52 protein-coding genes, 2 tRNA genes and 1 riboswitch (2 of these 55 cut by a window edge) are annotated in these 56,280 nt (G+C 60.7%); of the genes, 34 read left to right on the top strand and 20 right to left on the bottom strand.

Annotated features, from left to right (window positions below):
* From ADU59_RS03060 to ADU59_RS03020, 9 genes are all read left to right on the top strand, one after another.
* On the top strand, positions 1-640 hold the 3' portion of the coding sequence (locus tag ADU59_RS03060) for a hypothetical protein (RefSeq protein ID WP_068951551.1). Its footprint begins 392 nt before the window's first position; only the last 640 of its 1,032 coding nucleotides appear in the window; the start codon falls outside the window, past its left edge; the stop codon is at positions 638-640.
* A gap of 139 nt (positions 641-779) precedes the next feature.
* Positions 780-965, top strand: a complete 186-nt coding sequence (locus ADU59_RS03055; protein ID WP_068951549.1) for a hypothetical protein — start codon at positions 780-782, stop codon at positions 963-965.
* Between the two features lie 302 nt (positions 966-1,267).
* The gene (locus tag ADU59_RS03050) at positions 1,268-1,873 is read left to right on the top strand and encodes a hypothetical protein (protein WP_068951547.1); all 606 of its coding nucleotides are present in this window, start codon (positions 1,268-1,270) and stop codon (positions 1,871-1,873) included.
* A 198-nt stretch (positions 1,874-2,071) separates the two neighbouring features.
* Entirely contained in the window at positions 2,072-5,386 is a 3,315-nt protein-coding gene (locus ADU59_RS03045; protein ID WP_139093135.1) for a phage tail tip lysozyme, read from the top strand.
* 119 nt (positions 5,387-5,505) lie between these two features.
* Complete coding sequence (locus ADU59_RS03040; protein ID WP_068951544.1) at positions 5,506-6,252, top strand: hypothetical protein; 747 nt, start codon at positions 5,506-5,508, stop codon at positions 6,250-6,252.
* Positions 6,253-6,303: 51 nt separating this feature from the next.
* Positions 6,304-8,697 (top strand): hypothetical protein, encoded by a 2,394-nt coding sequence (locus tag ADU59_RS03035; protein ID WP_068951542.1) that lies wholly within the window; start codon positions 6,304-6,306, stop codon positions 8,695-8,697.
* A 59-nt stretch (positions 8,698-8,756) separates the two neighbouring features.
* On the top strand, positions 8,757-9,269 hold the full coding sequence (locus tag ADU59_RS03030; protein ID WP_068951541.1) for a helix-turn-helix transcriptional regulator: 513 nt from the start codon (positions 8,757-8,759) through the stop codon (positions 9,267-9,269).
* A 138-nt stretch (positions 9,270-9,407) separates the two neighbouring features.
* Positions 9,408-10,532, top strand: coding sequence for an AAA family ATPase (locus tag ADU59_RS03025; RefSeq protein ID WP_068951539.1), 1,125 nt, complete (start codon positions 9,408-9,410; stop codon positions 10,530-10,532).
* A gap of 3 nt (positions 10,533-10,535) precedes the next feature.
* Complete coding sequence (locus ADU59_RS03020; RefSeq protein WP_083198102.1) at positions 10,536-12,809, top strand: S8 family peptidase; 2,274 nt, start codon at positions 10,536-10,538, stop codon at positions 12,807-12,809.
* A 60-nt stretch (positions 12,810-12,869) separates the two neighbouring features.
* Here ADU59_RS03020 and ADU59_RS03015 read toward each other — a convergent pair whose 3' ends face one another.
* A complete protein-coding gene (locus ADU59_RS03015; protein ID WP_068951535.1) occupies positions 12,870-14,573 on the bottom strand; it encodes a site-specific DNA-methyltransferase in 1,704 nt (567 codons plus the stop codon).
* Positions 14,574-14,710: 137 nt separating this feature from the next.
* Between ADU59_RS03015 and ADU59_RS30960 the strand changes: the two genes are divergently transcribed.
* Together ADU59_RS30960 and ADU59_RS03005 are read left to right on the top strand one after the other, a co-directional pair.
* Positions 14,711-15,031 (top strand): hypothetical protein, encoded by a 321-nt coding sequence (locus ADU59_RS30960; protein WP_193427064.1) that lies wholly within the window; start codon positions 14,711-14,713, stop codon positions 15,029-15,031.
* Entirely contained in the window at positions 15,028-15,294 is a 267-nt protein-coding gene (locus ADU59_RS03005) for a winged helix-turn-helix domain-containing protein (RefSeq protein WP_193427063.1), read from the top strand. The genes ADU59_RS30960 and ADU59_RS03005 overlap by 4 nt, the downstream gene beginning before the upstream one ends.
* Before the next feature lie 4 nt (positions 15,295-15,298).
* Here the strand turns inward: ADU59_RS03005 and ADU59_RS03000 are convergent, their stop codons facing one another.
* Genes ADU59_RS03000 through ADU59_RS02990 form a run of 3 tightly spaced genes read right to left on the bottom strand, consistent with a single transcriptional unit; the run spans position 15,299 to position 16,324 of the window.
* Positions 15,299-15,589, bottom strand: coding sequence for a hypothetical protein (locus ADU59_RS03000; protein ID WP_068951531.1), 291 nt, complete (start codon positions 15,587-15,589; stop codon positions 15,299-15,301).
* 9 nt (positions 15,590-15,598) lie between these two features.
* Positions 15,599-15,970, bottom strand: a complete 372-nt coding sequence (locus ADU59_RS02995; RefSeq protein ID WP_068951529.1) for a hypothetical protein — start codon at positions 15,968-15,970, stop codon at positions 15,599-15,601.
* 45 nt (positions 15,971-16,015) lie between these two features.
* Positions 16,016-16,324, bottom strand: coding sequence for a hypothetical protein (locus ADU59_RS02990; RefSeq protein ID WP_139093134.1), 309 nt, complete (start codon positions 16,322-16,324; stop codon positions 16,016-16,018).
* A gap of 344 nt (positions 16,325-16,668) precedes the next feature.
* On the opposite strand from ADU59_RS02990, the gene ADU59_RS02985 reads away from it, so the two are divergent.
* Positions 16,669-17,109, top strand: coding sequence for a hypothetical protein (locus tag ADU59_RS02985; protein WP_068951525.1), 441 nt, complete (start codon positions 16,669-16,671; stop codon positions 17,107-17,109).
* Positions 17,106-17,621: a hypothetical protein gene (locus ADU59_RS02980; RefSeq protein ID WP_068951523.1), complete on the top strand. Its 516-nt coding sequence runs from the start codon at positions 17,106-17,108 to the stop codon at positions 17,619-17,621. The genes ADU59_RS02985 and ADU59_RS02980 overlap by 4 nt, the downstream gene beginning before the upstream one ends.
* A 119-nt stretch (positions 17,622-17,740) precedes the next feature.
* On the opposite strand, the gene ADU59_RS02975 is transcribed toward ADU59_RS02980, so the two are convergent.
* Positions 17,741-17,816: transfer RNA gene (locus ADU59_RS02975), tRNA-Thr, on the bottom strand.
* A 122-nt stretch (positions 17,817-17,938) separates the two neighbouring features.
* Positions 17,939-18,898 carry an NAD(P)H-dependent flavin oxidoreductase gene (locus tag ADU59_RS02970; protein WP_068951521.1) on the bottom strand — a complete coding sequence of 320 codons (960 nt, stop codon included), beginning with the start codon at positions 18,896-18,898 and terminating at the stop codon, positions 17,939-17,941.
* Between the two features lie 359 nt (positions 18,899-19,257).
* Here ADU59_RS02970 and ADU59_RS02965 point away from each other — a divergent pair, with 359 nt between their 5' ends.
* Complete coding sequence (locus ADU59_RS02965) at positions 19,258-20,412, top strand: biotin transporter BioY (RefSeq protein WP_068951519.1); 1,155 nt, start codon at positions 19,258-19,260, stop codon at positions 20,410-20,412.
* 36 nt (positions 20,413-20,448) lie between these two features.
* Here ADU59_RS02965 and ppk2 read toward each other — a convergent pair whose 3' ends face one another.
* The gene (ppk2, locus tag ADU59_RS02960; protein ID WP_068952529.1) at positions 20,449-21,330 is read right to left on the bottom strand and encodes a polyphosphate kinase 2; all 882 of its coding nucleotides are present in this window, start codon (positions 21,328-21,330) and stop codon (positions 20,449-20,451) included.
* 126 nt (positions 21,331-21,456) lie between these two features.
* Between ppk2 and phoR the strand changes: the two genes are divergently transcribed.
* The 7 genes from phoR to phoB all read left to right on the top strand — a co-directional run bounded on the left by phoR (position 21,457) and on the right by phoB (position 29,264).
* The gene (gene phoR, locus ADU59_RS02955; RefSeq protein WP_068951518.1) at positions 21,457-22,719 is read left to right on the top strand and encodes a phosphate regulon sensor histidine kinase PhoR; all 1,263 of its coding nucleotides are present in this window, start codon (positions 21,457-21,459) and stop codon (positions 22,717-22,719) included.
* Positions 22,720-22,913: 194 nt separating this feature from the next.
* Entirely contained in the window at positions 22,914-23,948 is a 1,035-nt protein-coding gene (locus ADU59_RS02950; protein WP_068951516.1) for a substrate-binding domain-containing protein, read from the top strand.
* A 101-nt stretch (positions 23,949-24,049) separates the two neighbouring features.
* A complete protein-coding gene (gene pstC / locus ADU59_RS02945) occupies positions 24,050-25,534 on the top strand; it encodes a phosphate ABC transporter permease subunit PstC (protein WP_068951514.1) in 1,485 nt (494 codons plus the stop codon).
* Positions 25,531-26,853 (top strand): phosphate ABC transporter permease PstA, encoded by a 1,323-nt coding sequence (gene pstA / locus ADU59_RS02940; protein ID WP_068951512.1) that lies wholly within the window; start codon positions 25,531-25,533, stop codon positions 26,851-26,853. The genes pstC and pstA overlap by 4 nt, the downstream gene beginning before the upstream one ends.
* A gap of 12 nt (positions 26,854-26,865) precedes the next feature.
* A complete protein-coding gene (pstB, locus tag ADU59_RS02935; protein ID WP_068951510.1) occupies positions 26,866-27,681 on the top strand; it encodes a phosphate ABC transporter ATP-binding protein PstB in 816 nt (271 codons plus the stop codon).
* An 80-nt stretch (positions 27,682-27,761) separates the two neighbouring features.
* Positions 27,762-28,472 (top strand): phosphate signaling complex protein PhoU, encoded by a 711-nt coding sequence (phoU, locus tag ADU59_RS02930; protein ID WP_425331992.1) that lies wholly within the window; start codon positions 27,762-27,764, stop codon positions 28,470-28,472.
* A 108-nt stretch (positions 28,473-28,580) separates the two neighbouring features.
* Positions 28,581-29,264 (top strand): phosphate regulon transcriptional regulator PhoB, encoded by a 684-nt coding sequence (gene phoB, locus ADU59_RS02925; protein ID WP_068951507.1) that lies wholly within the window; start codon positions 28,581-28,583, stop codon positions 29,262-29,264.
* Between the two features lie 25 nt (positions 29,265-29,289).
* Here the strand turns inward: phoB and ADU59_RS02920 are convergent, their stop codons facing one another.
* Together ADU59_RS02920 and ADU59_RS02915 are read right to left on the bottom strand one after the other, a co-directional pair.
* Positions 29,290-29,667: a VOC family protein gene (locus tag ADU59_RS02920; RefSeq protein WP_068951504.1), complete on the bottom strand. Its 378-nt coding sequence runs from the start codon at positions 29,665-29,667 to the stop codon at positions 29,290-29,292.
* Positions 29,668-29,679: 12 nt separating this feature from the next.
* Complete coding sequence (locus tag ADU59_RS02915; protein ID WP_068951503.1) at positions 29,680-30,204, bottom strand: GcrA family cell cycle regulator; 525 nt, start codon at positions 30,202-30,204, stop codon at positions 29,680-29,682.
* A gap of 433 nt (positions 30,205-30,637) precedes the next feature.
* Between ADU59_RS02915 and ADU59_RS02910 the strand changes: the two genes are divergently transcribed.
* The 3 genes from ADU59_RS02910 to ADU59_RS02895 all read left to right on the top strand — a co-directional run bounded on the left by ADU59_RS02910 (position 30,638) and on the right by ADU59_RS02895 (position 34,082).
* Positions 30,638-31,837, top strand: coding sequence for an aspartate aminotransferase family protein (locus ADU59_RS02910; RefSeq protein ID WP_068952527.1), 1,200 nt, complete (start codon positions 30,638-30,640; stop codon positions 31,835-31,837).
* 43 nt (positions 31,838-31,880) lie between these two features.
* Positions 31,881-32,798, top strand: coding sequence for an ornithine carbamoyltransferase (gene argF, locus ADU59_RS02905; RefSeq protein ID WP_068951501.1), 918 nt, complete (start codon positions 31,881-31,883; stop codon positions 32,796-32,798).
* A 288-nt stretch (positions 32,799-33,086) separates the two neighbouring features.
* Entirely contained in the window at positions 33,087-34,082 is a 996-nt protein-coding gene (locus ADU59_RS02895; protein ID WP_068951497.1) for an Hsp33 family molecular chaperone, read from the top strand.
* A gap of 28 nt (positions 34,083-34,110) precedes the next feature.
* Here ADU59_RS02895 and apaG read toward each other — a convergent pair whose 3' ends face one another.
* Positions 34,111-34,503 (bottom strand): Co2+/Mg2+ efflux protein ApaG, encoded by a 393-nt coding sequence (gene apaG, locus ADU59_RS02890; protein ID WP_068951495.1) that lies wholly within the window; start codon positions 34,501-34,503, stop codon positions 34,111-34,113.
* 95 nt (positions 34,504-34,598) lie between these two features.
* Between apaG and ADU59_RS02885 the strand changes: the two genes are divergently transcribed.
* Entirely contained in the window at positions 34,599-35,219 is a 621-nt protein-coding gene (locus ADU59_RS02885) for a CDP-alcohol phosphatidyltransferase family protein (protein WP_068951493.1), read from the top strand.
* 49 nt (positions 35,220-35,268) lie between these two features.
* Here the strand turns inward: ADU59_RS02885 and ADU59_RS02880 are convergent, their stop codons facing one another.
* On the bottom strand, positions 35,269-36,453 hold the full coding sequence (locus ADU59_RS02880; RefSeq protein ID WP_068951491.1) for an O-succinylhomoserine sulfhydrylase: 1,185 nt from the start codon (positions 36,451-36,453) through the stop codon (positions 35,269-35,271).
* Between the two features lie 45 nt (positions 36,454-36,498).
* A riboswitch (SAM riboswitch) is annotated at positions 36,499-36,577 on the bottom strand.
* Between the two features lie 108 nt (positions 36,578-36,685).
* On the opposite strand from ADU59_RS02880, the gene ADU59_RS02875 reads away from it, so the two are divergent.
* The 3 genes from ADU59_RS02875 (at position 36,686) to ADU59_RS02865 (ending at position 39,172) form a co-directional block, all read left to right on the top strand.
* The gene (locus ADU59_RS02875; RefSeq protein ID WP_068951489.1) at positions 36,686-37,783 is read left to right on the top strand and encodes a 2'-deoxycytidine 5'-triphosphate deaminase; all 1,098 of its coding nucleotides are present in this window, start codon (positions 36,686-36,688) and stop codon (positions 37,781-37,783) included.
* 68 nt (positions 37,784-37,851) lie between these two features.
* A tRNA-Gly gene (locus tag ADU59_RS02870) sits at positions 37,852-37,925 on the top strand.
* Positions 37,926-38,206: 281 nt separating this feature from the next.
* Positions 38,207-39,172, top strand: coding sequence for a phytanoyl-CoA dioxygenase family protein (locus tag ADU59_RS02865; protein WP_068951487.1), 966 nt, complete (start codon positions 38,207-38,209; stop codon positions 39,170-39,172).
* Positions 39,173-39,274: 102 nt separating this feature from the next.
* Here the strand turns inward: ADU59_RS02865 and ADU59_RS02860 are convergent, their stop codons facing one another.
* On the bottom strand, positions 39,275-41,212 hold the full coding sequence (locus tag ADU59_RS02860; protein ID WP_068951485.1) for a glycosyltransferase family 2 protein: 1,938 nt from the start codon (positions 41,210-41,212) through the stop codon (positions 39,275-39,277).
* Positions 41,213-41,272: 60 nt separating this feature from the next.
* Between ADU59_RS02860 and ADU59_RS02855 the strand changes: the two genes are divergently transcribed.
* Positions 41,273-42,145, top strand: coding sequence for a transporter substrate-binding domain-containing protein (locus ADU59_RS02855; protein WP_068951483.1), 873 nt, complete (start codon positions 41,273-41,275; stop codon positions 42,143-42,145).
* A gap of 38 nt (positions 42,146-42,183) precedes the next feature.
* Here ADU59_RS02855 and ADU59_RS02850 read toward each other — a convergent pair whose 3' ends face one another.
* Genes ADU59_RS02850 through ADU59_RS02840 form a run of 3 tightly spaced genes read right to left on the bottom strand, consistent with a single transcriptional unit; the run spans position 42,184 to position 44,188 of the window.
* The gene (locus tag ADU59_RS02850; RefSeq protein ID WP_068951481.1) at positions 42,184-42,594 is read right to left on the bottom strand and encodes a tellurite resistance TerB family protein; all 411 of its coding nucleotides are present in this window, start codon (positions 42,592-42,594) and stop codon (positions 42,184-42,186) included.
* 54 nt (positions 42,595-42,648) lie between these two features.
* Positions 42,649-43,509: a thermonuclease family protein gene (locus ADU59_RS02845; protein WP_068951479.1), complete on the bottom strand. Its 861-nt coding sequence runs from the start codon at positions 43,507-43,509 to the stop codon at positions 42,649-42,651.
* A gap of 13 nt (positions 43,510-43,522) precedes the next feature.
* Entirely contained in the window at positions 43,523-44,188 is a 666-nt protein-coding gene (locus ADU59_RS02840) for a S24 family peptidase (protein WP_068951477.1), read from the bottom strand.
* Between the two features lie 222 nt (positions 44,189-44,410).
* Here ADU59_RS02840 and ADU59_RS02835 point away from each other — a divergent pair, with 222 nt between their 5' ends.
* Positions 44,411-45,496, top strand: a complete 1,086-nt coding sequence (locus ADU59_RS02835; RefSeq protein WP_068951475.1) for a calcium:cation antiporter — start codon at positions 44,411-44,413, stop codon at positions 45,494-45,496.
* A 184-nt stretch (positions 45,497-45,680) separates the two neighbouring features.
* Positions 45,681-46,562 (top strand): DMT family transporter, encoded by an 882-nt coding sequence (locus ADU59_RS02830; RefSeq protein ID WP_068951474.1) that lies wholly within the window; start codon positions 45,681-45,683, stop codon positions 46,560-46,562.
* A 19-nt stretch (positions 46,563-46,581) separates the two neighbouring features.
* Here the strand turns inward: ADU59_RS02830 and mntR are convergent, their stop codons facing one another.
* Complete coding sequence (mntR, locus tag ADU59_RS02825; RefSeq protein WP_068951472.1) at positions 46,582-47,031, bottom strand: manganese-binding transcriptional regulator MntR; 450 nt, start codon at positions 47,029-47,031, stop codon at positions 46,582-46,584.
* Between the two features lie 219 nt (positions 47,032-47,250).
* Here mntR and ADU59_RS02820 point away from each other — a divergent pair, with 219 nt between their 5' ends.
* From ADU59_RS02820 to ADU59_RS02810, 3 genes are all read left to right on the top strand, one after another.
* Positions 47,251-48,609, top strand: a complete 1,359-nt coding sequence (locus ADU59_RS02820) for an Nramp family divalent metal transporter (RefSeq protein WP_068951470.1) — start codon at positions 47,251-47,253, stop codon at positions 48,607-48,609.
* A 338-nt stretch (positions 48,610-48,947) separates the two neighbouring features.
* Positions 48,948-49,973, top strand: coding sequence for a Tim44 domain-containing protein (locus tag ADU59_RS02815; RefSeq protein WP_068952525.1), 1,026 nt, complete (start codon positions 48,948-48,950; stop codon positions 49,971-49,973).
* Positions 49,974-50,192: 219 nt separating this feature from the next.
* The gene (locus ADU59_RS02810; RefSeq protein WP_068951468.1) at positions 50,193-52,307 is read left to right on the top strand and encodes a putative bifunctional diguanylate cyclase/phosphodiesterase; all 2,115 of its coding nucleotides are present in this window, start codon (positions 50,193-50,195) and stop codon (positions 52,305-52,307) included.
* 74 nt (positions 52,308-52,381) lie between these two features.
* Here ADU59_RS02810 and ADU59_RS02805 read toward each other — a convergent pair whose 3' ends face one another.
* From ADU59_RS02805 to ADU59_RS02785, 4 genes are all read right to left on the bottom strand, one after another.
* Positions 52,382-52,759, bottom strand: a complete 378-nt coding sequence (locus ADU59_RS02805; RefSeq protein WP_068951466.1) for a hypothetical protein — start codon at positions 52,757-52,759, stop codon at positions 52,382-52,384.
* Between the two features lie 970 nt (positions 52,760-53,729).
* Positions 53,730-54,020, bottom strand: a complete 291-nt coding sequence (locus ADU59_RS02795; protein ID WP_068952523.1) for a GIY-YIG nuclease family protein — start codon at positions 54,018-54,020, stop codon at positions 53,730-53,732.
* A gap of 338 nt (positions 54,021-54,358) precedes the next feature.
* A complete protein-coding gene (locus tag ADU59_RS02790) occupies positions 54,359-55,237 on the bottom strand; it encodes an aldo/keto reductase family oxidoreductase (RefSeq protein ID WP_068951463.1) in 879 nt (292 codons plus the stop codon).
* Positions 55,238-55,508: 271 nt separating this feature from the next.
* Positions 55,509-56,280, bottom strand: the end of a protein-coding gene (locus tag ADU59_RS02785) for an FAD-dependent oxidoreductase (protein WP_068951461.1). The gene runs 1,445 nt beyond the window's last position; 772 of the gene's 2,217 nt are visible here — the last part of the coding sequence; its start codon lies off the right edge, out of view; the stop codon is at positions 55,509-55,511.

Here is a 56,280-nt window from a genome sequence, read left to right as displayed (position 1 = left end):
TGCGGGCAACGAGACACCGCCTGTGAAGCTCCTGAGACAGACCCAAGACCTGAATGCCCTACGTCTTTTCGTCGATCTCTACTACCATCACGATCTCGCCGGATCGGGCGGCGTCGAGTGGCGGAAGGGAATAGGAATTCGTCAGCTCTACGAGAGGAAGCCCATCGGCGAGCACGGCATTTACAAGATTTGGGGCTTCCAACCCTCCACCACGCAGACGTTCAGGGATGTGCCTTACTGGTTCGAAGGGTTTTGGGCCGCATGGGACATCCTTCGGGATGCCGGATTGGTGGAATTCGTCGCCCATCTCGTCGAGAGCGATGGAGCCGACGCAGAGATCGTCCATCCTCTCCCATGGGGCAACGGTGAGAAAGAAGAGATCGCGATCACCATAGCTGCGCTTGAGGCGGGGCGGGCAATGGCGCCCTTTTTCTCCGACGACCGGACACTCCTTGTCCCGGTTTCAAGACTTCGGCCGAACGTCCAGCTCATCGGAGTCGCCCGGATGAAATACCGCCCTCAGACAGCCAGAACCGCCGAGTGGCTCTCGAATGCCCCCGAATGGCGAAAGACTGCCATGGCGTTCGAAGAGCTCCGCAAGGCATCGTCCGATTCCGGTATCAAAGTAGTATCAAGGTGAGATCAAGGGAGGATCAAGGTGGGATCAACGATACCTTATCCCCCGTACTCACATGCGCTCTGCAGCCGCGCGGCTGTGTCCGACTACGTCGGCTCGACCGCTTTTTGCAACCACGTCTTTTAGCGATGGAGAAGACGACATGACCAGAATTGAAGAATGCTTTCCTCCTGACATCGTGCGAGCCGTCTACGCTCGCCTGACGAGTGACACTGAGCCGGCAGTCGGCCTGCGATCCGACGGTCAGGGTATCACGATCAGCAATGTCGTCAGCCTTGCTGCGTATCGTCTGAAAGTCATTGGAGAAGAGGCGAAGGTGGTGTCTTGAGCAAGCAGGTGACGCGCCCGACATTTTCGCGCGGATCTTCACAGCGGAATTCCACATGAATCCAGACTACCTCATCCACAATGAGGGAGCGTAGGCTTGCCCGACCGTTGTCAATACGATGAAAATAAACGATATATGATGGGAAATTCTGCCCAGAGACTATGATGATTTCTGTTCTGGGCAACATGGGGGCAACTTGCTGTCAAGAATGGGGTGACGTTTTTCGTCGATTGAACCGGTTCGAAACAATCTCGGCTCGATCATACCCCCAGTGGCATTGGTGAAATTTACGGTCGGAGAGCATGGCAGCAAATCACGGCACATCACCGAAAGCATTGACCGCCGCCCGCCGTCGCGAAGCTTCGAAGCCGGGTCGCGACAAGGCTGCGGGCCGCGGATCCGGTCTGACACCAAGGGTCCGCCAAGCGATTGATCGCCTTGTTTTCGGTGACGACAACGATCGGGCCGCGATTGTCCGACTGGAAGATGCAGCCTCATTTGCGGGGATCACGTCCAGAGCGTTGCGTGCTGCCATGCTCAAGCCGGCCGTCGACGGGTACTATCAGCAGCAGATGATTGCTCTGCGCAATGGCGAGCGCGCGGCAAGCATTCGCACCATCGCCAACATCCGGGATGATCCGAAGTTGATGGACAATGCTGCCGGAGCGACGGCGAGGTTGAAAGCAGCCGAGCGCCTGGCATTCGATCCGCCGGGGCAGAATATCAACGTCAACGTCGGCGTTCACACCAATGCGGTCACACCTGGGTATGTGATTGACCTTGAAGGCGGTCGTCGCCGTCGCCTCGAACATCTCGAACGTGTCGTTGAGGAAAGCGGCATCGTTGCCCCATGGGAGCATGACGACAGTGACTTAGTCATCGACGGCCAGGCGGTGTCAGATGATTGATGGCGTGGCACCCCTCCCGCCTCTTCGTCCTGCCGCTCTTCTGAAGGGAGGGGTGGGGGCAAAAATTCGCCCGCGCTTGTGTAAGTCCACCCTCATGCACGCCTCGCAAACCCTGAACATTCGAGGTCAGAAATTTTTCATCCTTCAGGATATTTCCGTGATGGCGGACAGTGCTCAAGCACATGAAAGGCCAACGCAATGGTAAAGCTGCCAACTGTCGAGCGCCGGGGCGCGATTACCCAAGGCCCTCGATCATCGGTGTCGGCCGCCGAGATCGCCAATCCTTACCAGCAAATGTCCGAGGCTTTCGGGTCTTGGGGTCAGATATTCCAAGCGAAAGGCCAGGATGATGCCCGGATCGGGGGGCAGAACGCTGTCTATCTCGACGACAAGGGCACGCCGACCGTTGACCTTAGATCGAACCTGTCCGAGCAGAACCGCATATATAATAGGGCCGCGACGGCATCGCTTCTCACCCGGATCGCACCGGAAATCCGATCGGCGGCAGCAACACAGGCGCAGGAAGCGAAAGGTAATCCAGACTCCTTCCGGGGAAGTTGGAAAACCTATCGTGATCAGATGCTGATCAACGCGCCGAACAAGGAGCTTCGCGGCCCGATCATGTCGATGCTCGATGAGGTCGGTACTCAGCAGCATACCGGCATCATGCAGCAGAAGTTCGGTCTCGACATGCAGAACGCGAAGTCGTCGATCTCTGCAGAGCGCTCGCATCTGATGGACTCCGCCGCTTCAATGGCGCTGCAAGGCGGGACGGATACCCCGGCGTTTCACGCAACTGTCGACAAGATCAATTCCCTGAACGATGAACTGACCGGAAATCCCGTGTTCGGTTACACGTCTCGGGAGGCTTCGATCGATATGAGTCGTTTTGGCGGACGACTGAAAGGGGAAGCTCTTGTCGGTGATATTGATCGTGCGGTGAAGTCTGGCGGGATGGCTGAAGCCATGAAGATGCGGGATCGTTTCATCAACGATGATAGCATCGACATGTCGCCGCAGGAACGTCGCACCTATTGGGGGATCGGCAACAGTCGGATCGAGGGAATTGCCGCTCAACAGCGCGCTGATGTGAAAGCCCTGCAGTCGAACAAGACTGATATGGAGAAGGGGATCGCGGCTGGAAGCGTTGACGTGAACTCGCCAAACATTGACGCTCTGGGGCAGCAGCTCGCCCGTGCCGGCGATGTGACAGGTGCGCTTGATCTCCAGGTCGCCCGCCGTAACAAGATTTTCGCCGACTCCAGAAATGACCAGCAGGTCTCCATCGCAGAACGATCGATGTTGCGGACAAACCAGGCCGCGCCATCCGGCCGGCCGCCCGTATCCTTCAGCCCTGATATGAGTGGCCGAATGCAGGCTGCGATGAACCATTACATCGCCCGCGGTCTGTCACCTGTCATGGCGGCGGGGATTGTCGGAAATCTCGTGCAGGAGTCCGGCCTCAATCCGCTTGCACGCAATCGAGGCGATGGCCGTGACGGATCTGATTCTATCGGCGCCGGACAATGGAACGGCGAGCGGTCGCGTGCCCTGAAGAGTTTCGCGGCATCTCGTAACGCATCGCCGGATGATCTTTCGACCCAGCTTGATTTTGTGCTTCACGAGCTGGAGACGACAGAAAACGTTGCATATCAACGGCTCAAGTCTGCCACCAACGTCGATGAAGCAACGGCTGCGATGATCGGCTTCGAGCGGCCGCAGGGATGGAGCGCCGGCAATCCACGTGGCGGGCACGGCTGGGAAAATCGCCGCGCAGCCGCCGTCAAGGCCGCAGAGATGCAGGGCCTGTCGGGCGAGCTCCTTGGAGTAACCAGTCCGTTTCCGGTTTCGCCGGAAGAGGCCAAAGCCTACCGGGAGGAAATTAGCCGCGATGTGAATGCAACGATCCCCGACCTCGAAGCGGGGATCCGGTCGGGCTTGCCGTTTGATCGCGATGCGTTGTCGCTGCTGACCCGGCAACTCGAGTTTGTCGATCAGGACGTTCGAGAGAAGGTCGCGACGATGCTTGAAAACAACGCGGTCATCTTGGGTGCCCAATCGGCATCTCCGGAGGAGCTCGAATCTGCGATCGGCGAGCTTCGCTCCGGAATGTCCCAGAACGGAGCCACCGGCTCTCAATTGGCGTTGCTGGATGGATTGGATGCAATGAAGAAGGCCAAGGATAAGGCCTTTCAGGATGATGCCGTCGGATACGGCATGAGCCAAGGACTTGTGGGTGACCTGCCAACACTGAACCTTGATGATCCGAGTTCCTTCACATCGACCTTAGCGCGATACCAACAGGCCGTGAACGTCATGGAAGCGACAGGGCAAGTCGCGAACGTCCCGGCATTCCGACCGTCTCAGGCCGATGCCGTCGCCCGGATGTGGCAGAGCGGCAATCCAGCACAGCTCAATGCCCTGACCAATGCACTCGCCTCGTCCCTGTCTCCGGATACGTTGCGGGCGACGCTGACGAACAAGCCGATCAAGGAAGCCCTCAGCGGTGCCATCCTGTCAACTGAGCCGGTAAAGCATGCCGCTGCGATGCAGCAGCTTGATCTCCTTTCTGGCAAGGTATCGATCCCGCAGCTCGAGTCGGATTTCGGCAAGGATGCCGTTGACCGTCTTCAGGATTGGCAGGCCAAGGTCCGCTATTTCACCCCGGAGGAAACGGCGGAATGGCTGAAACAGCGGAATGATCCGAAGTGGGCCGAGCGAACGAAGCCTCTCGTCAAAAAGGGTGAAGACGAGGCTCGCAAAGTCAGCGCTGCCGACGTCATCGACAAGCTGGATACGAACCGCTTGTTTGATGCAGGTGCGCCGCTCGATGAGCAGACTCGCCGCATGATGCTGAACGATTACGTCACTCTCGTCGGCGAACGCAATGCTTCCTTGGACAATGTTGACACCGCGAAAACCCAGGCGATTGAACGCATGGGCAAGATCTGGGGTGTGACCGGCGCCTACGGCAGTCGCGGCGGGCGCGTGATGCCATATCCGCCAGAAGCCTTCTATCCAGAAGTGAACGGCTCGAAGGATTGGATCAGCAGAGAATTGCAGGGCATCGCCACCGCCCAGAACATCGACCCATCCACGCTATCTCTGATCAGCGACCAGAAGACCGAGGCTTCCGCCAAGCGCGGCGAGCCGCCCGGCTATATGCTGACGGCTGTGGATCCACGGACCGGGTTGGAAGAGCTTGTAACAGATGAGCAGGGACGCCCGCTTCGCCATTTTTTTGATCCCCAAACAGCGCAGCAGCAGGCCCTTCAATCGGCGGAGGAAGCTCGGCGGACACGGAATGATCCGTGGCTTGTCCTGCCTGGCGGGACAGCCGTTGGCCCAATCTACCCTGGTGGAGCCGATCCGGCTGACCTGCAAGACCGCCAGAAGCGCATCGGCGAGATCAACGGCGAGCGACAGCGGCGCATGGACGACAAAAGGCGTACGCGACAGCAGATCAAAGACGCGGTCCTGCCCGGTCTCCCGAAAATGCCAGGAGAGGAATAATACCTTCAATCCCGGACGAACTGATTCCTCTCCGCACCCGCCAACCCCAAGGCGCTCCAGAACCGGAACCGGATCCGACGGTTCTACAGACGCTGGCCGCCGCAGGCGTGTCGGCGAACATGCCGTATCGGGTGTGGCGGTACAACGCAAACCGCGAGAACGTCGCTGTCGATCCCTCTTACAATCCGTTCAATGACATCAAGGGCACGAAGTATGCCAGCGACCCGCAACGCTTCGCCAATTCTCGGAATGGTGACGAGACCCAAGCGATTATGCGGGAGTGGGACCAGGACGACGACGCACGCGGCGTGCTCGCTCGTTCGGGATGGGGCGGGACTGTAGCGACGTTCGGCATGGGGCTCGCCGACCCGACCATCGCCATGCCACTCCTGAAGGTCTTCTCCGGAGCCGCCGCAGGCGTGAACGCGCTCCGCCTCGGCGCTGACGTTGCGCTGACTGGTGCGGTGGGACAAGCGATCAGCGAAGCAGGCATGATGGCAACGACTCCGGACATGACCGGCAGCGAGTTTGCGACCAACGTCGGAACGGCTACGGTTCTCTCAGGAATCCTTGGTGCCGGCGCCGGTGCGCTGCTCTCGCGCCCGTCTCGCCTGGCGATGGAGGCAAAGCTTCATCAGGATCGCATCGCCTGGGGCGACGATCTTTCATCCTCACCACAGCCGCAATCCGGCGGCGCGGCAGCAAGCGACACTCGAAACGTCCAGCTCGTGAAGACGCCGCTTGACCGCCTTCCGGGCGGTGATCCTTTTGGCAGGCTGTCTCCAACACGTCGGATCCTGAACTCGCCCTTGAAGTCCGCCCGACGGGCACTCGTTGATCTCGCAGAAACGCCATATCTGTTCTAAGGAAATGCGGAAGGCCGCACCGTTACCAGCGGTCCGGCGCTCGATCGTCTGATGAAGCTGCAGATCCGGCAAGCGCGCGTCGGATTTTCCGATGTGCTCGAAGGAGCCGTCACCCGATACCGTCTTGGACAGGATGATGCGAACATCGTCCAGCGGGCCATGATGGGGATCGAGGATATCCGCGGCACGACGGGCGGGAAGTTGAGCCGGCAGGAATTCAAGTCGGCGATCGACGAGGCGCTGCGCAACGGCGACGCTCACGCCATTCCGGAAGTGGCTGAGGTGGCGACGTGGGTCAGGAACAACGTCCTGAATCCTTGGCGCGACCGCGCCATCAAGGCCGGGCTGCTGCCGGAAGGCGTGGAACCAGAGACCGCCGCCAGCTACATGATGCGATCCTGGAATAAGGAGAAGCTCACGGCGCAGCGGCCGGAGGCTCAAAATCGCATTGCCGATTGGCTCACGAGCGAACAACGCCGAAAGGCCGATATCCAACAGACGCTCACCGATCTCGGGCAGAAGCTCGACGAGGCCGAATCCCGGATCGTCGAGCTGGAGCGCAAGGCGAAGGGCGGGAGCCAAGAGCATGTTGCCGCGCGCGCCGACGCCGACGTTCTTCGGGGCCAGATTGAAAACCAGTTGTCCGGATGGAAGGGGAAGAGCGCAAACGAGGCGCTGTCTTCGATGAAGGCCCGGGACAAGGCAGGACCGCGCACGCCGGGCGCCGACCGCCTGACAGCGGCCGACAAGGCGGTCACGGCGGCCATGCGCCGGATCATTGGCAGCGAACGCAACCTCTCCCGTGCGGAGCTTCACAGCCGCGCCGGGGAGATCATCGACCGCATTCTTGGGAACCCTGATGGGCGTCTTCCGTATGACGACGCATCGGCGCCGTCAGCAGGAGCGCCATCCGGCGACGCGCGCGGCCCTCTCGCCTCCCGCGAATTCATGATCCCGGATGCGATGATCCGAGACTTCCTCGATACCGATATCGAGCGCACGACGCACCGCTTTCTCGACACCATCGTTCCCGACGTGCTGCTGACCGAGCGTTTCGGCGATGTGGATATGCTGGAAACTTTTCGGAAGCTACGCGACGAGCATGATGCTCTCGCAGGCACGGCGAAGAGCGATAAGGAAAGGTTGAAGCTCAAGGCGCAATACGATGCCACTGTCGCGGACCTTGCGGCGGTGCGCGACCGGATACGCGGCACCTATGGCAATACGACAGATCCGCGCATGCGCGCTTGGGGCCGCACCGCCGCCAACGTTCAGAAGTTCAACCAGCTCACCGACATGGGCGGCGTTGTTCTGGCATCGGTCCCGGATCTCGCCGGCGCAATATTTCACTATGGATTCGCAGGTCCGCTTCGTCATCAGCTCAATCCCGTCATGAGGCTGTTCGGCAGCAAGGAGATGAAGGATCTGTCGAAGGCGTCGAAGCAGGAACTGCGCTCGCTCGCTATTGGCGTCGATACCATCCTGCAATCGAGGAACGCGGCCATTTCGGATATCTTCGACATGTACGCCCCGACGAGCCGCACCGATCGCATTCTCGACAAGGCCAACAACGCCTATTTCATCGCCAACTTACTTTCGCCCTGGACGGACGCGATGCAGCGGATCTCCGGCACGACAGCGATGGATCAGTTCAGCCGCGCGATCGAAGCCACCGTCGTCGGGAAAGCCAAACCCGCTCAGATCCGGAAACTCGCAGAGGCCGGCATCGATTCCACGATGGCAGGTCGGATCTGGAAAGACCTCTCCAGCGATACGGGCTCGAACGTGATTGATGGGGTACGTCTCTCCAACTCTGGAACCTGGAAGGATTCAGGCGCACGCGATGCCTGGGAGGGCGCCATTGCCCGCGACGTGGATATGATGGTCATCAGCCCCGGCCAGGAGAAGAGTTTGCTCCCAAGCAGAAACCCGGCTGCTGCGCTGTTGCTGCAATACAAGACTTTCGTGATGGCTGCTAGCGAACGCATCTTGTTCCGCGGCCTGCAGGCGCGCGATGCGCAGGTGGCGCAAGGGTTCGTTGCTGCTGTCGTTCTCGGAATGGTCGGCGAATACGCCTATTCGCTTGCTAGCGGCCGTGACACGCCAAAGACACTGCCAGATTGGATCAAGGCTGGAATGAGCCGCAGCGGCGTTTTGGGATGGATCGAGGAGGCGAATGCGATCGGCTCGAAATGGACCGGCGGCACGACGGACATGTATCGCGCGATCGGAGCAGAAGCGCAGGGCTCACGTTATCAGAGCCGTGAGAAGCTCGGCATTCTGTTGGGGCCGACGGCGAACAAACTGGAAGGCGTTCTTCGAGCTGGTGCCAACGGCCTCAATGGTGACTGGGGAGAGGCCGACACCCGGAGGATGCGACGCTTGGTCGCCGGACAGAACCTTTTTTATCTGCGCCGACTTTTGGACCAGATCGGCGAGGAATGATTGTCGTGCCCTATCTTGTCAGGATTGCATGATACCAAATGACGTGGGGATGATGCGCGATGAGACATGTCGTGAGCTTAAAAAGGGCAGATATTTACATCCCGGCGGCGGATGTGATGGCTCGCTATGGGATTTCGCGGGCGACACTCGATCGCTGGATGCGGTATCGCGGGTTCCCTGCTCCTCGCAAGATTGTCGGAAAGCGATATTTCATACTCGATGACATTGAAGCCTGGGACTGCGAGCAATCCGGTGATGATCCGATCAACAGCGCTGAGACGGCGCTTGGCATGCCGATCGTGTCCGGCCTGATCCAGAATTACGATGAGTTCGTGAAGGCTATGACTTCGCGCCGCAACGAGCTTGCGCTGTCCTGCATCGAGGTCGATGCGAGATCCGGCATGCAGGAAGGATATGCGAACAAGCTGGAGAACTGGCGCAAGGATTTTGGTCGCGGCATGGGACCAGAGACATTCCCGCTGTGGCTGGGTGGATTGAAGTGCGGCATCATCCTGGTGGATCTGCCACGGCGACCAAGAAAGCAGGGTGCGATCCGATCCAGCGCCGCTTAGCATTTCCCTGTCGGCGAAATGAAAACCAAATTTCAAACCTCGGCATGTTTCGGGTGGACTAGATGATCCATAAATGGTAACATCTAGTCCACTACTTCATTCATATATTGAGTGAAAATACATAGGGGTAATGAAAATATGGACTTGCAGGATAGATTGTCGGAAGGAGTCGTCCAGCTTGCGAGATTGGGTTTGTCAGGTCGTGCTCAGGATGTGCAGGCCTATCTACGGCAATCGATCCGCAAGCTTCGTAAACAAAGCCCGGAACTTGCAAATCAGCTTTCCGAACTTCTCGCGCTTGCCCCAACCGCCTTGTCTCCCCTCCGCGATTTCGGAGGAGCCGTTGTTCCGATCGATGCAGATTCCCGGCTTGCTCTTGCGAAGAGTGAGTTTCCTGTGGTGATGCCCGGAGAGCCGATCCTTGACGTGGACTTGCGGGATCGGATCATGCAGGTCGTCGGGGAGCAGCAGCATTTAACTGAACTCGAAAAGCAGGGTTTAGGACCGACGAGATCGTTGCTTTTCGTTGGCCCTCCAGGCGTTGGTAAAACGATGAGTGCTCGATGGTTGGCGTCGTTGTTGGGGCGACCACTCATCACGCTCGATCTGGCAACGGTTATGAGCAGTTATCTTGGCAAGACTGGCGCAAACATCCGATCTGTTCTGGAGTATGCGAAGAGCGTCGAGTCGGTACTCCTTCTGGATGAATTTGATGCGATCGCAAAGAAGCGTGACGACGAGGGCGATGTTGGAGAGTTGAAGAGACTCGTGACAGTGCTCCTTCAGGAAGTGGACGATTGGCCGTCCACCAGTCTGCTCATCGCCGCAACAAATCATGGAGAATTGCTGGACCCGGCCGTATGGCGCCGTTTTGACGATGTTCTTGAATTTCGCAGTCCCACAGCGGCAGAGCGTGCGGAAGCGCTGCTCCATCTTTTCGGTGAGGATACGGAGGGGCTTGAGAAGTGGATGCCATTGCTTGTGAATTTTTGGGATGGGCGGTCATTCAGTGACCTGACTCGCTCGGTGCAGTGGATGAGACGGCGCGCAACGATCGCCCGAGAGCCTCTTCTTGACGTGATCCTGGCGCGCGTCGGCCATGAATTACGAGAGGGATCGCCGGAGGATCGAAAGAGCGCTGCACACCTCCTTGCGGAAAGCGGTTACAGCGATCGGAAGATAAGCGAAATCGTCGGGATATCCCGGGACACAATACGGAAAACGCGGCCGGCAACACCGGCGAAACGTGCGAAGGTATCCTGATAAATGGCCAGCCCAAGATATTTAATCGGTCAAGGCGAACAGTTGTCAGAAGAGATTGCGCGTCCGCCGCGAGGGATGGGTGAGAAGGCTCATCCGTATTCCTTTTCTGAAGCCCGTCGCCGGCTTGCACCCCAATGGCAATCTACCGCAGAGGCCATTGCATCCTTGCCGCCGCTCGCCCTTCCAGGAGGTGAGGCGGCTCTGGAAGTCACATTGCATCCAAGTTATCTGGCGAAGTCCTACTATCCCGCTGGCCTGATCAGGGAGCTGGGGCTTCACCATCTCGGAAGTCGCGCAGTGCATATCGTCCCGGATAAGGTCGTGGCTGCCAGGGCAGAAGAAAGCGGCAAAGCCCAGCCTGCTCCAGTTCTGTACCTAGCAGGAGACGCGGATCGATTGATCGAATTCAGCAACGCGGCGGGACGCTGGGCTCCGCGCGATGACGATGTTGGAGATGCCTTTCGCAGAATTGAAAGCGTTACGGTACCAGGCCGCGATCGACTGAAAAAGCTTTCCTCACGTTTTGAAGGGCGCGATTCCATTCCCATGGAAGTCGTGCTCCACAATCCAGACGAGGTGGGAAACAGCGAAGTTATCCTGACCTTTGCGAAATTTATGCGGTCGCTCGAAGTTAGCTTTGATCTGAACCGTCAGCGCCAAGCGGGCGGGTTGGCTTTCCTCCCGATTATCGCACCTCGTGACCGGCTGGACGACGTCTTGAATTTCTCGTTCCTGCGGGTCCTGAGAGAAGCTCCTCGCATCGTCCCTTTTGATCCGGTAGCTCGTTCCGTCGGTCGAGCTTTCCCTGTGACAGTGTCGACGGAGGAGGCTGTTGCTCCTGATCTTTCCGTCGCCATATTTGATGGTGGGCTTCCGGATGCTCACGGCCTTGATAGGTGGGTATCCGTCCACGATGCGCCAGGCGTTGGAGCACCTATCGCATCCGCCCAGGGACATGGGCTCGCCGTAACATCTTCGTTTCTCTTTGGACCCTTGAGCCATGGTCAACCCCTGGCAAGGCCCTATGCGAATGTTGATCACTGGCGCGTCTATGGGGATACCGACAGCGGCAGCGATTTTGAGGCATTCGACATCCTTGATCGCATCGAAGCAGTGCTGACCTCACGCCGCTATGATTTCATCAACATCAGCCTCGGGCCGGATTATTCGATCGATGACGATGACGTGAGTCCTTGGACAGCGCGGCTCGATCAAATCCTTGCGGCCGGTGAAACCGTCGCGACCATCGCATGCGGGAATAACGGTGAGCGCGATCGGGGCAACGGATTGCATCGTATCCAGCCTCCTTCAGACGGGGTGAATATGCTTGCCGTCGGTGCAAGTGACGGGTTCGGCTCAGACTGGAAGCGGGCGCCCTACAGCGCCTTCGGGCCGGGACGAAGCCCGGGTTATGTGAAACCTGATTTCCTCGCCTTTGGCGGCTCTCATGGAACGCCGTTCCTCGCGTTGAGTTCGGTTTCTCCGCACGCCGCTTCCGGTACGATGGGGACGAGCTTTGCAGCTCCTGTGGCCATGCGTTCGGGCGCGGGCGTGCGCGCGCAATTCTCGGAACCTCTGTGGGCTCCTGCCGTGAAAGCTCTCCTGGTGCATCATGCCAATGGGGACGAAGCGGACCGTTTGGAAACGGGTTGGGGCTTCCTGTCGCACGGTCTCGGGGATCTCGTTCTATGCGATGATTATGAGGCGCATATTGTGTACCAGCGGCAGATGCCGACCACTGGCGCAGTAAGGCTCTATTTGCCTGTCCCAGACGGCTTGAGCGGCATGGTGGAGATCAAGGCGACCTTCTGCTTTTATTGCGAGGTCGATCCAGAAGACGCGATCAATTACACGCGTGCCGGACTGGACATCCAGTTCCGCCCCGATACCACGACCCTTCCCGCTCCATATTACAAGGGGTCGAAGCTAATCACCCCTTCCGTGCCCGCAGCGGATGGCTTCTTCTCCGCCAAGAACTTTTACGCAACAGAACACATGCAGCGCGACGATGCACAAAAGTGGGAAACCACCCTGTCGCGATCAAAGAACAAGCGGGCTTCATCACTCAGCCAGCCGGCCTTCGATGTCAGCTATGTTGCTCGTGAGCACGGCCATGGCGGCCGACGCTCGGCAAATATGAAATTTGCACTGGCGCTGACGATTCGAAACCGCTCTGCAAAAGACCTCTATGACAGGGTGATTGTGAGTTCAGGTAATCGCCTGCAGGCCATGCGCCCCAGGGCTGGCGTCCAAGTGCCCGTTCGCCTTCCCAAGTAATATCGCCTGCGAGACGAAGGCTGGTGCGATCGTTCCGACCGATTTCACCAACCTTCACATTCAGAGGCTTTCAGCCTTCACCGCCGAAGGATTGAAGTGGACAACTGTGTTCTCTGCCTTCGATCCCGGAAAGCTGAAGGTGAATTCGGGTGCCATGGGATCGGGCATCCGACCCTTCTTTTGCTTCGCGCGTTTCTCGGGCTCGAAGAACTCCCGGGATATGTGACCCAACGACGGCAGATGAGGGCGCTTCCCCCGAAACCATTCTGCTATCGACACGATCTGCAACTTCGGTAAATGGCCGTGTGCTGTCTGAACGAAACCGAACGCAGCGGCCTCCGTGTTCATGTCGCGCGTCGGTTCATTGAGGCAGATAAACAGGCCCATCTCCGCCCGTTCTCGATCGATGACTGCTTTGAATTCCCGAACATCCTTGCTGCCAACATTTTGGCCGCCCTTTACCGATGTCAAAACCCGTCCCCATCCCCGCGGGCCGTTCATAAAGTACATCTGACCATCGATCCCGCGATCTGGTCCCTTCTTGATTTCCTTTAAGGCTTGCACACCAACCAGGTAGTTTGCCCACCATTGGAACTGATACTTGTCGTTTAACGCAAGCCTCTGAGCACCCTCAAAATCGCGAGGGACGCCGCCTACCTCGAACTGCGCGAGCGGGCTTTGCCGTAGGATTCGATCCTCGATTACTTTGATCGCGTGAAATGCAACGTCGATCCCGATCCATTGGCGATCATTCGCATGGGCAGATGCAACTGTAGTACCGCACCCACAAAACGGATCAAGCACGACGTCGCCGGCGTTCGAAGACGATTTGATGATCCGATCCAGCAGCGCCTGTGGCTTCTGGGTTGGATACCCCAGTCGTTCGGCAGTCAGATTGTGGAGAGGGCGGATATCAAACCATATGTCTTGCAAAGGAACGCCAGGCAGATCTTCCGGGTATTGTTTTAAGCGCGGCATTCCGCCCTCTTTTTTCGGCCAGTGGACCCGACCAGCGGCATCCAGTTCCTCAAGCTTGGCGGGAACATAGGCCCAGTGTCTTCCTTTTCCTGTAACATCAAGTCCACGCCAAGGCTTGCCGGTTTCACCGTTCCTGGTGCCGGCGCCGGTGAGATCCGATCGCTTCCACTTCCGCCCTTCATCGTCAGTTTGATCAAAGAAACGGTCGAGATACTCCTGTTCGTATGGCTGGTATTGATGGTTCCACTTGAAGTCCGGAGATTTCCCATAAAATAGGATGACATCATGGATTGGGCCGTAGCGGCGAGCGCTGCTGTGTGCACTCGTCCGTTTCCATATCACCTCGCTGAGAAATCGTGTTGGACCGAAAACGGAATCCATGATGATTTTGAGGTAATGGCTCGCGGTAGGATCGCAGTGCAGGTAAAGTGACCCGGTGCTGCGAAGCACGCGGCGCAATTCCGACAATCGCTGCGCCATCATGACCAGGTAGGCCATCATGTCGCTTTCTCCTAAGGCTGAATGAAGTGCGTGAACAATAGTGGCGACGGGACCGCCGCTCATCATGATCTCGTCAATTGCCCACTGAGCTTCGTTGCCCCAAGTCCATGTATCGCGGAAAGCCTCAACTTGAGCGCTGGCGGCTTCATCAGATGGCGTTCGAAATAGGACGTTGTAATTTGCGTTACTGTTGAAGGGTGGGTCGAGATAGATCAAGTCAACGCTTTCGGACGCGACCTCTTCTCGAAGGATTGTAAGATTATCTCCAAACCAAAGCTGATTCATCTGGAATTCCCCGAAGCCCGGGATATGAGAGTGATCGAATTTTATTAAAGATTTACCACCACTGGTTTTATGGGTTCGAAGCTATACTGAAACTCTGCAGTGCAGTCTTCGTCAAGGTGGGTCGATGCCGCTCCACCTTGACGAAGATAGCGGCGCTGGTGTTGATCGAGCCCATGGCAAAATCGATCACCCTGTTCGTTGATGACGAGGAGCTTCTCAAGCGCTTGAATCTGCCTGCGCGGCTTGGCGCATCGCTCCAATTCCTGGAGGAGAAGGAGGGGTTCCCTAAACCGGAAGCTGATTTCGGCAACAAGCGATATTACCCGGCCGTGGTAGCATGGCTCGATGCCGAGTTTGGCCTCGCCGATCGCCGTCCATATTTCGCCAAAGACGACATTGAATCCTACAAGCTGTATCCTTCGAAGAAAAAGAAGCGAAAGTCTCGATGGGGCGAATGAACATTGATCCGATGGACGCCCGGTTCATGACCGAGGCGGAGATCGCGAAGGAACTCGGTGTCACGACCGCGGAGTTCAAGGCAGCGTTGCCGGAGCTGATTGAGGAAGGATTCCCGCCGCCGCATCCCCTCTTTGCAAACAGAAGATATTGGCCCCGCGTCAAGATGTTTATGGACTGGCGGTGTGGTCTCGCCGACGATGAAAATGCTGACGTCAATCACACCTTGCGCCGACACACGAAGGACGGCCAAGAGGTGTGGTGACCGCTCAGGCGATCTCTTCGCCCCAAGGCTGATCGTCATCCAATGAGAGCTTCTGAAGGATTTGAAGGCCCAGGGACTCGATGTAGGGATAGCGAAGCGTGACCTCCCAATCCCACTCCTCGGGTGTGGATCCTGGTGGCGGGGTTTCCATTTCCTTGCAAACACGCATAACGCTTGTAACGCGCTCGATCATCGCTTCCCGCGGTATCGGGCGACTATCAACGATCTTGTTGAGCCAGAATAGAGCTGCGTGCTTTTCAAGGTGCAAAACATCGAGTTCGGAAAGATCGGTCACACCAGTTCCTCATTGTCTACGCGAAGCCGCATCGCGGTATCGCTCGTTGATTCCATCTTCGATCCGATCGAGCTCTTCCGACGGCATGGCGGCGATCTTGTCCCGGCCCCGTCGCGCCATTATTGTGATCTCCGGGCCGATCTGGTCGAAAGGTGGCGATACACCTCGAAGATCGAATTCGGCTTGAGCGTCGTTCATTGCCAGCCGGCTTGCAGCATCATTGCCGTCGCGCGCGACGAGCCGGACCGATGAGATGAACTCGAATTCCAGATCGCTGTTTGCCAGTCCTTGCAGATGCCGTCCTCTGCCGATGTAATCCTGGGATTTTCTCAGGGTATCATGCGCGAGTTCGTGGTTGGCCAGCCGGTCGGCATCATCCATTGTTTTCTCCTTCCTCACGAAATTAATCGCGGATCATCCCGCGCGCTATTTCTCTTCCCGGATCGCCCTGTCCAATTCGAGTATCTGCGCGGTCAGTTTGCTCATCGCCGGACCGCTCATTTTGTCGATCGTGGCATCGTAGCTGCCGTAGAGTTTGCTCTGCACCTTGCTGAGTGCTGAATGAATTGTGTCGAATTTATCCTTCAGCGCGAGGTAGCCCTCGAAGTCGTTCGGCAGGATGCCGTGCAAGATCGTCGCTGCCAATCGTAGCCTATCGCGGGTGCCTCCGCTGCCAACGAGCACCTCAACGGCTTCCCCTACGACACCGCGGGCGTGACTAAGACGAATGTTCATGTCGTTCCTTTTCTTTGAGATGAGGCGGACCGCCAGTGTGTTCACTTCCCATGAGACGCGGCTGAAATAAGTGTTTCTCGCACCCAGTCGCTCAAGGAGGCGGCGCCTGCGGCTCTGGCAGCGTCGCCCAGCATGCTGTTCTCTTCATCGGTCAGCATCACTACGAGGCGTTTGTCGCGCTTGAGGTGTGTGGGTACTGGCGGTCTGCCCATCGGAAATCTCTCCTGTATTGTCGACAAATTAGAGCAATCGGATTAACAGTACAATAACTATTACAATAACTATTGACAAGCTGTTAAGTGTGGCAATAATTATGCACATCGAAACATCGATGGAGTAAGACAATGCCGAACGCATCCGTTCCGGCCGCCGCCGAAGGCGTGCCTTCTGAAATTCACGCCCGCAACCGCATCCGCGAGCTGGCATATGAAATATCGTCGCTACTCGATCGCGTGCCCCTGGCTGCCATGCTGACCATTAATCCGGCCGGCTCGAACAACCACCCCGTATTCCTTTGCGAGTACGTTGATGAGGATGCCGCAAAGCGCCGGCCTGTCCCGATTGGCGAAGCGAAAGGCGTCAACAACGAGGCAATCTCGGTGATCATGGAGGCCGAGGATGTTTTCAGCGAGGCAGCCGATATAGCCCACCTTGTCTTCCTTGCGATCCAAAGCATACGCATGGACGAGGAGAACCGCGCCCTGAGCGCCGGTGTTTACGATATTGAACATCGGCTTGAGCGAGGCCGCAAAATGCTCCAGGAAGCAAGGGAGCTGCTGCAATGACAAACGTAGATCGTCGTCAAGTTCTCCTCGCCCTGGCGGGGGCAGCAGCAGCGCCAGGCGTGTCCGCGGCGGCAACCGCCCCTCTGGAGCCTTGGAAGGATGCTGAGCACCACGCACGCGGACTCGCGAAGGCAATGGCCACCTGGCCCGACTGCATGCGCTTTCAGATCACGATCGTTCCTCACCAGCCCGAGCAGCCGTTGTTCTGGCTGTCGATGCCCGCGCCTGAGATCGAGGTGGGTCAACTCGACGAGGCTATCAAGGCTCATCGAGAAGCCTTCCGAGTGACAGACACCATGCCGGAAGAGCTGGAGGAGTGTGACGAGGGACAGCGCGCGTTCGAGGCGGAAGACAGCACCTTCGCGGCACTGTTGCATTTTAACTGCCGAACCGGCGCGACAAAGGCTCGAAAGGTCGAATATCTCCTCGCGCATATCCGAAAGAGAAACCGCTTTGACTTGGAATTGAATGCGGATCAGCTCGAAACCCTGCTGGATTCGTTGATCCAGTAGGAAGGATTCGTGTTGCCCGGAAAATTCCCGACGGTGTCGGATGTTGCCCAGAACGTTGCCCGAAGTCATTCGTTGACACTGATCGAGGCGAAAGCTTGCTGCTAAGTGTTTGAATTTTATGGTGCCGCTTGCAGGACTCGAACCTGCGACCCCATCATTACGAATGATGTGCTCTACCACCTGAGCTAAAGCGGCCCATGCGTCCCGCAAAGCTGCGGAACGATGTGTGAGGGGCTGATACCTGCAAACCGATGGGATTTCAAGCCATCAGTTTTGAGAACGTCAAAAAAGCCATGGACAGCCGAAAGAGAGGGCTTTCAGAGTGCCAGCCGCTGGCGGGCCTCGCTGTATTCGCGGGCAAGCCGGTCGACGAGGCTGGCGACCGGGGTGATCTCGGTGACGGCGCCGATGCCCTGGCCGCAGCCCCAGATATCCTTCCAGGCCTTGGCGCCGGTGGTGGCCGCCTCGAAATCCATCTTGGACGGATCGGCTTCCGGAAGATGGTCAGGGTCCATGCCGGCGGCGGTGATCGAGGGTTTCAGGTAGTTGCCGTGGATGCCGGTAAAATAATTCGAATAGACGATATCGGCGGCAGCGCTGTCGACGATCATCTGCTTGTAGGCGTCGCTGGCGCGGGCTTCTGTCGTGGCGATGAAGGGCGAGCCGATATAGGCCATGTCGGCACCCATCGCCTGCGCGGCCAGCAAGGCGCCGCCGGTGGAGATGGCGCCCGAAAGCAGGAGAGGGCCGGTAAACCAGCTGCGGATTTCCTGCACCAGCGCGAAGGGAGAGAGCGTTCCGGCGTGGCCGCCGGCTCCGGTCGCAACGGCGATCAGCCCATCGGCACCCTTGCGGATGGCCGAGTTGGCATGGCGGTTGTTGATCACGTCATGCAGTACGATGCCGCCATAGGAATGGATTGCGGCATTGACCTCGGGCACGGCGCCGAGCGAGGAAATGACGATCGGCACCTTGTATTTGACGCAGAGCATCAGGTCGTGTTCGAGCCGTTTGTTGGATTTGTGGACGATCTGGTTGACAGCGAAGGGCGCTGCCGGCCTGCCGGGATTGCGGGCGTTGTGAGCTGCCAGTTCCTCGGTAATTTCCGCCAGCCATTCGTCCAGCTGCGCTTCGGGCCGGGCGTTGAGCGCTGGAAACGAACCGACGACACCTGCCTTGCATTGGGCAAGCGTCAGGGCAGGATGAGAGATGATGAAAAGCGGCGCCGCGACGACGGGCAGGCGCGTGGTACCGTTGAGAATGGCTGGCAAGGACAAGGGTTCGCTCCCGGTTTCGAATATTTGACGTTTTCGTAAACGTAAGAACTTTACCAGCCACTTTTCGTTTTGCAAGGCTGTCCTGCTGAGGTCGGCATGGCTGGATCCGCGAAATCCTCCGGGTTTTCCCCGGCGCTGTCAGTCAGTTTTGTGCGCAAGGCTTGCAGATCGCCGCGTCAACGGTTACCCAATTGTTAACACATCCAAAAGCGTGCCGGGTTTGATGAGAACATCCGGCCGCAGCGGCGGATTGCTGGTGGAACCGGAGCGCCGGCCTTGCTGCCCGGTTCCGGGGCTTCGGCCCGAGTGCGACATGCTCTTGCAGGGTAGATTGATACCCGCACCAAGAAGGACGGATAGTGAGCGGACTGGAGACTGCCATCAGACATGCGCTGGAACGCTCGGACCGGGCGAATTCCGAAACGCGTGCGCGTATCTATCAATCGGCGCGAAATGCACTTGAGGCTGGCCTCAAGAAGCAGGACGTGCTCGATCCGGACGTGATCGCCCAGCAGCGCCATCGCTTGGAAGCCGTCATTCATGCCATCGAGCAGGAGGAGCGCGCCACGCTGAAGGCGGCTGCCTCGGTGCCGCCGCCGGTGCGTATCGATGCCGCTAGCAACGAGAATCACGCCCCTTCGGCGGAGCTTGACGACGGAATTCATCTGCCGCCCGGGCAGGGCGCGGGTCAGGGTGCCGGCGTTGCCCCCAGCGTTGATGGCGGACTTGCGGGCCTGCGTCCGGAACGCCGTGAGGGTTCGCCGCGTATTGCCGAGGCGGCACCGGTCGAGCCGACGGTGGGCAAACGGGGCAAACTTGCCAAGACCGCGACAGCGCAGCCGAAGCCGCGCCGGCGCAAGCGGGGCCGTTTTCTATCCTTCGTCATGGTTGTGACCATCCTGGTCGCCGCGGTCGTTATGGCGGCCTGGTGGGCAGAAACCAGTGGGCTACTGAAGACGGCGGCTCAGCGGGATACCAGCGTCGCCAATCCGCCCTCGACGGTCCAGTCGGAAGATTTCGACGGCGGAGAGGGTTTGAAGACACTGGGAACCCAGTCGGGTTTCTCCGGCGATTGGGTCGATGTCTTCACGCCTGCCGATACGGCCGGGGTCAAGCCGGGCAGCCGCGCCACGGCTGATTCCGTCAACGACGAGCGCGGGCCGCGTGTTCGCATCACGTCGGCGAGCGCGGATGCGGACGGCAATGTGCTGGTCGAGATTCCGGCCTCGGTGCTTGAGCAGATCTCCGGCAAGACATCGACCGTCGCGCTGAGCGTCCAGGCGGACGCGGGCAAGCAGACGCAGTTTTCCGTCGAGTGCGATTTCTCCTCGCTCGGCGATTGCGGCCGTCACCGGTTCACGGTCAACGAGGAAAAGAACGATATGCTGTTCAAGGTGACGTTCGACCGCAGCCTTGCCCCGAGCTCCCCCGGCCATATTCTGATCAACAGCGACGTGACGGGGGCCGGCAACAGCCTCAACCTCTTCGCCATCCGCATTCTGCCCGGGCAATAAGGGTATCGGAAGCCACCGGGCCGCTGCCCAGGCGGCCTACTTCACAAAGCCGGGGCCGAAGCCGAGGATCTTGTCGTCGATCTCTCCGATCGCGCTCTTGTCCTTGCCGTCGTAATCGAGCGTCTTGAGGATATGGCGGATCAGATCCAGCCGGGCGCGGCGCTTGTCGTTGGCGCGAACGACTGTCCACGGCGCATGATCGCTATGGGTTTCCTTGAGCATCTGGTCGCGGGCTTCGGTATACAGGTCCCATTTCGTCAGTGCCGCGATATCCATCGGCGACAGTTTCCATACTTTCAGCGGGTCGTGGCGCCGGTCGTGGAACCGCTTGAGCTGCATCTCGCGGCCGATGTCCAGCCAGAACTTGAAGAAGTGGATGCCGTCGCCGATGACCAGTTTTTCGACACGCGGCGTCTGCTTGAGAAAATGCTGCTGCTGTTCGGGCGTGCAGAACCCCATCACCGGCTCGACGCCGCCGCGATTGTACCAGGAGCGGTCGAACATCACGAATTCGCCAGCCGTCGGGAAATGTGTGACATAGCGCTGGTAGTACCACTGGCCCTTTTCCGTTTCCGTCGGCTTGGTCAGCGCGACGACACGGGCAGAGCGCGGGTTCATGTAGGAGTTCGTGGCATGGATCGCCCCGCCCTTGCCGGCAGCGTCGCGCCCCTCGAAAACCGCCATCACCCGCTGGCCTGTCGCCTGCAGCCAGAACTGCACCTTGACCAGCTCCACCTGCAGCTTTTCCAGCAGGCTGTCATAGCTGTCGCCATCGAGCTTCTTGTCGTAGGGATAATCGCCCGAAGACAGCGCCGCCTTGTCGATCCAGCCCGGCAGTTCCGGATTGTCGATGTCGAAAATGCGCCGCTTGCCGTTGATCTCCAGTTCGACCGGCTTGTTTTTCTCAGAATCCGTCATCATGTGCCCTCTCTGGAGTTTTGGCGGCCGGTCGCCGATTTCATGGGAGGAGGCCACAATTGAATTGCGAATTCAAGCATGCCGTGAAAATCATGTCATGAACCTCCGATATCACCGGTCAATTGCATGCCGGTAAGAGAGAGCATCTTGGAAGATACAAAAACAGTCTGGGAGCGTCTGGGGGAGAGAGCTGCCGCGGAGAAGTGGATCATCGCCCTGTCGGTCATCGCTGCGGGCGGGCTCGTTTTTTTCGGCATTCACACCATGGCCGTGCTTTTGTTCTGGCTGGTCTGGATGACGGTTCTTTTCAACCGTTCGGCCGATCCCAAGCCGCCTGTCGCGGCGGTCGCGCCGTCTGCGATGGAAGAGACCGATCTTGGCATGCTCGCCACCGTCTTCAACGCGCTCGACACGCCGATCCTGGTGGTCGCGCCGGATGAAACCGTGCTGTTGCAGAATCAGGCGGCCGAGAAAGCCTTCGGCACCATCCCGCCGAATACGGACCTGTCGGCGCGGGTGCGTTCGCCCGGCATTCTGGATATGGTGCGTGAGACGATCGTGACCGGCAAGGTGAACCAGATCGAGCATTCCGAACGGTTCCCGTCGGAGGCGGTCTATATCGTCCGCGTCGCCCCGGCCGATATCGGGCCGCAGGCGAATGGCCGGCTCTATGTCCTGTCCTATCGCGATATTTCGCAGGCCCGCCGGATCGACCGGATGCGCTCCGATTTCGTCGCCAATGCCAGCCATGAACTGAGGACACCGCTCGCCTCGCTCCGCGGTTTTATCGAGACGCTGCAGGGCCCTGCGCGCAACGATGCCAAGGCGCATGAGAAGTTCCTCGGCATCATGCACGAACAGGCGACGCGGATGAGCCGCCTTGTCGATGATCTCCTGTCCCTCTCGCGGCTGGAGTTGAAGTCCCATATCGCGCCGGATGAGGCGATCAATCTGGCGCCGCTGCTCGGCCATGTCCGCGACGCGCTGTCGCCGCTTGCCGAGGATGTCGGCGTCGAGATTTCGCTGATTGTGCCAGACGCGCCGGTCATCGTGCAGGGCGACCGCGACGAACTGACGGAAGTTTTCGAGAACTTGATCGAGAACGCCTGCAAGTATGGCCAGGAGGGCAAGAAGGTCGAAGTCACGCTCTCGGGCGGCGGCGATGTGCCGGCCGAGGTTTCGGTCCGCGATCACGGCCCGGGGATCCCCGCCGAACATGTTCCCCGTATTACCGAGCGATTCTACCGGGTGAATGTGGAGGCCAGCCGGTCGAAAAAGGGCACGGGTCTGGGGCTTGCCATCGTCAAGCATATTCTGACCCGGCACCGTGCCAGACTGCTGGTTCAATCCGAAATCGGCAAGGGCACGGTGTTTACCGTGAGGTTTTGACACAAACCCGTCGCCCGAAAACGCATATTTGAAAAATACGTCACTATTTCAAATGGTTAATCTGTCACAAATGTTTCGTCAATTTGACATAAAAGGTGTGGGCATCGGACGCTAACTAAGGTGGCCGATCGATACGGCGAAAGCGAGCGCTGGTGAAAAGCGCACCCACACAAGCCCATTATGGGAGTATTCTGATGAAGTCCTTGAAACTTACTGTTGCAGCTCTGGTTGCATCCGCCGCTTTTGCTGGCGTAGCGATCGCCCGCGACCAGATCCAGGTTGCCGGCTCCTCGACCGTTCTTCCCTACGCAAAGATCGTTGCCGAAACCTTCGGCGAAACCTTCCCCGACTTCAAGACCCCGATCGTTGAATCCGGTGGCACCGGTGCCGGCCTGAAGGAATTCTGCAAGGGTGTTGGCCCCGACACGATCGACATCGCCAATGCATCGCGCAAGATCAAGGACAGCGAGCTGGAAACCTGCAAGGCATCCGGCGTCACCGAAGTCCAGGAAGTCAAGATCGGTTATGACGGCATCGTCTTCGCGACCGACAGCGGCAATGCCGACCTGAAGCTGGTTCCGAAGGACCTGTATCTCGCTCTGGCCGCTGAAGTCGTCGTTGACGGCAAGCTCGTTGCCAACCCCTACAAGAAGTGGTCGGAAGTCAACAAGGACCTGCCGGACGTTGAAATCGCCGCCTATATCCCGGGCGAAAAGCACGGCACCCGCGAAGTCTTCGAAGAGAAGGTTCTCGCAGCGGGCTGCAAGGAAGCCGGCGCGACCGACGCGATCAAGGGCCTGGTTGCCGATGAAAAGGAAGCCGCCAAGAAGTGCATCGCCGTTCGCAAGGACGGTCTGGCCATCGACATCGACGGCGACTACACCGAAACGCTCGCTCGCATCGCGTCCAACAAGAACGGCATCGGCGTCTTCGGCCTGTCCTTCTTTGAAAACAACGCCGACAAGCTGAAGGTCGCAACCGTCAACGGCATCGTTCCGACGACCGAAACGATCGCTTCCGGCGAATATCCGGTGTCCCGCCCGCTGTTCTTCTACGTCAAGAAGGCACATCTCGGCGTTATCCCGGGCCTCAAGGAATATGTCGAATTCTTCCTCGACGACCAGATGATCGGCCCTGACAGCCCGCTTGCTTCCTACGGCCTCGTACCGGCTCCGGATGCAGAACGTGAAGCTGACCGCAAGGCCTTCACCGACGGCGGCCTGCTCTAATCCAGGAGCGCAATTACGGCACGGCAGTTCTTGCCGTGCCGGACCTCCCGAGTTCGGATTTGCCGGCTTTCCATGATTGACAAGGCCGGGGGGATATATTGATGAACACCTCTCTTATTCTGCTGATTGTTTTGATTGTCGGTCTGGCGGCCTATTTTGCCGGCCGCGCGCGCGCGGTGGCAAGCTCTAAGGGCAAGCTGTCGGTATTGCATTCCCTTCCAGGGTATCATGGCGTCTATGTCGCCATCTGGGCGGTCCTGCCGGCCGCGGTGGTTCTCGCCGTCTGGCTGATCGCCAGCCCGTTTGTCATCGAAAGTGCCGTTCGCGCCTCGCTGCCCGAAACCGTGCGCAGTCAGGGCGGCGCAACCACGCAGCTGATGCTCGGCCAGGTGATGTCCGTTGCCAATGGCCTCAAGCTGCTCAATGCGGACGAACTGGCGGCCGTAACCAGCGGCTCCAGCAATCTGCGTGACGCGCTGGCCGCCAAGGGCGTGCCGATGGCCAATGCCGGTGAAGCCTACATGGTCGCATCCGCGCAGGAATATAATTCTCTGAAGGACGGCAGCCGCTGGGCGATGAGCGCGGTCGTGTTGATCATTGCCATTGCGGGCGCATTCTTTTCCATCCGTGGTATCTCGGCGTCGTTGCGGGCGAGAAACCGCGTCGAGCGCGTCATGCTGGGCGCGCTGCTGCTGGCATCGTCGATCGCGATCCTGACGACGGTCGGCATTGTCGGGTCGATGCTGTCGGAAGCCATCCGCTTCTTCCAGTCGGTTTCGCCCAGCGCCTTCTTCTTCGGCACGGTCTGGGATCCACGCTTTTCCGCTGCGGGCAGCGGAGGCACGGAAGGCCAGTTCGGCCTGCTGCCGCTGCTGGCCGGAACGCTTTATATCGCTTTCGTCGCCATGCTTTTTGCGGTGCCGGTCGGTCTCTTCGCAGCCATCTACATGGCGGAATATGCCAAGCCCGCCGTGCGTGGCATCGCCAAGCCGCTTCTGGAAATCCTCGCCGGCATCCCGACCATCGTCTACGGCTTTTTCGCCCTGGTCACGGTCGGGCCTTTCCTTCGCGATATGTCGGCGCAGCTGAACGGGCTGGTGACCGGCAACTACGTCAACTTCATCCAGGCGCAGAGCGTTCTGACGGCCGGCCTGGTGATGGGCATCATGCTGATCCCGTTCGTGTCGTCTCTGTCGGACGATATCATCACGCAGGTGCCCGGCTCGCTGCGCGATGGCTCGCTTGGCCTCGGTGCGACCCGCTCTGAAACCATCAAGCGCGTCATCCTGCCCGCCGCTCTTCCCGGTATCGTCGGTGCATTGCTTCTGACGGCATCGCGTGCCGTCGGTGAAACCATGATCGTGGTTCTGGCCGCCGGGGTCGCTGCGCGCATGCAGCTCAATCCCTTCGAGGCGATGACGACGGTGACGGTCAAGATCGTCAATCAGCTGACCGGCGACCTTGAGTTCAATTCGCCGCAGACGCTGGTTGCCTTTGCGCTTGGCATCACCCTGTTTGCCATCACACTCTGCCTCAACATCTATGCACTCTATATCGTGCGCAAATATCGGGAACAGTACGAATGACCGACATGACATCTTCCGTACCGTCCACCTTCGTGCGCCCGGCGCAGGCAAAGCGGGATATCGGCATCAAGCGCCGCTATGCAGCCGAGCGCCGCTTCAGGGCTTACGGCGCTGCCGCCATCCTGATCGGCCTGTTCTTCCTGTTCGTGCTTCTGTGGACCGTGGTCTCCAAAGGCTACACCGCGTTCCAGCAGACCGCGATCACGCTGCCGATCGAGTTCTCCGAAAAAGTCATCGACCCGAAGAACGAGCGCGCCCAGAACCCCGCCAAGTTGATGACGGCAAACTATCCGCTGCTGGTGCGCGATGCGCTGGTCAAGGCGCTCGCCATGGATCCGGACAACAAGCCGCTCGTCAAGCAGGCAACCGACATGGTGTCGGCAAGCGCCCGTACCCAGCTGCGCGATATCGTCGTCGCCAATCCGGCCGTGATCGGTACGACTGTCAATGTCGCGCTGCTGGCGGAAGGCAATATCGACTCGGCCAACAAGGGGCAGATCGACCTCAATGTCGCCGAAGCCAGCCGCAAGGTGAAGGACCAGCAGCTCGAATGGATGAAGACGCTGTCTGCGTCCGGCGCCATGGCCAAACAGTTCAACACCGGATTGTTCACATATGGTGCGTCCAGCCGTCCGGAAGCTGCCGGTATCGGTGTCGCGGCTCTCGGCTCGCTCTATATGATGCTGATCGTTCTTGCCCTTGCGCTTCCGATCGGGGTGGCGGCATCCATCTATCTGGAGGAGTTCGCGCCGAAGAACCGGCTGACGGATCTGATCGAGGTCAATATCAACAACCTCGCCGCCGTTCCGTCGATCGTCTACGGTCTGCTGGGCCTGTCGATCTTCATCAACTTCGCCGGCATGCCGCGCTCCGCTGCCCTCGTCGGTGGCTTGGTGCTGACGCTGATGACGTTGCCGACGATCATTATCGCCACCCGTGCGGCGCTGAAGGCGGTGCCGCCGTCGATCCGCGCGGCGGCCCTTGGCCTTGGTGCGTCGAAGATGCAGACGATCTTCCATCACGTCCTGCCGCTGGCCATGCCGGGCGTGCTCACTGGTACGATCATCGGCCTGGCCCATGCGCTCGGCGAAACCGCGCCGCTGCTTTTGATCGGCATGGTCGCCTTCGTCGTCGATTATCCCGGCTCGCCGATGGATCCGTCCACAGCTCTGCCCGTGCAGATCTATATGTGGGCCAATGAAGCCGAACGTGCATTTGTCGAACGGACCTCGGGTGCGATCATGGTTCTCCTGATCTTCCTCGTCGTCATGAACCTTGGCGCAATCCTGTTGCGGCGTCGCTTTGAGCGGCGCTGGTAGTGAGGTAGAAACATGAACATGATGTCAGAAGCAGCAGTCGAAAAGGCCTTGGATCAGAAAATGAACACTGTTCCCTTCAAGATGATCGGAAAGGATGTTTCGGTCTATTACGGCGAGAAGCGGGCGCTTTTCGATGTGAATCTCAATGTCCGCGAAAACACCGTGACCGCCCTGATCGGCCCCTCCGGCTGCGGCAAGTCGACATTCCTGCGGACCCTGAACCGCATGAACGATACGATCGACAGCTGCCGCGTCACCGGCAAGATCACTCTCGATGACGGCGATATCTACGATCCGAGCATCGACGTCGTCGAGCTTCGCGCCCGTGTCGGTATGGTTTTCCAGAAGCCCAACCCGTTCCCGAAGTCGATCTACGAGAACGTCACCTACGGCCCGAAGATCCATGGTCTTGCCCGCACCAAGGCGGAATTCGACCAGATCGTCGAGAGTAGCCTTCAGAAGGCCGGTCTCTGGAACGAAGTGAAGGATCGTCTGCATGAATCCGGTACCGGTCTGTCCGGCGGCCAGCAGCAGCGCCTGTGCATTGCCCGCGCCGTTGCCGTCAGCCCGGAAGTCATCCTGATGGACGAGCCCTGTTCGGCGCTGGATCCGATCGCCACCGCCAAGGTCGAGGAACTGATCCACGAACTGCGCGCCAACTATACGATCGTCATCGTCACGCACTCGATGCAGCAGGCTGCCCGTGTTTCGCAGCGCACCGCCATGTTCCATCTCGGCAATCTCGTCGAAGAGAACGACACCGACAAGATGTTCACCAATCCGGACGACCAGCGCACGCAGGATTACATCATGGGCCGCTTCGGCTGAGGACGTTTCCTGTTGCCTGCCGGTGTTTCGGCAAGGCCGCTGTCTTTGAAACCGGATTGTGATCGCAAGGAAAAACAATCATGTCTACGCACATTGCTTCCGTCTATGACGAAGATCTGAAGTACCTGACCCGGCGCATTTCCGAGATGGGCGGCCTCGCCGAACAGATGGTGGCCGAATCCGTGCGCGCGCTGGTCAATTCCGACCTGGCGCTCGCCCAGAAGGTCATTTCCGACGATGCCATTCTCGATGATGCCGAGCGTCAGATCGGCGAAAAGGCGATCGTCACGATCGCCAAGCGCCAGCCTGTAGCCTCGGATCTGCGCGAGATCATGGGGTCGATCCGCATCGCCGCCGATCTGGAACGGGTCGGCGATCTCGGCAAGAACACGGCCAAGCGCGTCATCGCCGTGTCGAGTGCCAGCCTTCCGCGCCAGCTTGCCCGCGGCCTGGAGCATCTGGCCGAACTTGCGCTCGTCCAGCTCAAGGAGGTGCTCGACGTTTACGCCTCCCGCTCGCCGGAAAAGGCCAACAGCATCCGCGAGCGCGACAACGAGATCGACGCGATCTACACCTCGCTGTTTCGCGAGCTTCTGACCTACATGATGGAAGATCCGCGCAACATCACGCCCTGCACGCATCTTCTGTTCTGCGCCAAGAATATCGAGCGCATTGGCGATCACGCCACCAACATCGCCGAGACGATCTATTACATGGCGACCGGTGCGCAGCCCGTCGGCGAGCGTCCGAAGGACGACACTGCCAACACCGTCGGCGCGATCGGCAATTGATCGCGCGGATTAAGTAAGTAAATTCTTACGCATGACTGCGCGGGCGGCCAATGGAGCCGCTCCGCAAGCCACAGGTCCGGCGGACCGGGCGCCAAGGAGCCTAACTGCATGTTGCCAAGAATTGCCGTTGTTGAAGATGAGGAGGCGCTCAGCGTTCTCCTGCGTTACAATCTTGAGGCCGAAGGGTTCGAAGTCGATACGATCAATCGTGGCGACGAGGCCGAAATGCGCCTGCAGGAACGCCTGCCGGATCTGCTGATCCTTGATTGGATGCTCCCGGGCGTTTCCGGCATCGAACTGTGCCGGCGTCTGCGCCAGCGGTCCGAGACCGAGCGTCTGCCGATCATCATGCTGACGGCGCGGGGAGAAGAGAGCGAACGTGTTCGCGGCCTTGCCACCGGCGCCGACGATTATGTGGTCAAGCCATTTTCGACACCGGAGCTGATGGCCCGGGTGAAGGCAATGTTGCGCCGGGCGAAACCGGAGGTTCTCTCGACATTGCTGAAATGCGGCGATATCGAGCTCGACCGCGAAACCCACCGCGTTCATCGCAAGACCCGCGAAGTTCGCCTGGGGCCGACCGAATTCCGCCTTCTTGAATTCTTCATGGCCTCGCCTGGCCGGGTTTTTTCGCGTTCGCAGCTTCTGGACGGTGTCTGGGGCCAAGACATCTATGTCGATGAGCGCACGGTGGACGTCCATGTCGGCCGCCTGCGCAAGGCGCTGAATTTTTCCAACATGCAGGACGTGATCCGCACGGTGCGCGGCGCGGGCTATTCGCTGGAAAGCTGAGCAATTACGGATATGGCGAAAGCCGTCAGGCGCTGCCTTGCGGTTCGCCGATCTCGACGGCATGGCCGTCGGGATCGTATAGACGAAACACCCTCTGTCCCCATGGTTGCGTCTCGATGGGGTGGATGAGGTTCACGTTCGAAGAGATGCGCTCGAAAAGCGCGTCGAGATTGTCGTGTTCGAAATAGAGCAGGATATTCTGGCGGCCATACGGCTCCGAAACGGCTGTCGTCCGTCCCCAGACCGTTATTTCCAGGGATTTGCCCTCATGCATTGCAAAGCCGGTTTCAAACATGACGAAATTGCCGAAGTCCTGCGTGATCGCCAATCCCAGTATCTCGCAATAAAAGGTTTTCGAGATGCTGATATCCCGCACGAACGGGATAGGATTGACGAACCGCATGCCGACCCGGCCTTATCGTGCCCGGCGGCGCTCACCGGAAGGCTGGTAGGCCAGTTTCGCGTGGAAGGTGCAGTAGGGGGACGTGTCGGGGGAGTCGTTGCCGCAAAAATGGAACTCGTCCTTCATCGGGTCGCCGATCGGCCACTTGCAGGTGCGGTCGGTCAGCTCCGTCAGCACCAGGCGGCGCGACATCGGAACGACGACGTTGCCGACCGGTGCCGTTTCCTGATCCTCGATGACGTCGATTTCGACTTCTTCCTTCATGACGGTGGCGCCGGCCGTGCGTGTCACGGTGCGGGTGGTCATGCGCGAGGCATAGTTCGGTGCACGCGGCGCGGACGTCGCGGGGCGCTTGGCGCGCGTGGTCGCCGCCGTGCTGCCGCCGGCCTTGGCGCGGCCGGGCAGGCAAAGCCGGTGAACCTTGCCGATGACGGCGTTGCGGCTGACGCCGCCGAGTTGAGCTGCGATCTGGCTCGCGCTCAAACCCTCGGACCACAATTTCTTGAGTTTCTCGACCCGCTCGTCAGTCCAGTTCATGGTCTTGTCTCCATTCCCAGCGTTGGTGTTGGTCGAATCCTCCACCGAACCCCGGATAGGCTCCGAGGTTGAAACGCGATAACACTTTTGGTGACTAGGTCCGCCGCATGCGTTCTAGTAATTGTTTATTAACGTAGAGACCGGGGGACTCCCTGACAAGAGTCCCTTGAATCCCACCGAATCGATTTCTGAGTTTTCCCCAACTTGCTTGTCATGCGTGGCATTTTTGCAAGGGTATCCGGCTAAAAAAATCGCATCGCCTGTATCCGCGCGAATTGCCGCAAATCGTGGGCTTTTGTTGACATCGCAGTGCGAAATGAAGATAGTGCCCTCGCCGCCGCGAGGCGGCATTTTGATTTTTTATGGGTTGGCCTCAGCCCGAAACGAACAATTGACCGAAACAATCACTGCGATGATTGAGGAGACCTGCGCCATGGCCGCTGCCACGCCGCTTTATGACACATATGCTCGCGCCCCTTTGCGGTTCGAGCGCGGCGAAGGCGTCTGGCTGATCGCCGAGGATGGCACGCGCTATCTCGATTTTGCTGCCGGCGTCGCGGTCAATTCGCTCGGCCATGCCCATCCGCATCTCGTTTCGGCGTTGAAGGAACAGGCGGAAAAGGTCTGGCATCTGTCCAATCTGTATGAGGTTCCCGGTCAGGAAAGCCTCAGCCGCCGCCTGACGGAAGCAACCTTTGCCGACAAGGTGTTCTTCACCAACTCCGGTGCGGAGGCGCTCGAATGCGCCATCAAGACGGCACGGCGCTATCATTTCGCCAAGGGTCAGCCGGAAAAATTCCACATCATCACCTTCGAGGGCGCCTTTCATGGCCGCACGCTGGCGACGATCGCCGCCGGTGGCCAGGCGAAATATCTCGAAGGTTTCGGCCCGAAGGCGCCGGGTTTCTATCAGGTGCCGTTCGACGATATGGCAGCACTGAAGGCGGCGATCACCGAAGAAACCGCCGCGATCCTGATCGAGCCGATCCAGGGCGAGGGCGGCATCCGCACGGTGTCGAAGGAGTTCCTGCAGGAACTGCGGGCGCTGTGCGACGAATACGGCCTGCTGCTGGTCCTCGACGAGGTCCAGTCCGGCGTCGGCCGCACAGGCAAGCTCTTTGCCCATGAATGGGCGGGTATCACGCCGGATATCATGGCTGTTGCCAAGGGTATCGGCGGCGGCTTCCCGCTTGGCGCCTGCCTTGCGACCGAGGATGCGGCTTCCGGCATGATCGCCGGTACGCACGGCTCGACCTATGGCGGCAACCCGCTGGCCATGGCCGTTGGCAATGCCGTTCTGGATGTCATCCTTGCGGATGATTTCCTGCAGCATGTGCGCGATGTCTCGCTGGTCTTCCGCCAGGGGCTTGCCTCGCTTGCCGACCGTTTCCCCGATGTCATCGAGGAAATCCGCGGCGAGGGCCTGATGCTCGGCATCAAGGCCAAGGTACCGTCGACCGATCTGCTCAAGGCCATCCGGGCCGAAAAACTGCTGGCCGTGCCGGCGGGCGAAAATGTCATCCGCCTGCTGCCGCCGCTGGTGACGACGGCCGAGGAGGCCCGTGAAGGTCTGGCGCGGCTGGAGCGCGCCGCCGAACAGCTCACAGTGGAACGACGACAGGCCTCCGCCTGAACGACGCTCCCCTTACGCTGAAAAACACAGGACTTTGAATAGAATGGCCGGCACCAGACATTTTCTCGATCTTTCCGCCATGACGACGGGCGACCTCCGGACGATCATCGAGGACGCCCGCGTCCGCAAGGCAGCCACCAAGGCAGGCACGGCTGAAAAGCCACTGGCCGGCAAGATGCTGGCGATGATCTTCGAAAAGCCATCGACCCGCACGCGCGTGTCCTTCGACGTCGGCATGCGCCAGCTTGGCGGCGAGACGCTGTTCCTCTCCGGCACCGAGATGCAGCTCGGCCGCGCCGAAACCATTGGCGATACGGCCAAGGTTCTCTCGCGCTATGTCGACGCGATCATGATCCGCACCACCGATCATACGCGCCTGCTGGAGCTGGCCGAACACGCCACCGTTCCGGTCATCAACGGCCTCACGGATACCACGCACCCCTGCCAGATCATGGCTGATATCATGACCTTCGAGGAGCATGGCGGCCCGGTGAAGGGCAAGACGATCGCCTGGACCGGCGACGGCAACAATGTGCTGCATTCCTTCATCGAAGGCTCGGCCCGTTTCGGCTACCGGATGAACATGGCAGTGCCGCTCGGCTCGGAGCCCGACGACAAGATCCTCAACTGGGCCCGCAACAACGGTGGCGAGATCAAGCTCTATCATGACGCCGATCAGGCCGTGGACGGCGCGCATTGCGTGGTCACCGACACATGGGTGTCGATGAACCAGGAACACCGCGCCCGCGGGCACAATGTTTTCCAGCCGTTCCAGGTCAATGCCGCGCTGATGGCGAAGGCCGACAAGGACGCACTGTTCATGCATTGCCTGCCCGCCCACCGAGGCGAGGAGGTCACTGACGACGTGATCGACGGCAAGCAGTCGGTCGTGTTCGACGAGGCGGAGAACCGTCTGCATGCGCAGAAATCGGTTCTCGCCTGGTGCCTCGGCGCCCTGTAAGGGGCGTTGTGCCGGGCATATTGAAAACCGGACCGCGGCACACGATCTATGCTGCAAGATGATGACCGGCGGGAGGCTTGGCTTCCCGTGCCGGTCATTTGTGTTTGAGACTATCCAGCCATCCGTTTCGCTGTCCAAACTGGAGGCGATCGGAAAGAGCAGCCGTTTTTTCAGCAACGATCTGGACAAAGCGGGCCTGCGCAGGATCAATAAGAGCGTCGGACATCGCGTCGCCCAGGGCTCCGGCCTTTGTGGTGCGCGGATGTGCGGGGGCTAAGGAGCAGAATGATGACGGAAACCCTATCGGGCCTCGGCCAGTTCGATTTCGCCGGCGACGATCATGTCGTGCCGTTTCAGGTTGAAGGCCTCGACGTGCGTGGCCGTGCCGTCCAGCTCGGTCCGATGCTGGATGCCATTCTCGAGCGCCACAACTATCCGTTGCCGGTCGCCCGCCTCGTTGCCGAGACGGTCGTGCTGACGGTTCTGCTCGGTACCTCGCTGAAATTCGAAGGCAAGCTGATCATCCAGACCAAGGGCAACGGCCCCGTCGATCTCGTCGTCGCCGATTTCTCGACGCCCGACCGGGTGCGCGCCTATGCCCGCTACAACGAGGAGGCTCTGTCGATCGCCGAGCAGAACGGCCTGACCCAGCCTCAGCATCTGCTGGGCGAGGGCATTCTGGCTTTCACCATCGACCAGGGTGCGCATATGCAGCGCTACCAGGGCATCGTGCCGCTCGATGGCGCGTCTCTCGAAGAGATCGCCGGTGTCTATTTCCGTCAGTCGGAGCAGATCCCGACGAAGGTGCGCCTCGGCGTCGCCGAGCTGCTCGACCGCGACGAAAATGGCAAGCCGCGCCATCGCTGGCGGGCCGGCGGCATGGTCGCGCAGTTCCTGCCGGAAACGCTGGAGCGCATGCGCCAGCCGGATCTTCCCGGCGGCGATGGCGACGCGGCGGATGACGATGCTGACTTCGAGGTCGATGATCTTTGGGGCGAGGCGAGCGTCATGGTTCAGACCATCGACGCCGATGAACTGACCGATCCGACGGTCGGCACCGAGCGGCTGCTCTACAGGCTGTTCCACGAACGCGGCGTCAAGGTCTATCCGCCACAGGCGGTCTACGACAAGTGCAGCTGTTCGCGGGAAAGGCTGCGCGACGTCCTGGCCAGCCTGAGCCAGGAGGATATCGATCATACGGTCGAGGACGGAATGGTTTCGGTCACCTGCGAGTTCTGCTCGACGACCTACCGTTTCGAGGCAACGGAAGTGCGGCCGCAGTAATCAGCGGCTGTGCCAGGCCGCGCGGCTGTCAGTTCAGCGTGCGGTTCTGGCCGGGTGAATCGAGCGAGAAGGCGGGAATGTCCACCGTGAAGGACTCGCCTTCCGTGGTTTCCATCGAATAATGGCCGAACATCACGCCGGATGGCGTGTCGAGCGGGCAGCCGGACGAATATTCATAGGTATCGCCGGGATTGAGAACCGGCTGCTCGCCAATGACGCCCGGCCCATTGACCTCGTCCACCTGGCCGTTTTCATCGGTAATATGCCAATAGCGCGTCATCAGCCGCACCGTGTTGTCGGAAAGGTTGGAGATCAGGATGCGGTATCCCCAGACATAGCGGCTGTCATCCGGATCGGACTGCTCCTCCAGATAATAGGGCTCAACGGTCACCTCGATGTCGCGAGTCAGCGCGCGATACATATGCAAACCCTTTTCAAGTCTTTCGGCGATATTCTACAACAAGATGGTTTCGTCAAGAATAACGGACACGGTAAAACTGTCAGGATAAGGCACAGATGCTGGACGGCCATATCAGAAAGCGGCTTGCCCCCTGGCTTGACCATGGCGGCCAGGCCCTGGCCCGTCGCGGCATCAGTGCGAACACGGTCACGGTCGCCGGCTTCCTGATCGGCCTGGCCGCCGCTGTCGCCATTATCCTGGATGAATTCGTGCTGGCGTTTCTGCTGGTCGCGGCCAGCCGGATCTGTGACGGTCTGGATGGCGCGGTAGCAAGGGCAACGGAAAAGACGGATTTCGGCGGCTTCCTCGATATCGTCCTCGACTTCGCCTTCTACGGCCTCATTCCGCTCGCCTTCATCCTGTCCGATCCGTATGAAAACGGCGCGGCGGGCGGCCTGCTGCTTCTGTCCTTCTATATCAACGGGGCAAGCTTCCTTGCCTTTGCCATCATGGCCGCGAAGCGCGGGCTGTCGACGCAGGTGAGGGGCGCGAAATCGCTCTATTTCACGACGGGGCTTGCCGAGGCTAGCGAAACGATCGCCGTGTTTCTGGCCTTCTGCCTTTTCCCGCAGTGGTTTTCGGAAATCGCCGTCCTCTTCGCGCTCGTCTGTTTCTACACGGCGCTGTCACGGATCATGTTGGCGCGGATAAGCTTCAAAGCGGAAAAGCAGACATAGAAAAACGCCCGCATCCGGCTGGATACGGGCGTCTCATAGGAGCCGTGGATCAGGCCTGGACGGACTTCAGCGCGCGGGCAAAATCCTCGATCAGGTCTTCGCTGTCCTCGATGCCGGCCGAGAAGCGCACCGTGCCCGGCGAAATGCCGAGTTCAGCACGGGCTTCGTCCGAGAGGTTCTTGTGCGTCGTTGTTGCCGGATGAGTGATCAGGCTCTTCGAGTCGCCGAGATTGTTGGAGATCAGCACCGTGTCGAGCGCGTTCTGAAGGGCGAAGGCTGCGTCCTTGCCGCCTTTCAGTTCGAAGCACACCAGCGTCGATCCGCCCTTCATCTGCCGGGCAATGATGTCGGCCTGCGGATGGTCCTTGCGGCCGGGATAGATCACCTTGGCGATCTGGCTCTGCTCGGCGAGGAAATCGGCGACACGCGCGGCATTCTCGCTCTGCTGGCGCACGCGCAAGGGCAGGGTCTCGATGCCCTTCAGCAGCGTCCAGGCATTGAACGGCGACAGGGCAGGGCCGGTGTGGCGGAAATAGTCGTGCAGGTTCTCGTTGATCCATTCCTTGTCGGACAGGATGACGCCGCCGAGGCAACGGCCCTGGCCGTCGATATGCTTGGTCGCGGAATAGACGACGATATGGGCGCCCAGTTCCAGCGGCTTCTGCAAAAGCGGCGTTGCAAAGACGTTATCGACGATCACCTTGGCACCGATCGCGTTGGCGATCTTGGCGACACCTGCGATATCAACCACTTCCAGCGTCGGATTGGTCGGGCTTTCGAGGAAGAACACCTTGGTGTTCGGCTTGACCGCCTTTTCCCAGTTTTCGAGGAAACGTCCGTCGATCAGCGTGAATTCGATGCCGTATTTCGGCGCCAGCGTTTCCACGACCCAGCGGCAGGAGCCGAACAGGGCGCGGGCGGCAACGATATGGTCGCCGGCCTTCAGCTGGCAGAGGATGGCGGCCGAGACCGCGGCCATGCCGGATGCCGTGGCGCGCGCGTCTTCTGCGCCTTCCAGCATGCACATGCGCTGTTCGAACATGTCGTTGGTCGGGCTGCCGTAGCGGGCATAGATGAAGCCGTCGGTCTCGCCCTTGAAGCGCGCTTCGGCAGCCTCGGAGCTGTCGTAGACGAAGCCCTGCGTCATGAAGATGGCTTCGGAGGTTTCACCATGGTTTGAACGGGTCGTGCCGCCATGAACGAGCTGTGTCGCGGGGCGCCAATTTTTGCTCATCGATTGTCTCTTTCAAAACAAAAAAACCGGCCGCAAAAAAGCAAGCCGGTTTCAAACCCGGCCTTTTTAGCTATTTGTTTAACGTGGCTGCAAGCCGACCGGCCAAATCACCACGGGATAATTCCTCAAATACTGCGCAAGCGCGCTTGCGTCAATTCCCCCGAACAAGAAGATATGTCACAGGGACAATTTGGTTTATGACGTGCCGGTTGCGGCAAAAAGGAAAACGGGAATGACGAGGGCCACGGGCATTCTAGCCGATCGCGCCATTGCGGCGCTGTTTGATGCGGGACGGTTGAAAAGCGAGGACCGGCTCGATGACGATCAGATCCAGCCCGCAAGCCTCGACCTGCGCCTGGGCTCGATCGCCTTCCGCGTCCGCGCCAGCTTCATGCCGGGCCCCGGCCATCTGGTCGCCGACAAGCTCGACCGGCTGAAGCTGCACGTCATCGATCTCTCCGAAGGCGCGGTGCTGGAAACCGGCTGCGTCTACATCGTGCCGCTGATGGAAAGCCTCGATCTCCCGGTCGGCATGTCGGCCTCCGCCAATCCGAAAAGCTCGACCGGCCGTCTCGATATCTTCACCCGTGTCATCACCGACCGCGCCCAGGAGTTTGACAAGATCCCGGCCGGCTATTCCGGCCCGCTCTACCTCGAAATCAGCCCGCGCACCTTCCCGGTCATCGTCCGGCGCGGTTCGCGCCTCTCACAGATCCGCTTCCGCATCGGCCATGCGCTGCTCAGTGAAACCGAGCTGCTTGCCCTGCACGAAAGCGATGTGCTGGTTGCGAGCGATACGCCGAACGTATCCGGCGGCGGCATTGCGCTTTCCATCGACCTCAAGGGCACCGGCGCCGATGGTCTCATCGGCTACCGCGGCAAGCACCACACAGCCGTCGTCGATGTCGACAAGAAGGCGGTGCACGGCATCTTCGATTTCTGGGAGCCGCTTTACAGCCGTGGCCGCGACGAACTGATCCTCGATCCCGACGAGTTCTACATCCTCGTCTCGCGCGAGGCGGTGCATGTGCCGCCGCTCTATGCCGCCGAAATGACGCCGTTCGATCCGCTGGTCGGCGAGTTCCGCGTCCACTATGCCGGCTTCTTCGATCCCGGCTTCGGCCATGTCTCGGCCGGCGGCAAGGGCAGCCGCGCCGTGCTCGAGGTCCGCAGCCACGAAGTCCCGTTCATCCTCGAACACGGCCAGATCGTCGGCCGGCTGGTCTACGAACACATGATGGAACGGCCGGAAGGGCTTTATGGCCTCGGTCTCGGCTCCAACTATCAGGCACAGGGCCTGAAGCTCTCCAAGCATTTCCGCTCGGAGTAAATAGGCATCCGGAAAATCGGATGCCGCCTTGACAGGCAGCCGTGCTTGGTGGAAACCTCAAGCGCAAGGCGGGTATGATGTAGTGGTAGCTTGTCAGCTTCCCAAGCTGATCGTGCGGGTTCGATTCCCGCTACCCGCTCCACCTTGTTTCTCAGGGCTTTGCGACCAGTCCTGGCAGCCTCTCAACCAGACGATTTTACAGGCAGTTTTACAGCTTTCGTTCTGGCTTTGGCCTTGTCGATCTGTCTGATGACTACTTTGGTGGCTACCGTGTGCGGCACAGGCGGTGAAATGGGATTTCATTCGCATAGGCTAAATTTGCTGCATTGCAACAAAGGTGATCGCACGCTATCGTCCGGATTGGGCTGTGGTATCGGGGACAAGGATTTGTGAAAAAATCCTTGTCATACGCAAGGATATCGGATGCACGGCCCCCAAAAATCCAAACAGCAGGACCTGGAAACCATTGCCCGCAGCGGCGGCGCCCTCCGCCGCATGGTTGCGCGCATACCGACATATCTGACGGATGTCAGGGAAAACCCCGCCTGGTTGCCCATGTTCCTGCTGGCGCGGACAATGCCGTTCCGCAGGGCGCATTGGCTGATGGCCAAACGCGTGCGCTCCAGCGCGAATACCGCGCCGTCGATGTTCGGTGACCTGCGGGCGGAGGCGATCGCGGCCGAACTCAGGCGAACCGGTATCTTTACCGGTCTGACGCTGCCTGCATCGATCCAGGCAGAGATCGCCCGTTTCGGGCACGAAACGCCGTGTTTCGGCAATTTCGACCGCAAGCTTGAGTTTCTCGCCGGCGGGCATGTCGATGCCGAGCAGCATTTCGGGCGCACGATACTGAGCGGCCATCATTTCGAGCGGGTCCTGCAATGCGAGGCTGCTCTGGCGGTACAGCGCGATCCACTGCTCCTCGATGTCTCCAGGCATTATCTCGGTGGGGAAGCCAAATTGATCACGACGCGGACATGGTGGAGCTTCCCGACGAAGTCCGCCTCCGAGGCGGATCTCAGCCGCGCCTCGTTCAAATTCCACTTCGACCTCGATGATTGGCGGATGTTGAAGTTCTTCTTTTACCTCTCCGACGTCGATGCCGATGCGGGGCCGCATGTCTATGTGCGGGGAAGCCACAACAGGCGGCGTGTGAAACATCAATTGACGCTGCTCGTGGGGCATCCGGCGCATGAGGTGCTGGGCTTCTACGGCGAAGACAGCGCCATCACCCTGACCGGAAAGGCGGGCTCGGGGTTCGTCGAGGACCCGTTTGGCTTCCATATGGGGACATTGGCCAAGCAGTCGCCGCGATTGATGATGGAGGTTGGGTTTGGCGTGTCGAAGCCGTCGAAGCGCCGCTATCATGGCGAACCGGTCGTCCGGTGACGCTTTCACCCTGCGGCGCAGCCGCAGGGTTTTCCTCTCTCGGGTACCAATCGGCGCGCATTCCAAAAATCCGGATCGGCAGCTGCGTGATAGGGGCTCCCGTCACTGTTTGCCGTTGTCGCTCACCGGAACATGCGGTGTCTTGTTCCACGAAAACGGGCTGGTCCGCAGTTCCAGCAAAGCTCTCCAGGCCGCCAGCGACATGATCAGCCAGTAGATGGGAACAAACACCCAGCGCCAGCCCACCGCCCGTCTCTCCCGCGCATTCATCCGGTTCAGGCCAAGCGAGATGAACACGGCATAGCTGCCGAAAATATTGATGACATCGCCGATGAACAGCCAGAAGGCCAGCCAGCCGTCCGCATGCGTGCCGTCCTGCAGCATCTCCCATGTCAGGTAGACGAGGAAGCCGATGATGACCGGATGACTGAGCGAGGAAAGCAGCATGCCTGCGATCAGGATCTGGAAGACTGCAAAAGCGGGCCAGCCCATTTCTCCCGCCAGTGCCGCCGGCCGGCGCATCAGCACCAGCCATGTCTGCAGCCAGCCCTTGAACCAGCGGGTACGCTGACCGAGCCAGACCGGCAGCGTTGTCGGCGCTTCCTCGAAGGTTGGCCTGAAGATGACGCGCGAGCGGTAGCCGAGCCGGTGCAGCCGCAGCCCGAGATCGGCGTCCTCGGTCATGTTGTACGGATCCCAGCCGCCGATCTGTCTCAGCTCAGCCGTTCGGAAATGATTGGATGTCCCGCCGAGCGGCAGCGGCAGGCCGGTCAGCGACAGCATCGGCAGCAGGCCGCGAAACAATCCGGCATATTCCAGCGCAAACAGCGCGCTCAGCCAGGAGTGCCGCGCATTGGTGATGATCAGCGGCGCCTGCAGGCAGATGATGTGCCGAGGTGCCGCCATGAAGGCAGCGTAGGCCTCGCGCAACTGACCCGGATGTGGACGGTCTTCGGCGTCATAGACAGTGACGAAGGTGCCGCGAACGCCGGGCAGGGCGTAACTCAGGGCTTTGGGCTTGGTGCGCGGTTGGTGGACGGGCACCAGCACGATCTCGTATTCGCACGCGAGCGGCAAAGCCTTGAGCGCCGCGATGGTTTCTGCGTCATCCTCCTCGCAGACGAGTTTGATATCGAGGCGCGACCGTGGCCAGTCGAGCCGGTCGAGCGCATCGACAAGCTGGGCCGCAACGCTCTCCTCCTTGTAGAGCGCGACAAGCACCGAATAGACAGGCAGCGGACCGGTTGCGGCATTCTCGTCCGGTATCCGCCCGGTGCGGCGTTCCTGCGCAAAGGCGCAGCCGAGCGCGTAAGCCCGGACGAGAAGATTGGCGAGATAAAACAGGGTGAGGACGATATGCAGCGTAAGCAGGCTGATCAGCGGCGCTGTAATGGCTGCCGCGATGAGCGTGCAAAGGATGATGCCGGCATAAAACCCCTGCTTTCCCCAGAAGGTGATGCGGGCGCTGTGCAGCGGCGCGGTTTCGAACAGTGATCGTGTGGTTATCGAAACCCGGCGCAGGCGTCCGGCCTGCCATGCGGCGTGGCGCACCGCCGAGGGCGTCGAGACCGCCAGGGATTGGCGCAGCAGCGGCGTTCGTTGCAGGAGAGCGGTAACCTCCGCAAGCCGGGAGAGCGAAGGCACGATCACGGTGATCGGCGGCCGGCTCGGGTGATGAACGCGCAGCGTTTCCGGGCTTGTCATTTGCCGGTCCAGATCGGCGCCATCCTGTACCCGGGCGGGGTCGATATCGGGCATGAAATCAAGGGCGAGTTTTTCGGCGAGCGCCTCGAAATAGATGGTCTCGTCGATTTCGCCGGATGCGAGCAGCTCTTCCTCGACGGTGGTGCCATGATCCTGCGCCAGCAGCATTGCCTGCGCGATCAGCGGTTTTCCGATACCCATCTGCAGCAGCAGGCGGCCTTCCCGCTTGAGCGCCGGCGAAAATCGTCGTGCGGCTGCACCCGTCTGCGGTCGTCCGGCCGGCGGTTCATTTGCGGTAGCTATTCCGGAATTGTCCGGATATTCTCCGAGACGCATGAAAACCCCGTTGCCGCCTGCGCGGCAATATCCCCCTGTTTCACCCCGGGAATGATCATAATGACACGCGCCCTCCGTGCATCCCTAAAATTCTGTGGGATTTTCACGCTTTGTGTGCTGCTGGCCGTCCCTTTTTCGGCTTCGTTGCGGGCAGCGGGTGGGGTTCATGATCTGCCCCTGCTGTTTGATGCGCGCGAGCGGATAGCGAAACCGGATCTGAGCGGCCTGGCGCGTCTGCGATTCCTGACCACGGTGGATTTCCCGCCGTTCAATTTCATCGACCAATCCGGCAAGCTCGCCGGGTTCCATGTGGATCTGGTGCGGGAAATCTGCCGGGAACTGGAGATCGACGCCAAGTGCCAAATCCAGGCCGTAACCTTCGCGGAACTGCAGCCGGCGCTTGAGGACGGGCAGGGGGAGGCGGTGGTCGCCGGGATCGGCATCAGCCCGGAGCTGCGCCAGCGTTTCGCCTTTTCCCGTGCGTTCATGAAATTGCCGGCCCGGTTCGCCGCCAATCGTCAGGCCATGGGTCGCGATCTTTCCGTGGCCGCGCTCGGCGGCAAGCCGGTCGGCGCGATCTCGGGAACCACGCATGAGGCGATGCTGAAGGCCTTTTTCCCGAAGCTCGACGTGCGATCCTTCCCGACCCGCGAGGCTATGCTCGCCGCTCTCCGGCAGGGGAGCGTTGCCGCGGTTTTTTCCGACGGCATGCAACTGTCCTTCTGGACCGCGGGCAGCGATGCGGCCAATTGCTGCGCACTCCTCGAAGGCGCCTATTTCTCGCAGCGTTTCCTCGGTGAGGGGCTGGCGATCATGAACCGCAAGGGCGATTCAGCCTTGACGCAGGCGATCGATCACGCCCTGCTGGAGCTGTCCCGCAAGGGACGCCTCGACGAGATCTATCTGCGATATTTCCCCGCCGGCATCTATTGAAGCCTGTGCCGCCTGCCCCTTCGAAACGGTAGCCACCTTTACTTGCGGAAGCGGGCCATGGCGCCGCGTTCGATCGCAGCGCAGGTGAGCTTGTCGAGAGCCAGCCGGTCGCGCAGAAGCTGTAGCAGGCGAATTTCTTCCGGACGGATCGAAAGATCGGCCGCCGCCAGCTCCACCGCCAGTGCATAGGCCGTGTCGTAGAGACGCGGAGGAAGCGCTTCACGCACCACTTCGAGCGCGATGTCCAGTCCTTCCGCGCCGTCGAGAAGGGCTGCGCACTCGCGCGCGGCATGAACCAGATGGTCGTGATCGAACCCGTCAAACACCGGCAGGAAGCCGGTGAGCCTGCCGATGCGCTCCAGCTCGTCGTCGGTCATGGCGGTATCGACCGCCGACATCATCACCATGACATAGATGAGGGCTTCGTGATGGCTGATATTTTCGGGCATTGGATATCCGTGCTGCTGCGTTCTGCTTTGAGAGGTATGGGCCGGCATGGCGGCTTACAAGCCCTGTCCGGTCGTATCCGTTGCTTCGGGCATATCCGTATCCCCGGGCACATTTGTGTCCCCGGAAGGGGGTGTTTCATCCTGCAATGGGGGTGAAACACTGAAATCGCGCGGATCGTCCCCGAAAAAGCCGAGACGGGATGTCTTCGCCGCCTCCACCTTGCCTTCGAGCGGCGATCCGGCCGGCACTTCGGCCCAGCCGTTTTCGGCAAGCCAGACGGCGGGATCGATATTGTGGACGCTGCAGGCGGCAGTCAGCGTTCCCTGCCAGCCGTTTTTCGGGACATTGCACACGAAGGCGCGGGCGCGGAGGAAATTGCGGAAGGCGGTTCGCGCCACCACGCCGCAGGGCCAGGTCTTGCCCGCCTCGCCGCAGACGCGGTCCGCTTTTTGCGGCGTCAGCCCGTCCAGCTGCAGCAGGCGATCGCCAAACTGGATCAGGCCGGCCGACAGCGCGACCGGATGGCGCAGCACGGCGGGAACCGGCTCTGCTGCGCGTGTGATGGGCTGCGAAAGCGGCGTCCGGGGCTCGATGCGCTCCAGTGGCTGGGCGGTCACCGTCTCGGGAAGACCGAATTGTTCGGGCGCTATGCCGCGAACGGATTTGTTCTGCGGCTCGATCATGGCGTTTTCAGCGGGATCGGCTGGCACCGGCTCGCTGCTGTCAGCCTGTTCGCCGCCCCTTGCGTCACCGCCGAGGTCGGGGGCATCGGCGAGGTCAGGTGTTTCCAGTGTGAAGTCGGGCGTGGCGGCGTCCTGCCGTCCCTGAATGACCGAAGCGCCGCTCAACAGCAGGGCGACGGTCAGCAAAATGCCGGCAAGGCCTCCACCAGCGATGAGAAGGTGCCGCTTCATCAGGAAAACTGTCCTATTGGCTCGCCCAGATGATGCGAGCTATCCACTCGACCTCGCTGAGCTCGAATGTGCGGTTCGGGTGTTCGGGATTGAGCGAGAGCAGCTCGATGTTGCGCGGGGTCTGGCGCACCAGCACCTTGGCCATGACCTCGCCCTCGGTCGTCTTGACCACGACGCGATCGCCGCGGCGGACCTGCGCGCCGGGTTCGACGATCAGCACATCGCCGTCGCGATAGAGCGGCAGCATGCTGTCGCCCTGGATCTCCAGCGCATAGACACCGGCCTTGGTGCCGGGGGCCGCCGGAAACTCGACCACGTCCCAGCCCTGTCCGGCCGGAAAACCGCCATCGTCGAAAAAGCCGCCGGCACCCGCCTGGGCAAAACCGAGCAGCGGAATGGAGCCCCCTTGTGATGGGAAGGCGCTCTCCGGGACAGCACCGGAGCCAGCGCCCGGCCGCAGGAATTCCATGAACTGGGTGATCGTCGAGCCGGTGGCATCCAGCACCTTGGCGATCGATTCCGTCGAAGGCCAGCGCTCGCGCCCATCGGCGGAATGCCGCTTGGATTTGTTGAAGGAGGTCGGATCGAGCCCGGCTCGCCGTGCAAGGCCCGAAGGCGACAGCTGATGCCGCTCGGCAAGCGCATCGATCGCACTCCAGATCCGGTCATGTGAAAACATCGGGGCGCATCCTGCGGGCGGTGAAGCGTGACGCTTTCTGTGTTCTGGCTTCTCATGTTCTGATTATTCCCACTGAGATTAGCCAGAATGCGGGGGCGAGTAAAGTATGTGAGGAAAATAATCCTGTAATGTTGCCGGTGGGATCGTTCACATCCGGTTGAAATGCGCGGCCTGCCGCCTATACTTGGTTGAATTCAATCCCGCTGGTCGCGAGGCGCTGCCGTGTTCTCCATTTTGAAGTCCGAAAGCCTGCTCGGCGTAGCGCTCATCTTTGCCGCCGCCGGTTTCCTGTTCGAACATGCGCTGCTGGAGATGGGGCAGGTCGCGGCGCTCGTGGGGGCGGCGGTGCTGGTCTTTGCCATCGTGCTCGCCTCCATGCGCGTCGCCCATCACGCCGAAGTGCTGGCGGCCAAGGTCGGCGATCCCTATGGAACGATGATCCTGACGCTATCGGCCGTGCTTGTCGAAGTGATCATCCTGGCGATCATGATGAGCGGAGAAGAGATATCGCCGACGCTGGTGCGCGACACGATCTATTCCGCCGTCATGCTCGATATCAACGGCATATTGGGGCTGGCAGCGCTGCTCGGCGGCCTCAAGCACGGCGAGCAATCCTACAACGACAATTCCAGCCGCACCTACAGCGTCATGATCCTGACGGCGATGGGCATTTCCATGATCGTGCCGGAATTCATTCCCGATGCCAAATGGCACCTCTACTCCGCCTTCACGATCGTTGCCATGGTGACGCTCTACGCGGTTTTCCTGAAGATGCAGGTCGGCGTGCACAGCTATTTCTTCAGCTATAGCTATCCGAAACGGGAGGGGGCGGAGAAACATGCGCCCGAGGATGAGCCGGTGGTTGCATCCATCACCATCCTGATCATCGGGGTCGTCATTATCGGCGCGCTCGCCGAAATCATGTCCGGCCTTTTGACGGCCGGGCTGAAGGGCAGCGGTGCGCCACCGGTTCTGGCGGCAATCGTCGTCGCGGCGATCTCGGCCTCCCCGGAAATCATGACGGCGATGCGGGCGGCCCTTGCCAACCGCATGCAGGCCGTCGTCAACATCGCGCTCGGTGCCTCGTTGTCGACCGTCATCCTGACGGTGCCGGTGATGGAGGCGATCGCGCTCTATACCGGCCAGCCCTTCATCATGGCGATGACGCCGGTGCAGACGGTGATGGTGACGATCACCCTGATCGTCGCTGCCATCAATCTCAACGACGGCGAGACCAATGCCATCGAGGGCATGACGCATTTCGTGCTGTTCGCCACCTTCGTCATGCTGTCGATGATCGGGCTTTGACGCGGGAGGACTCGAGCCGGGTGCAGGCATGCCTTCCCCGCCGCAGGTTCCGTGTTGATGGTCGGCTTTCCTGTCCAGCCCCCATTTTTCGCCTCAACTGTATCGACGATGCCCCTTCCGTCCGGAAGGGCCCGGGTCTATCAAGGGCTGCGCGCGACGTGCGCCGCGCCTTCGGGAGCCCTTCGTGAATACCTCCGTGCTATCAGGCATTCTGCTGACGATCTTTTCCTATTTCCTGTTCACGCTGCAGGACGCCTCGGTCAAGTGGCTGGTCGTGGCGCTGCCGGTCTGGCAGATCCTGTTCGTGCGCAGCGTGACGATCTTTGCGATCTGCGCCGTCATCGGGCGGCGGCCGCTGTTGCAGCGCTCGCTGCGTTCCCCGGTTCTTAAACCCATGATCCTGCGCAACCTGCTGCTTCTGGCCGCCTGGCTGTCCTATTACACCGCGGCGCGGGATCTGGGGCTGGCCGAACTGACGACGCTCTATTATGCCGCGCCGATCCTGATCACCATTCTGGCGGTGCCAATCCTCAAGGAGGACGTGCCGCCCCTGCGCTGGGTCGCCGTCTTCGTCGGTTTTGCCGGCGTGCTGGTCGCCACGGATCCGTTCGGAACGGGCATGAAACTCTCCCTGCCGGTCTGGCTGGCATTGCAGGCGGCGGTGTTCTGGGCGATCTCGACCGTGCTTCTGCGCAAGACCGCGATGCAGGAGGTGACGCTGGTGCAGATGACGATTTCCAGCGGCTTCTTCATTCTCTTCACCGGTGTTGCCGTTGTGGTGACCTGGGTGCCGCCGAGCCTTGCCGATGTCGGGCTGATGGTGGGCACGGGGGTGATTGCCGGCATCGCGCAATATGCGCTGTTCGAGGGGATGCGCCGGGCGCCGGTCTCGATACTGGCGCCGTTCGAATATTCCTCGCTGATCTGGGCCTTCGGGCTCGGCTTCCTGATCTGGGGCGATATTCCCGCCTCTCAGGTTTTTGGCGGCGCGGCGCTGATCTTTTCCGCCGGCATGATCATCATCCTGGGCGAACGCTTTGGGCGACGGCGGCTGCCGTTGGGCTAAAGGAGTGTATGACGCCCGATCACGCCTTGCCGGCGATGAACCGGCGGAAGGCGTCCAGCGTTTCGCCGCTGACGTGATGCTCGATCCCCTCGGCATCGATGCGGGCGGTTTCCGGGCTGACACCGAGGCAGCGCAGGAAGGCTTCCACCGTCTGGTGGCGGGCGCGGCTTTCCAGCGCCATCTTCTGGCCGGCTTCGGTCAGGAATACGCCGCGATAGGGTTTGCGCGAGACCAGTCCTTCGGCGGCAAGCCGCGCCAGCATCTTGGCGACCGTCGGCTGCGCCACGCCGAGACGGGCGGCGATATCCACCTGCCGTGCCTCGTTGCCATCCTCGATGAGATCGGCGATCAGCTCGACATAGTCCTCGATCAGCGCGCCGCGCCGTGCTTCGCGGGTCTGCCGGAAACCCTCGGAATGAATATCCGCGTCGGGAAGCGGATCCGTGCGGGGGACGGGACGGCGCGGCAAGGGGCGTGATCCTCTCTGTCTTCTTCTATGCTTTTGAAAGTTTCATAGCACGGGCTTCGATTTTTCATAGTGCTTTATCCCATCTTCCACCGCCGGTGGCATCACTCAAAAAGCCGGGGCTCAAAAAAGCCGGATCGATACAATATAGCATGTTGCATAATGTTGAGCCTTGGCATAGGTTCGGGATCATCAGGCTCATTCCGTATCCGGAGACCGTGCATGTCCAATTCCGAAGCCACCCTGCCGCCGCAGCAAAGCTGGACTTTTGCCAAGGCGGAAGAGGATGCGCGGCCAAGCCTTCCGGAAGTCAATGCCAGTGTTGCCGTGCCGTCCGGAGGCATCTGGTTTCGCCGCATGCTGGCCTTCATGGGCCCCGGCTACATGGTCTCGGTCGGTTACATGGACCCCGGCAACTGGGCGACGGACATCGCCGGCGGATCGCAGTTCGGCTATACGCTGCTGACGGTCATTCTTCTGTCGAACCTGATGGCGATCCTGCTGCAGGCGCTGGCCGCCCGGCTCGGCATCGCCACCGGCCGTGACCTTGCTCAGGCCTGTCGCGATACCTATTCCAAGCCGGTCAATTTCATGCTCTGGCTCGCCTGCGAGGCGGCGATCATCGCCTGCGATCTCGCCGAGGTGATCGGCACGGCAATCGCGCTGCAGCTGCTTTTCGGCATTCCGCTGATCGGCGGCGCGCTGATCACGGCGCTCGATGCCTTCCTGCTGCTGCTTTTGATGAACAAGGGGTTTCGCTTCCTCGAAGCCTTCGTCATCGCGCTTCTGATCATCATCGCCGGCTGCTTCGTCATCCAGATCGCCGCCGCCGCCCCGCCGGTCGCGGCCGTGCTTGCCGGCTTCCTGCCGTCCACCGAGGTGGTTACCAACCCGGCCATGCTCTACATCGCCATCGGCATCATCGGCGCCACCGTCATGCCGCACAATCTCTATCTCCATTCCTCGATCGTCCAGACCCGCGCCTACAAGCGCACCGACGAGGGCAAGCGCGATGCCATCAAATGGGCGACCACCGACAGCACCATTGCGCTGATGCTGGCTCTGTTCATCAATGCCGCCATCCTGATCATCGCCGCCTCGGTGTTCCACGCCAATGGCCGCACCGATGTCGCCGAGATCGGCCAGGCCTACGAGCTGCTGTCGCCGCTGCTCGGCCTTGGCATCGCCTCGACCCTGTTTGCCGTGGCGCTGCTCGCCTCCGGCCTGAATTCGACGGTGACGGCGACGCTGGCCGGCCAGATCGTCATGGAAGGCTTTCTGCGGCTGCGCATTCCGCAATGGGCCCGCCGCCTCATCACCCGCGGCATCGCCATCGTCCCGGTCGTCGTCGTTACCTGGATTTATGGCGAAAAGGGCACGGCCGAACTTTTGGTGTTCAGCCAGGTCATCCTGTCGATGCAGCTGCCCTTCGCCGTCATCCCGCTGGTGCGTTTCGTCTCCGATAAAAGGAAAATGGGAACTTTCGTCATCCCGAAATATGTCGCCGCCCTGGCCTGGATCGTTGCCGCGATTATCGTCGTGCTTAATCTCAAGCTGCTCTACGACACCTTTGTCGGCTGAGGCAGACTGGTGCAAAGCAACGGAAGAAGGCGGCCGTAGTGCCGCCTTCTTCCGTTTGCGATCATGCGCCTTGGGATGATCCGACAAGGGGAGCTGTTTCCTTTCGCCCGGCAGGCTTTGCGATAGTCCGCCGGTCAACCGTTTTTCCCGGCATGATCGCCCCGATTCAGCCGGCGGGGATGTTCGCCGGCCGGTTTTTTCATCCGCATCGAAATCTTTCCGGGCCCGCTTTACCGTGAACTGGCGCGCAAAAGCCTTCAATTCGGGTGCCGATGCCCCCATATACCTTGCCAGGGCGCGCTCTGGCGGGCCGGGAGTGAACAACAGGATTGGGTTTCATGTTTAGGTTTGGACGCGTTCTTGCGACCGTTGCGGTCGCTTCGATGGTGATGCTGACGGTGGTGGATCTGGCCGAGGCGCGCCGCGCTGGCAGCGGCTTCGGCAGCCGCGGCACACGCACATTCTCCCAGCCGCCGGCCACCCGCACGGCACCGGCAGATGCAACGCCGATCAACCGGACAATGACCCCGCAGAGCCAGGCGACGCCCGGTCAGCAGACTCCGGGTCAGGCAGCCCGTCCCGGCGCCCAGCGTCCGGGCGGCATGTTCGGCGGCTTCGCGGGCTCCATGCTCGGCGGTCTGGCACTCGGCGGCCTGATCGGCATGATGATGGGCAACGGCTTTGGCGGCATGGCCGGCATGCTCGGTATGCTCTTGCAGATAGCGCTGATCGGCGGCGCGGTGATGCTCGCCATGCGCTTCTTCCGCAGCCGCCAGACGGCGGCACCGGCAGGCTATGCGCCGCGTGAAGCAGCGTCCGGCGCCTCGCCGATGCAGGGCTTCGGCACGCAGGGTTCCGGCTTCGGTTCGGGCATGCCGTCCTTCAAGATCCCGCAGATCGGCGGCGGTGCCGCACGGCCGGAGCCGGTTCGCGCCGCCAACCAGCCGGTCGACGAAATCGGTGTCGGCGAGGACGATCTCGGCCAGTTCGAGACCATGCTGAAACAGGTTCAGGCGGCCTATGGCGCTGAAGACTATGGCATGCTGCGCAAGCTGACCACGCCGGAGGCGATGTCCTGGCTGGCCGAAGAGCTGAGCGAGAATGCCACCAAGGGCCTGAAGAACGAGGTCAGCGACGTGCATCTGGTGCAGGGCGATGTGTCGGAAGCCTGGAACGAGGGCGGCGATGATTACGCAACCGTTGCCATGCGCTACGAGAGCATCGACGTCACCCGCGACCGCGCCACCGGCCGCGTCGTCGAGGGCGACCCGGACAACCTGACCGAATCCGTCGAACTCTGGACCTTCTTGCGCAAGCGCGGCGGCGACTGGCAGGTCTCTGCCATCCAGGGCATGGCCGCCTGACCTGACACTGTCGTGGCAAGCTGCCTCGACCCCGAATGTCGCACTGGCCCTCCCTTTCAAGGGGAGGGCCTTTTGCTGTTTTGTGCAGTCTCGCCTTTCACTCTTAGGATTTGCCCATTTTCGCGGCGTTCGCTCAAAGTTTAGGCGAGCTATGATTCTGATTTTATTTAGCTTTTTCAAGTATATGGGGTTATCGCCCAATTTTGAGTAAGCACTGACATGGCCAGTCCGTACCGAGACGCTGATCCCGCCAAAGCACCGAACGACGATTTCCGGTCGCTTTTCAAAACGCATCCGTCGCCGATGTGGGTCTACGATCCCGTTACCTTGCATTTTTTGATCGTCAACGATGCGGCGATCGATCTCTACGGCTATGCGCCCGGGGATTATCCGGGCATGACGGTTCTCGATATTCGCCCGCAGCGCGAGCGCCAGCGCATGCTGGACGCGGTGCAGAAGCGGAGCGATGTCGAACGCGCCGAGCGCTGGACCCATCTCAAGGCAAGCGGCGAGACCTTCGAGGTTCTTACCTATGGTCGCGAGGTCCGCTTCGACGGCCGCGACGCCATCCTGGCGATCGTTCAGGATCGCACCGAGGTCAATGCCGCCCGCCAGCAGATGAGCGAGGCCCGCTCGCTGCTGGACAGCATCGTCGACAATCTGCCGGTGGGGGTGTTCGTCAAGGATATGGCCGAGGGCGGCCGCTATGTCCTGTACAACGAGGCCTGCGGCGCCATCGTCGGCCGGCCGCCGGCCGAGGTGCTGGGGCAGACGGACAGGGCGCTTTTCTCCGACAGGCAGACCGCGCTGTTTCGCGAGCAGGACGACCGGGCGTTTGCGGCGGCGGGCACCATCACGCTTGAAGAGCGGATGCAGGATATGAACGGCGTCGAGCGGGTTCTGCGCACCGCCAAGAAGGCGCTTCCGGCGCCTGAAGGCCGCACGCCGCGCTACCTGTTGGGCATTTCCCAGGATGTGACCGAGGAGCGGTCCGTCGAAACGCGGCTTGCCTATATGGCCATGCACGATGCGCTCACCGGCCTGCCCAACCGCGCCTTCTTTGCCGATTACCTGCAGCGCGCGGCGGCGGCGGCAACGGATGAACATCCGGTCGCGCTGTTCTATCTCGATGTCGATCACTTCAAGCATATCAACGACAGCAAGGGCCATGCGGCCGGCGATGCGCTTTTGCGTCAGGTCGCCGCCCGCCTGTTGCGGCTGGCGGGAGAGGACGGTCTGGTCGCCCGTCTCGGCGGTGACGAATTCGCGCTTTCGCTGCAGCTTGGCCCGGACAGGCAGGCGCAGGACTTTGCCCGAAGCCTGCTGGAGACGCTGTCGGTGCCTTTCGATCTGGATGGCGCCAGGGAGCACGTAACCTGCAGCATCGGCATCGCGCTGGCGCCGCTGCATGCCAGCGACGACGACGCCCTGATGCGCGATGCCGACCTGGCGCTTTATGCGGCCAAGGAGAGCGGCCGTTCGACCTTCTGCGTGTACCAGCCGGAAATGCGGCTGGAGGCCGAGCGGCGGCATCTCCTGACCGCCGAGCTTCGTGATGCGCTGGCGAAGAACCAGTTCGAACTGTTCTACCAGCCGATCATGCAGCTGGCCGACAATACCCTGTCCGGCTTCGAAGCCCTGATCCGCTGGCGCCACCCGCAGCGCGGACTGGTCGCGCCGCTGGAGTTCATTCCGATCGCGGAGGAGACGGGGCTCATCGTGCCGATCGGCGAGTGGGTCCTGCGCGAGGCCTGCCGGGCTGCCGCCAGCTGGCCGCCGCATCTGAAGATCGCCGTCAATCTCTCCGTCTGCCAGTTCCGGCACACCAGCCTGCTGTCGAGCGTCGTCTCGGCGCTCGACGAGAAGGGATTGCAGCCGCACCGGCTGGAAATCGAGATCACCGAATCCGTCTTCCTGGCCGATGTCGAGCAGAGCCTGCCGCTGTTGAAGGCCCTCAAGGAACTCGGCGTGCGCATCGCCATCGATGATTTCGGCACCGGCTATTCCTCCTTCAGCTATCTGCGCGCCTTTGCCTTCGACAAGATCAAGCTCGATCGCAGCTTCGTTGCGGGCATCGAGACCGATCCCGGCAATCTGGCAATCGTCCGGGCGGTGGTTGGCATCGGCTCCGGCTTCAATGCGACAACGCTGGCCGAAGGCATCGAAACCGAAGGGCAGCTGCAGAAGCTGCGCGACGAAGGTTTCGGCGAGGTCCAGGGCTATCTGCTCGGCAAGCCGCAGCCGCTGTCTTACGCCGAAGCGCTGATCTATGGCGGCGGGCAGGGGTGGGGAGACGCGCCGGCAACGGCCGGCGAGCGGATGCTGGCCGTCTGATATCAGGCGGAAAAACCACCGCCGCATGCCCGTCCTTTCGCGCTCGCCGGGTTGCCTGATCGCCGCTTGCCGGATCACCAGTCCCGTTTTTCCGGATAGCCGGGCTCTTCGTCCTCGAGGCCGTAAAGTCTGGCGGTTTCCTTCAAGGTTGCTTCCTGACGATAGGCGCCGTCGCGAATGCAGGGCGGAAAGCTCGTGTGGTAGCCGCCGGCCGTTGCCTGCGCCTCGGTCAGAAACCCCCTGCAGGCCTTTGCCCGGCGGCAGGGCGAGAGGCTGCAGGTCTTCCAGTAGCCAAGCGAGCTGGTGGCGAGCTGGAAGGCTTTCTGGGTTTCGTGCTCCTGCCGGCGCTTCGGCAGCCGGTCGAATTCGCCCCGGGTGAAGCCGGGCATATAGGGTTCGGCATCTCGTTCCGCCTCGTAGCGCTGCCGCTCTTCCTCGGTCCAAATCTTCATATCGCTTTTCCTTTGCGCACGCGCCTGCCGTCACGCGGCAGGTCTGCCCGTGGTGTGATCGATGGAGAGCCCACACGAATGCGGAACCTCATGTGAGTTTTTAGTCTATGGCTCCGCACTCGCGTGGCCTTCGGCGTTCGTTCGAGGCTTCCGGCCTCTACAGGTGCTCGCCTCGCCTCGCTGCATGGCTTGATTTGCGCCCATCCTTTCGGGACGGGCTTGCCACTTGCACGGCTCAACCGAACCGGACCTGGCGGCCCGGGGGAGGCTTGATAGGCGCCCCTGCAAAAACAGGGCCGCCATGGCTTTCACCTCCCTGGCCGTTCCCGCACGTTACGGGTCAAACCAGGGCGCCGGCCTCCACCTGCCCGCGACCGTCTCGCGAAACACTCCGGCGGCGGAGACGTGGGTGAGTATGGGGCAGAATGTCGGGGCGGGGATAAACGGGGATGATTTTTTTGCGAAAAGCGCCGGGCAGCGGGGCAAAGCGACGGCGGCAGGCGCCTATTCGTCCCCGGTCAGCCGGGCGATCGCCCTGTGGACGCGGGCGAGACGAATCTGTGGGGTGGTGGGTGGCGAGCCGGGCGTCCCATTCGGCTGGTATGGAGGTGTTCATGGGGGGCGGGTGAGGTGAGTGTAACGTTTACGCGGCGTCTGGCTGGGGGGGGCCCGGGACTTTTGCGAAGGACTGTCTCCTCGGAGTCTGTTGGTTGGCATGGCCGATACCTCAAACTCCGTCATCCCTGTGCTTGTCACAGGGATCCAGCCGCCGCGCGTCCGCGCGGCGAGAAGACACCTCATCAAGAAAAGAATCTTCCGCGCCGCAGACGCGACCCACTGGATTCCTGTGACAAGCACAGGAATGACGGAGGAGAGAGGGTGTCACCAGCCGAGAGTTCCGAGTATGCGGACCGACCGGTGCTGCTGTCGTGTGGCAGGCAAGTCGCAACCGCGTCCCTCTCCTGCCCTCTCACAACCCATGCAGATAATGCGCGATATCCTCCCAATCCGGGTTCATCGCCTCGATCAGGTTAAGCTTCCACTGGCGCGGCCACTTCTTGATGGTTTTTTCCCGCGTGATCGCCGTGGTCACCAGATCATACTCTTCGAACCACACCAGCGTCTTGACGCCGTAGCGGCTGGTAAAGCCCTTGGTGAGTTCGTTCTGATGCTCGAACAACCGGCCCGGCAGATCGGTCGTCACGCCGGTATAGAGCGTGCCGCTGCGCTTTGAGGCAAGGATGTAGACGTAGCCTTTCATCGCGGGAAAGGTGCGGCATGGGCGGCGGGCTGGCAAGGGGGCTGGGTGGTCGTTGTTTGGCGGGCGCGTCGTCTTCGCAGACTGCGGCTTGCCCGCGGCAGCGTCCCCAAACTCCGTCATGCCTGTGCTCGTCACAGGCATCCAGCCACCGCGCGTCCGCGCGGTGAGGGGGCTTTCATGTCCGCGGAGAGAACGGGGAGGCTTTCACGCCGCAGACGCGACCCACTGGAATCCCGTGGCAGACATAGGAACGATGCAATAGTGCACGATCTGCGGATGTTTTGCGACCACCCATCGCAAGGCGGCCGTCCGCCGTACGATGGATGAGCTGCCAAAGCTCAGGCCTGCTTGCCGCCCGCGATGCCGTCGAGGTCACGGATGGCATCGGCCGGCAGGACGAGATCGGCAACGGCCAGGTTTTCCCTCAGATGGGCGCGTGATGAGGTGCCGGGGATCAGGAGGATGTTCGGCGCGCGTTGCAACAGCCATGCGAGCGCCACCTGCAGGGGCGTTGCACCGACCCGCGCCGCGACATCCGAAAGTGTCGAGGACTGCAGGGGCGAAAAGCCACCCAGCGGAAAGAAGGGCACGTAGGCGGTTCCGTCCGCAGCGAGCTGGTCGATGAACGCATCATCCGCGCGGTGGGCGAGGTTGTACTGGTTTTGAACGCAGACGATTCCGGTGATCTTTCGCCCGTCGGCGACTTGCTTGGCGGTGACGTTGGACAGTCCGATATGCTTGATCAGGCCCTGGCGCTGGAGATCGGCAAGAACGGTCAGCGGCTCCTCAAGCGAGCCTTCCGCCGGGCCATGGACATCGAACATCGCCCGCAGATTGACCACCTCGATCACGTCGAGGCCGAGGTTCTTGAGATTGTCGTGGATCGCCTGGGTCAGGGCTTCCTTCGAGAAGGCCGGGTTCCAGGATGCATCCGTGCCGCGTGTCGCGCCGATCTTGGTGACGATGACGAGATCGTTCCGATAGGGATGCAGGGCTTCCCGGATGATCTGGTTGGTGACGTGCGGACCGTAGAAGTCGCTCGTGTCGATGTGATCGACCCCGCTTTCGACGGCCTCGCGCAGGACGGCGATCGCCTCCGTGCGATCCTTCGGCGGGCCGAAGACCCCCTTGCCTGCGAGTTGCATGGCGCCGTAACCGAGGCGCTTCACCCTGCGGCCGCCGAGGTTGAACTGGCCGGATTTTTCGAGACTGGACATGATGGTGCTCCGTTGCTGGTACATCTGTACAAATAGGCTGTTTCGGCTGCGCGATAATGGAGGGTAGTTGGTACAGGCCGTTCGGTTTTCCGGACAATGGGACCGGACCGCCCGGCAAGCCGTCCTCGAAATCCATCGCCGATCTCATCCGCTTCGGGCGGACGGTGTTAAAAACCATCGACGGAGCAATTTTCGACACTGTCTGCGCAAGGCGGACAAAAAAACAGGCCCGATGAGGGCCTGTCTGATCACAACGTCGCTTCGCCAGCGGTCATGCAGCCTTCGCGGCCACACCATACGGATCAAACCGCCCGTAAAACGTCTCGCCCTTGGCCGCCATGTCCTTCAAAAGCGGTGTCGGCTGGAAATGGTCGCCGTAGGTTGCCGCCAGCTTTTCGCAAAGCGCCACGAAGGTCTTGACGCCCATGCCGTCGATATAGCTCAGCGTGCCGCCGGTGTAGGGGGCAAAGCCGAAGCCGAGGATGGAGCCGACATCGGCTTCGCGCGGATCGGTGACGATGCCTTCCTCGATGGTGCGGGCGGCTTCGAGTGCGATGGTGACGAGGAAGCGCTGCTTGATCGTTTCGACGTCAAAGCTTTCGGCCGGCTTTTGCTCGAAAAGGTCTTTCAGGCCCGGCCAGAGCGATTTCCTGGCGGGCTTGGCCGGGTAGTCGTAGAAGCCCTTGCCGTTCTTGCGGCCGCGCCGGTCGAGGTCGTCGACGAGTGTGTTGATCAGCGCCATGTGCTGCGGATCGACCGAGGCTTCGCCCAGATCGGCGATCGAGGCTTTCAGGATCTTCTGCGACAGGTCGATCGCCACTTCGTCGTTGAGCGACAGCGGTCCCACCGGCATGCCGGCCATCTTGGCGGCATTCTCGATCATCGCTGCCGGCACGCCTTCGATCAGCATGTCATAGGCTTCGTGGATATAGCGGAAGACGCAGCGGTTGACGTAGAAGCCGCGCGTGTCGTTGACGACGATCGGGGTCTTCTTGATCGCCGCGACGAAGTCGAGCGCCGTTGCCAGCGCCTTGTCGCCGGTT

It is taken from the genome of Pararhizobium polonicum, assembly GCF_001687365.1.
GTDB lineage: Bacteria > Pseudomonadota > Alphaproteobacteria > Rhizobiales > Rhizobiaceae > Pararhizobium > Pararhizobium polonicum.
This window is presented reverse-complemented; position numbering and strand designations above follow the sequence as displayed.

What these genes read in the sequence shown, in the direction of transcription:
- ADU59_RS02795 (WP_068952523.1), bottom strand. Translation starts at nt 54,020, where the DNA reads ATGAAAGGCTACGTCTACATCCTTGCCTCAAAGCGCAGCGGCACGCTC.
- phoR (WP_068951518.1), top strand. Translation starts at nt 21,457, where the DNA reads ATGCCGGTAAGAGAGAGCATCTTGGAAGATACAAAAACAGTCTGGGAG.
- ADU59_RS02985 (WP_068951525.1), top strand. Translation starts at nt 16,669, where the DNA reads ATGCCGAACGCATCCGTTCCGGCCGCCGCCGAAGGCGTGCCTTCTGAA.
- ADU59_RS02990 (WP_139093134.1), bottom strand. Translation starts at nt 16,324, where the DNA reads ATGAACATTCGTCTTAGTCACGCCCGCGGTGTCGTAGGGGAAGCCGTT.
- ADU59_RS02790 (WP_068951463.1), bottom strand. Translation starts at nt 55,237, where the DNA reads ATGTCCAGTCTCGAAAAATCCGGCCAGTTCAACCTCGGCGGCCGCAGG.
- ppk2 (WP_068952529.1), bottom strand. Translation starts at nt 21,330, where the DNA reads ATGACGGATTCTGAGAAAAACAAGCCGGTCGAACTGGAGATCAACGGC.
- ADU59_RS03025 (WP_068951539.1), top strand. Translation starts at nt 9,408, where the DNA reads ATGGACTTGCAGGATAGATTGTCGGAAGGAGTCGTCCAGCTTGCGAGA.
- ADU59_RS02805 (WP_068951466.1), bottom strand. Translation starts at nt 52,759, where the DNA reads ATGAAGATTTGGACCGAGGAAGAGCGGCAGCGCTACGAGGCGGAACGA.
- ADU59_RS03050 (WP_068951547.1), top strand. Translation starts at nt 1,268, where the DNA reads ATGGCAGCAAATCACGGCACATCACCGAAAGCATTGACCGCCGCCCGC.
- ADU59_RS03020 (WP_083198102.1), top strand. Translation starts at nt 10,536, where the DNA reads ATGGCCAGCCCAAGATATTTAATCGGTCAAGGCGAACAGTTGTCAGAA.
- ADU59_RS03040 (WP_068951544.1), top strand. Translation starts at nt 5,506, where the DNA reads ATGCCGTATCGGGTGTGGCGGTACAACGCAAACCGCGAGAACGTCGCT.
- phoU (WP_425331992.1), top strand. Translation starts at nt 27,762, where the DNA reads ATGTCTACGCACATTGCTTCCGTCTATGACGAAGATCTGAAGTACCTG.
- ADU59_RS02895 (WP_068951497.1), top strand. Translation starts at nt 33,087, where the DNA reads ATGACGGAAACCCTATCGGGCCTCGGCCAGTTCGATTTCGCCGGCGAC.
- ADU59_RS02840 (WP_068951477.1), bottom strand. Translation starts at nt 44,188, where the DNA reads ATGTTTTCACATGACCGGATCTGGAGTGCGATCGATGCGCTTGCCGAG.
- ADU59_RS03030 (WP_068951541.1), top strand. Translation starts at nt 8,757, where the DNA reads ATGAGACATGTCGTGAGCTTAAAAAGGGCAGATATTTACATCCCGGCG.
- apaG (WP_068951495.1), bottom strand. Translation starts at nt 34,503, where the DNA reads ATGTATCGCGCGCTGACTCGCGACATCGAGGTGACCGTTGAGCCCTAT.
- ADU59_RS02865 (WP_068951487.1), top strand. Translation starts at nt 38,207, where the DNA reads ATGCACGGCCCCCAAAAATCCAAACAGCAGGACCTGGAAACCATTGCC.
- ADU59_RS02855 (WP_068951483.1), top strand. Translation starts at nt 41,273, where the DNA reads ATGACACGCGCCCTCCGTGCATCCCTAAAATTCTGTGGGATTTTCACG.
- ADU59_RS02880 (WP_068951491.1), bottom strand. Translation starts at nt 36,453, where the DNA reads ATGAGCAAAAATTGGCGCCCCGCGACACAGCTCGTTCATGGCGGCACG.
- argF (WP_068951501.1), top strand. Translation starts at nt 31,881, where the DNA reads ATGGCCGGCACCAGACATTTTCTCGATCTTTCCGCCATGACGACGGGC.
- pstA (WP_068951512.1), top strand. Translation starts at nt 25,531, where the DNA reads ATGACCGACATGACATCTTCCGTACCGTCCACCTTCGTGCGCCCGGCG.
- ADU59_RS02845 (WP_068951479.1), bottom strand. Translation starts at nt 43,509, where the DNA reads ATGAAGCGGCACCTTCTCATCGCTGGTGGAGGCCTTGCCGGCATTTTG.
- ADU59_RS02995 (WP_068951529.1), bottom strand. Translation starts at nt 15,970, where the DNA reads ATGGATGATGCCGACCGGCTGGCCAACCACGAACTCGCGCATGATACC.
- ADU59_RS02980 (WP_068951523.1), top strand. Translation starts at nt 17,106, where the DNA reads ATGACAAACGTAGATCGTCGTCAAGTTCTCCTCGCCCTGGCGGGGGCA.
- ADU59_RS02810 (WP_068951468.1), top strand. Translation starts at nt 50,193, where the DNA reads ATGGCCAGTCCGTACCGAGACGCTGATCCCGCCAAAGCACCGAACGAC.
- ADU59_RS03015 (WP_068951535.1), bottom strand. Translation starts at nt 14,573, where the DNA reads ATGAATCAGCTTTGGTTTGGAGATAATCTTACAATCCTTCGAGAAGAG.
- ADU59_RS03035 (WP_068951542.1), top strand. Translation starts at nt 6,304, where the DNA reads ATGAAGCTGCAGATCCGGCAAGCGCGCGTCGGATTTTCCGATGTGCTC.
- ADU59_RS02915 (WP_068951503.1), bottom strand. Translation starts at nt 30,204, where the DNA reads ATGAACTGGACTGACGAGCGGGTCGAGAAACTCAAGAAATTGTGGTCC.
- ADU59_RS02850 (WP_068951481.1), bottom strand. Translation starts at nt 42,594, where the DNA reads ATGCCCGAAAATATCAGCCATCACGAAGCCCTCATCTATGTCATGGTG.
- phoB (WP_068951507.1), top strand. Translation starts at nt 28,581, where the DNA reads ATGTTGCCAAGAATTGCCGTTGTTGAAGATGAGGAGGCGCTCAGCGTT.
- ADU59_RS02815 (WP_068952525.1), top strand. Translation starts at nt 48,948, where the DNA reads ATGTTTAGGTTTGGACGCGTTCTTGCGACCGTTGCGGTCGCTTCGATG.
- ADU59_RS02950 (WP_068951516.1), top strand. Translation starts at nt 22,914, where the DNA reads ATGAAGTCCTTGAAACTTACTGTTGCAGCTCTGGTTGCATCCGCCGCT.
- ADU59_RS03005 (WP_193427063.1), top strand. Translation starts at nt 15,028, where the DNA reads ATGAACATTGATCCGATGGACGCCCGGTTCATGACCGAGGCGGAGATC.
- ADU59_RS02875 (WP_068951489.1), top strand. Translation starts at nt 36,686, where the DNA reads ATGACGAGGGCCACGGGCATTCTAGCCGATCGCGCCATTGCGGCGCTG.
- ADU59_RS03045 (WP_139093135.1), top strand. Translation starts at nt 2,072, where the DNA reads ATGGTAAAGCTGCCAACTGTCGAGCGCCGGGGCGCGATTACCCAAGGC.
- pstB (WP_068951510.1), top strand. Translation starts at nt 26,866, where the DNA reads ATGAACATGATGTCAGAAGCAGCAGTCGAAAAGGCCTTGGATCAGAAA.
- ADU59_RS03055 (WP_068951549.1), top strand. Translation starts at nt 780, where the DNA reads ATGACCAGAATTGAAGAATGCTTTCCTCCTGACATCGTGCGAGCCGTC.
- ADU59_RS02920 (WP_068951504.1), bottom strand. Translation starts at nt 29,667, where the DNA reads ATGCGGTTCGTCAATCCTATCCCGTTCGTGCGGGATATCAGCATCTCG.
- ADU59_RS02820 (WP_068951470.1), top strand. Translation starts at nt 47,251, where the DNA reads ATGTCCAATTCCGAAGCCACCCTGCCGCCGCAGCAAAGCTGGACTTTT.
- ADU59_RS02885 (WP_068951493.1), top strand. Translation starts at nt 34,599, where the DNA reads ATGCTGGACGGCCATATCAGAAAGCGGCTTGCCCCCTGGCTTGACCAT.
- pstC (WP_068951514.1), top strand. Translation starts at nt 24,050, where the DNA reads ATGAACACCTCTCTTATTCTGCTGATTGTTTTGATTGTCGGTCTGGCG.
- ADU59_RS02910 (WP_068952527.1), top strand. Translation starts at nt 30,638, where the DNA reads ATGGCCGCTGCCACGCCGCTTTATGACACATATGCTCGCGCCCCTTTG.
- ADU59_RS02860 (WP_068951485.1), bottom strand. Translation starts at nt 41,212, where the DNA reads ATGCGTCTCGGAGAATATCCGGACAATTCCGGAATAGCTACCGCAAAT.